Raw genomic sequence first — 50,996 nt, 5'->3', positions numbered from 1 at the left:
ACGCCGATAGTAGTTGGTGGGAAACTGCCTGCGAGGGTAGGAAGCTGCCACGCTCAGATGAAAGACTCAAGCCTTGTGCTTGAGTTTTTTTGTGCCGTTAAATTGAATTGTATAGAAAGCAAAAAGCCACAGTCGTACCTAAATACGGCTGTGGCTTTGCTTTATAATGTCCGGCCAAGTGAACCCTGGGCGTTGAAGATTGCCCGACGGTAGCCTTCCTCAGCCTCCTGCTGGATCGCTTCAGTAGCGGCGAGGTTAAGGTAGTTGAACGGTTCGTTGTAATCGGGATGGAAGAGCATGTCGAGGTTCGCCAGGTCGTCGATGGTATTGTTGTTTTGGATGGCCATCGAAATGGTGTTGGCGGACTGGGCGACTTCATGGGTACTGATTAGCTGGGCGCCAAGAATCCGGCGGGATGGACGGTCGTAAACCAAAGTGATGGTTAACCGTGCGGTGTCGGGCATGTACCCTGGACGCCAGGTGCCCCGCCAGGTAACCGAATGACAATCAGTGAAGCCCTGCTTGAAGGCATTTTGTAGTGTGAGCCCCGTGATGGCAAAGCAGGTGCCAAAGAGGTTGAGGGCGGATGAGCCCTGGGTACCCTGACTGCGGACTGCATTGCCGAAGACGTTGATGCCGGCCAGGCGACCTTGGCGCACGGCTGAACTGGCTAGGGGAATGTATGCAGTTTTGCCAGTCGGATTGTAACGCGTGACCGCACAGTCCCCCGCAGCGTAAACGTCGGGGTTCGAGCTTTGCTGGTAGTCGTTCACAATGATTGCGCCGTGGTGATCTTGGTCCACCTTACCTTGGAGCAGACCGGCAGCGGGCGTAAAGCCAAACGCGAGAATGACGATGTCTGCCTGCGTGTCGACCATGTTGGTGTGGATGGTGATACTGCCGGAGTCATCTTCGGTGAAGCCAGTGACGCTAGTGTTCAGCTGTACCTTGATGTCGTGGTCCGTGAGTGCTTGCTGAGCCACGACTGCGTTACTAATATCTAGATAATTTTGCAAAATCTGTGGGTTGCTCTCGATGAGGGTGACGTCGTGGCCTGTTTTGTTGAAGCTCGCCGCTAACTCAACGCCGACGTAACCGGCCCCAATCACGGCGACATGTTTAATGTGCGCATCGTTTGCGGCCGCAGCCAGCCTTTGTGCGTGCACGTAACTCTTGCAGGGCATGATTTTGGGATTGTCCGCGCCGGTGATGTTGGGCCGGGTAACCGTCGAGCCGGTGGTCATGATGAGCTTGTCGTAGTTCAGGTCACGTTCTGAATCACCATCCAGGTCGATAACGTGAGCGGTATGCTTATCCAGGTCAATTGACTGTACCTCATGCCGTGTAAGCACTGTTGCTCCCAGCCGACGCAGTTCTGCCGGTGTGGCGTAGAACATGTCCTCTAGCCGCTTAACCGTGCCCTCGAGGTAGAGGGGAATACCGCAGGAGAGGAATGAAATGTCGTCATGCCGCTCAACGACGGTGACTTCGCTGTCGGGGTGGGCGGTCAAGATTTGCTGCACCGCATTGGTACCCGCGTGTGTACAGCCGATTACAAGAATTCGCATAGGATTGCCTTCATTTCGTAGTTTCTATTATTAATATTTTAGCGCACCCGGCGTGAAATAACGAAATTAATGCGCTGGGGGTGATTTTGGGATTAAGTATGCGTTACCCGGATATTCGTGTAAAATTAGAGTAGATATTGGGAGCTTCGTGGGGGTTTACATAAATGATTCGTTACTTTGGCCAGGCACAGTACTCGCCTAAAAGAATATTAATGGGTTATGAGCTGTTTTTGCGTGAACGGGTTGCGCAGCAGTGGCGGTTTCCGGCAAACTTGCGGCAATATGGTGCGCGTGAGTTGACGCAGCTGGCCCAGGCGACGATTGCCGTGCTGGAACCAGCAGCCAAGATTGTCTCGATTAATTTGGACCAGGATCAGTTCATTGACCCAGATTTTGTGCAGATGTTCGCGCAATTAGCAGATCAGTTCCCGGAGCGCATAATCGTGGTGGAACTGACGGAACACGAATGTGGCGGGGCGTTAGCGGCACTGCGGCAGGCGGCGCGGCAGTATGTGCAGCACCACGTGTATGTCTGCTTAGATGACGTGGGCTCGGGTGCGAACGGGTCGACGATGGCGAGCGTATTGAATGAATTCGTGACTGAGTACAAGTTTGCCCTGCAGAACTTTAGCGAGCGTGACGGCTCAGTGGCTGATTTGTTGCCGCAATTGGCCACGTGGGCGCAGCGGGCGAAACAGGATAAAAAAGAATTTGTGGTGGAAGGAATCGAAACGACGCGCAATTTAAAAATCGTTGAACAGTTTACGCCGAACCTGATTCAGGGCTACTTATTCGCCAAGCCAGTTCTAATCCCGGTTGCCGGGGATATTTTTTAGCATCAATTGAAGGAATTCCACTTTGAATTCCCTCAATTGGTGCTTTTTTGGTGCCGGCGACTAAGAAAGGGGGGCAGATTGCTAGATAGGACGGGTTGTTGTGCGGAAAATGATGAAAACTATAAGTGACTCCATAGAGCATTTGTATGGTTGTGCATACATATTTTGGAACTCGAAAATATGCGGAAATATCTGCCCGTACACGGATGAAAATAGCAGATTCAAATCAGAAATTCCGAATGATAGTACAAGGGCTGATGCAGGGTTAAGCCTTGCTATTGTGATGATTTGTGGGATTTTGGCCTTGCTATAGCCAAATTTAAAAATAACGTTGACTTTTGACGCTGTTTATATTCTAATGTAGACAGATAACGTTGAATTGTTTACTATTATGTGCAATTTATATACGTAATAAGGTTTTGGTTGTATGTTATTGGTTGCGAGCAGAGGGGGGAGCACCATGCTGATGAATAAGCAAGATGCTAAATTACACTACAAGATGTACAAGAGCGGCAAACGGTGGGTTTATGCCGGGCTGTTTGCAGTGGCAATCAGCGGCATCGCGGTTAGTGCGACGGTGTTGAACCCCATCGCGCCGGTGCAAGCGACGAGTGCGGACACGGGTTACAAGTACACCGGGAGCAACGACAGCCAGGTTGTTGATCAGGTGCAAAAGGGCGTTGCGGACGGGACCGTTGTTGATTTGACCAAGACCGGCTCTAGTACCGTGCAGTTGCTGCAGGGGCAGGTTGCCGAAATCCGCGCAGCACACATGAAGTTGACGCTTGATGGGAACAACTGGTCGATTAGTGCGGCTGATGATCAGGCAAAGACGGACCTGGACACGGTACTTAACGACATTGGCTTCCCGTCTGCTGCTGCGCTCAGTAACCCCACGGACCCTGCGAATGCGGCCCAGATTTTTGCGTACCTGAATAAAGCCGGACTTTCCGCCATGAACGGTGGGAGCACTGGACGGAATGGCGCGGCTGGTTGGTTCACCAACAACATTATTACGGGTGGTTCCTTTGCCTTGACGCAGGGGAATATGGATGCGGACCCAATTCCTGGGACTATTTTCAGCAACATTATCGCTGGGAGCCTGACCGCAAGTACTAATGCGGGCAATTCGAAGACCCTGATTACCAATGGTGGTGTGTTAACCGGAACCGGGAGCATCACCAACGGGATTAGCGATACACTCAGCAGTTTCAGCTTCAGTGATGGGCTGTTTTCTGACAAAATGAAGGCGTTAAAGGCGGCCGTCACGACGCTTGCGACTAGCTATAGCACGGATACAGACGCGAACACGGTTGCTGGGGGCTGGAGCGGTGAGACTACGCTTGATAATTCGAACGTTCTCGCCTTTGATTTTGCCACCGCCAAGAAGAATGCAGCGGGCCAGTATGTCTTCAATGTGAACACGGACGCAGCCGGCATTAAGGGCAAGCGGGCCACATATGTTTTCCTTAACCAGGATAAATACACTGGCGGCGACGTCGTGATTAACCTTGTTGGTAACGCCAATTTCGACATTAGCGGTAGTGGTTTCGGGAGCAAGGAAGGCTTTATCACTGGAAACCTGATTCTGACCAACACTAACGGTATTGGCATTAACGTAACCGACGACGATGCAGCGAACAAAGTGATTCTGCTGACCCCCAGATCTGAAATCACAAGTTCGACGGCCAATATCTCTGGCTTTGCTGGCGGTCTGAACGGGGATGGCTCTGGCGATGGGTACGTTGGGAGCAGCACCCCCGCAACACCAACGAAGACCACGAATGACGGCGGCTTGGATCCAAGTAATGCGGGTAACGGCACCACAACCACGACCACGCCTAAGACTGTGACTGTCCACAAAACGGCGACGGTCAACCAGACCGTTACGAGCAAGTACGCGGACCGGACGGATAACACTGCGGACGTTCCAGAGGACCCAAGCAAGTTGCCCGCCGACCAAAAGCGGACAGTTACGGTTACTTACGATGAAACGACGAATACTGATAGGAGCAAAACCATCGGCAATGTTGATGTGGCTAAGGACCTCTCCGGCAACACGACACAGTTCGCCACCACGGACAGTCTGCCCGCAATCACACCGGTTAAGATTGACGGTTTCACCACTAACCCCGATGAAGTAGCCAACACGGCTTTGGACGAAAATACGCTGATCACCAAGCTGCAGGAAGCCGACGCTAACGGGACGATTAACCTGCAGGCGACGATTATTTACTACCCTTCCAGCACGAGCGCGCACCGGACGATGACCTTCGTGCACTACATCGACTATGACCTCGCTGATGGTTCTGATGGGGATGAAAGTCTCCTGCCTGACGATGTCGAAAACGAAATTTTGGTTAACTATGTCGAAATTACTGACTCCGTTGGTAACAAGACGAAGACCAATTTCACCGTGGTCAGCGATATACCTGACGTACAGGTTCCGGAAATCGATGGGTACAGTTCCACCGTTGATATGAGCAACGGGCTGACGGCAGACGCGATTGTGGCTCAGTTGACGTCAACGAATGGGACAATGAACTTTGCCAATACTGACGTTGAGTACAAGTTAACAGCCAAAACCAAGACGCAAATCGATGGCGGGACTTCAGTAACACCTGACAAGTACTACGACTATACAGGCGTGGACCACACACCAGGTCAACTTGATGACGGCATTCACGTACATTCCAAGATTCAGTCTGATGGCGCCATTTCTGTAACCCCAGATGACTTTTACGACTACACGGGTGTAGACCACACGCCTGGCGAAACTGATAATGGTGTAGAGGTAGCAACGCGGGCTGATGGTGGGGCCTCAGTCACGCCTGAAGACAGTTATGACTACACGAATGTAGACCATACTCCTGGTCAACTTGATACAGGTATCACGGTCAAGGAACGAGTGCGCCATGATGGTGGGACTTCCGTAACTCCAGATGATTTTTACGACTACACGAATGTAGACCATACTCCTGGTCAACTTGATACAGGTATCTCGGTTAAGGGACAAGTGCGTCATGACGGTGGCGTATCTGTCACACCAGACGATTATTATGACCACGCAGTAAAAGGCCAGTTGGACGATGGTATCCAAGTGAAGACCAAAGTCCAGAGCGTCGGTGGTGTTTCCGTATCTAAGGATGACTACTACGACCACACAGTAAAGGGCCAGCTGGACGATGGAATCCAAGTCAAGACCAAAGTCCAGAATGACGGTGGCGTGTCTGTATCCAAGGATGACTACTACGACCACACAGTAAAGGGCCAGTTGGACGACGGAATTCAAGTGAAGACCAAGGTCCAGAGCGATGGTGGTGTTTCCGTATCCAAGGATGACTACTACGACCACACAGTAAAGGGCCAGTTGGACGACGGAATTCAAGTGAAGACCAAAGTCCAGAATGACGGTGGCGTGTCTGTATCCAAGGATGACTACTACGATCACACAGTAAAGGGCCAGTTGGATGATGGAATCCAGGTTAAAACGAAGGTCCAGAGCGATGGTGGTGTTTCCGTATCTAAGGATGACTACTACGATCACACAGTAAAGGGTCAGTTGGACGACGGAATTCAAGTGAAGACCAAGGTCCAGAGTGACGGTGGCGTTTCCGTATCCAAGGACGATTTCTATGACCACACAGTAAAGGGCCAGTTGGATGATGGAATCCAGGTTAAAACGAAGATCCAAGGTGATGGTGGCGTATCTGTAACGCCGGATGGTTACTATGACAACACCAAGACGCCAACAACTGACAATGGTGGCAACACTACTCCATCAACCAACAACGGTGGTACAACGACGCCAACAACTGACAATGGTGGCACAACGACACCAACGCCAGATAATGGTGGCAGCACGACGCCAACGCCGGATAACGGTGGTAGTACAACACCAACAATCAATGATGGCACAACAACACCAGCAACTGACAACGGTGGGAACACAACACCGGCGGCAGATAATGGTGGCAACACTACTCCAGTAACTGACAATGGTGGAAACACAACGCCAGCATCAGATAATGGTGGCAGCACTACTCCGTCAACCAACAATGGCGGCACAACGACGCCAACAACCGATAATGGCGGGAGCACAACCCCAGTAACCGACAATGGTGGCAACACTACTCCATCAACCAACAATGGTGGTACAACGACGCCAATCACAGATGACGGTGGTAGCACGACACCAACGTCAGATAATGGTGGCAACACTACTCCATCAACCAATAATGGTGGTACAACGACGCCAGTAACTGACAATGGCGGTACAACAACGCCAGAAAACGATGGCAACACTACCTCAACAACTGACAACAGTGGGAACACCACGCCAGCGACGGACAATGGTGGCAGCACTACTCCATCAACCAACAATGGCGGTACAACAACGCCAATCACAGATGGCGGCACAACGACGCCAACAACTGACAACAGTGGGAACACCACGCCAGCGACGGATAATGGTGGCACAACGACGCCAGTAACCGACAATGGCGGGAGCACCACGCCAGCGGCAGATAATGGTGGCAACACTACTCCATCAACCAACAATGGTGGCACAACGACGCCAACAACCGACAACGGTGGTACAACGACGCCAACAACCGATAATGGCGGGAGCACAACCCCAGTAACTGACAATGGTGGGAACACAACACCGGCGGCAGATAATGGCGGTACAACGACGCCAACAACTGACAACAGTGGGAACACCACTCCAGCGACGGACAATGGTGGCAGCACTATTCCAACAACCGACAACGGTGGTAGCAACACGCCAGCGACGGACAATGGTGGCGATACGACGCCAACAACTGACAACGGCGGGAACACAACCCCAGCGACGGGTAACGTTGGTAGCACGACGCCAACAACCAATGACGGCACAACTACCCCAACAACCAACAACGATGGCAGCACGACGTCAACAACTGACAATGGTGGGAACACCACGCCAGCGACGGATAATGGTGGCGATACGGCCCCAGCAACTGACAGCGGTGGTAGCACGACGTCAACAATTGATAATGGTGGGAACACAATGCCAGCGACGGATAATGGTGACGATACGACACCAACAACCGACAACGGTGGGAGCGCCACACCAACACCAGAAAACGATGGCAACACTACCCCAGTAACTGACAACGGTGGAAACACAACACCAACGCCAGATAACGGCGGCAGCACCACGTCAACAACCAACAACGGCGGGACAACAGCACCTGCTGCCACGGCCACGCAGAATCAGGCAACGAGTTCCGCAGCGACAAGCGGCGCGAATGCTGTAGCGGCGGCCCAAGCTGCTACGGCAAATATGCCAGCAACTGATAATTCAGTTGTCCCGGCAACCGTTCAGGGAACCATCACTACACCTGCTGGTACGGGCGATAACCAGACGGTGACGGCAATCAGTGATACCGCGGCGATTACGCACGCGGCCAACACTGCTGATGAACGAATCAGCGGGGGCAATTCCGCTTCTGGCGGTGAGCATTACCGGGGCTTGTTCGATGATCCTGATCGTAATCAGCTGCAAAGTAGCGCTGACGAGAGTGTCGAAGTTGCCGTGCAGGAGCTCGGCAATCAGACGACGAATAACTCCGGTTCCGGATTGTTCTAGTATAATTTTGCCAACGGTTGGCAAGCAACAGGCACTACGCATAGATGCGTGGTGCCTGTTTTCGTGTACTTAGGCAAGGCTAAGCGGGATACGCCCGGAAACCGTTCTGCGACAGGTAACTTACCATGCTCATTTCTGCACTAGTCCCGGTAAATGTGTATCACTTCCGCTATTTTTCAACTATAATTAAATGGTTAAAGTCGCTAGGGAGGTACGCCGTGGACAATATTAGTTTGGTGAAAACAGTACAAATATTACCCACGCAAATTGCGATTGCGGCGTTCTTCGCGATGGGGTTCGTGACGACGTATTACTGGCTGTGGCGCCGGGCACTCGTGACCACGCCTAAGGGCTCGCGGCAGTACCTTGCCCGCGTTGAACTGCTTCTGTCCGGGCTTGGACTGACTGCGCTGCTATTTTGGATGGGGTTTGTCGCGCCCCTAAGTACGAACGCCATGATGTTCCATAACCTGGGTTTATACATCGTGTTCTTCATGTTGTGTGATGCACGAATTAACTTTGGCGAGTACCTCGTGCGGGCGGCGGCCGTGTTGTTTGTGGTCGCGATGCACAACTTCGGGAACTTCGACCGTTGGCAGGGGTTTGTCTCACTGGCCGCAGTGCTGCTCATTGAATTAGTGGTCTACATCTTCGACCGGCAAGTGCGCAACTCGACTTGGGGTAGCACGCTGCTGGTGGTGGCCATGGCGTGCAGCGTTTGGCCGTTCGTGCCCGCGGTGTCGGCCAGTGCGAGTCTGACCGTGACCCCCGTGACGCGGGTTGAGGCCATTTTGCTATTTGTCATCATGTCCTACATCGGCCACCGCTATTGGGCGCGGCAGGACCGTCTGGCAACTGTGTCGACGGAAATGACGGTGCAGGCGAACTACGACGCATTAACGAATGCCCGCTCGTTCTCCCTTTTCGAACGTGATATTGCAGAAATGTTCACGGATAGTCAGGCTAACGGCACGCCGCTGACCGTGGTGATGTTCGATATTGACCACTTCAAGGCCTTCAACGACCACTTCGGCCATCCGGCGGGTGATGCTGTGCTCGCTGGGGTCGTTGCGACCGTGCGCAAGGCGATTGGTGAGTACCTGGAGAGCGATTACCTCTACCGGGTCGGCGGCGAAGAGTTCGTCGCGCTGTTCCCGAACATGACCGTGACCCAGGCGACGCGGATTGCGCGGGCCATGGTGCACGCGGTGCGGGCCACGACCTTCACCTACGAGGCGGTCGAGTTGCACGTCACCCTCTCGATGGGGGTCACCGCGGTGCGCGCTGATGACGAGCAGGAAACCGACACGTACAAGCGCGTTGACGAGTTCCTGTACCAGAGCAAACACGCCGGGCGCGACACGATTACCATCGAGGGTCATTCTGAACGCAGCGATGGGCAGCAGGAAAATACGGGGTACCGGTTCTTCAGCCAACCGATTGTTGATGTTAGTAGCGATGACCACCAGCTAATCGCGCGCGAACTATTGCTGCGGATGCGCAGCGCAGACGGTGCGCGGTGGCTATTACCCAACACGTTTGATATCGACGTAGATGTACAAATCGCGCTGATTAGGTCGGTGCTGGTTGACGCCGAGACGCAGCATTTAGGGTTGAATCTGCTGCCGAGTCAGTTCGTTGACTTCCGGGTGGCGCGGGCGCTATCTACGTTCGTGCAGTCGACCCCGAACTTCAACCTGACCATTGAGCTCACGGGAGTGCCGGACGCCGAGAATCTGACCGTGCTCATGGGCATTTACCATGACGCCGGAATTCGCATCGCCATTGATAACGTCGGGAGCGTGAACCACTACGAAGCCATGGTTCCGCTGCTGAAGTATGTGGATGTGCTCAAGTTCAGCTTGCAGAATCTGCGCCGGAGCCACGACACCGTGAACCTGGATACGCGGATTAACTTCTGGAAGCAGGTTGCGGACGACAACGGGTGCTTGCTGATGGTGACGGGGGTCGAAACGCGGCGGGATGCCACCCACCTGCGCAGCCGCTTCGGGATCACCGTGCAGGAGGGTTATCTGTACGGCAAACCGCGGTTGGCGCTGGCCAAATAATCTTAATGAACGCAAAGGGCGGGTCGCTGATTGTCAGCGACCCGCCCTTTACATTACTAGTGGATGTTCAATTCGTAGTTGCCCTTAACGCTGCTGAAGTCGGCCGCCATGTCGTCACCGTACTGCTCGGCGATGGCGAGGGTCAAGATGGCCTTGAGGTCGCGGGTGAAGTAGAGCTTAGCGGCGTGGTTCACGGCGTGGCTCCAGCTGTGCCGCTCGCGGTTATCGTCGTAGTAGGCGCGCATGGTGTTCCAGGCATCGCGTCCGCGCAGGTTAACATTCAGCGGACAGCTTTGCTTGTGCCCATCGCGGCGGAAGCGAATGATCACGTGCTTGAAGTGGCCGAAGCGCAGGAAGGCCAACGCCCCGATGATGGCAATTGCCGCCACGATCAGGGCAAAGGCAACCGCGCCCAACGCCGCGACCAGCGCGACCGCCGTCACGCCCAGAGTGAGCGGAACGACGAGGGCGAGGATGGCTAGGCCGAGAATAACGCCGAGGATGAGTGCGGGAACGGCCCAGAAGCCGGTGACGTGGTGGTTACCGAGAACGACGATTGATTTTTTCATAATGGTGCCTACTTTCTGAACTTGATGATGACTTTAGTATAGCTACGCCGGGTGCTGGTGTCCGCAAAAAAACGTGAGTGGTCAAATATCGTGCGTAAGCGGTCGTCGTTAGTCAGTTGCCAGCAGGGCACTGCTGCTGCGGGTGCGCAGACGCAAGAGGATACCGGCCAGGAAGACGAACATGGCGGTCCAGATTAGGAACGTGCCGGAAGTGTTGACCAGCGACACGACGCTGAATTCGCGGTAGTGGCGCACAACGGCGGCAAAGTCGATGAAGTGCCCCGGCAGGATGCGCAGCAAGCCAGCGGGGATGAGGGCGCTGAGGTTCAGCGGTTCGAGGAAAACGCCGGTCGCCAGCAGTGCCATGCCCAGTATGGTGTTCCGTGAAAACAGGCTGAACAAGTGGGCGGCACTACCAATCAGGATGAACCACAGATTGGCCACCAGCAGCCACTCCAGCAGCAGGCGACCCAGCGGCACGATGATGACCTTGTTCATGAAGTCAACGGCGATTGGGTAGGCGAACGTCCCCCAGGTGCGATCGGGGAAGGTGCTCATGACGGCCAGAATTAGGCCGGCCACTAAGAGCAGCACTAAGTTGAGCACGAGCGTGGTGGCCGCCCAGCGAATCAGTGCCTGCTTGCCCGCGGTAATTGGCGCCGCCCGCATCATGCTGGCGGTGCCGTTTTTACGGTCGCGGTAGAAGACCATGGCGAAGGTGGTGAGGGCCATGGTGAGGACGATGAGGCAGAATGTGCGCTCTTGGTCAGCAAAAATGCCGATGCCGCTCAAACCGAGGGTGACAGTGAAGTTATTCAGCGCGGACGAGAATTCGGTGATTCCGGGGAAGATGTTCAGTTTGTGCTTGAGGATGTACTGACTGACTGCGGCATCTTTCTCGATTGCCGTCCCGCCGGCGTTAATGAAGTCACCAAGGAGAAAATAGCTGCGGTTACGGGTTTCGGGGTATTTTTTTAAAAATGCTTCCTCCGTGGTGATGGCCCCCAGATAGTCACCGCGCAAGAGTTGCTGGCTAGTGGTCTTACCGGCCTGCTTGTAGTCGCGGTTCTGCGGGCTATCTGCGGACTTGTCGACGTCGCTTTTGAGATTGCTGGTCATCCTGGCGATTGTGGTTGACCAAAACTTGCGGTCGGACGTTACCGTGCCGGCCGCCCAGCGAACGTGCTCGCTATCGCCATCGCCGATGCCGTGCTTGTGCGGGTTAGCTTCATAGCGAATGGCGGTGGTGCCAACCATTGCGAGAAGGAGCAGGAACCAGAAGAGGTGCAGGAGCCACGGTTGTTTTTTCCACTCGAGAATGAATTGTGCTCTCATCGCGTTACCCCGCTACAGCCGTTCGCGGCGGCGCAGAATGAGGACGCACAGGCCGAAGAGGACGGCGGTCCAGAGCAGGATGACGAGGACGCCGCCCCCGATGCCCAAGATGGACCAGTCCGTCTCGTGCAGGATGACTTTCGAAGCGTCAAAATAGCTGCTGGGCAGGAACTTGGTGAAGTGCGCAATGATGCCGGCTGTCAGCACCTGCTTAGTCGCGAGCACGAGCGGAACGGCGCAAACGACGATATTGACGCCGAAGTTGCCGGAGATGAGCCCCACTAGTGCGCTGAGTACCATCAAGAAGAGCACGATGATGAGGAAGAGCGCACAGAGCATGGCAAAGTAGTGGCCGACTGTCATGATGCTTGGTGTTTTGCCGTCCGCCGAGTAGACGAGCGGGTACTGCCACGAGCCCCAGCCAAACTTGATGCCCGTGATGATGTAGGTCGTCAGGCAGGCACCCAGGAACAGGGGGATGGTGATGGTGAGGAACGTCAGCATGCGCGCCACCAGGATGCGCAGCTTGCCGGTGGGCAGGTTGTTCATGAAGCTGATGGTGCCGTCCCGCTTTTCGCTCGTGAACAGCTGGCCGAGCTGGACGAGGAAGACGGCCAGGATGATGAGTGGCGACAGGTGGTAGAGGAACTGGTACGGCAGGTAGGTCGCGGCCGGCGCGTCAACCTTATTCGCCGGGATTTCCATCGTGTTGTGTTGCACCAGGTAGGTGTAAAAGGCGACGTCCTTCTTGCGGCCCAGCAGGGTGTTGTCCACTTCCTTGCCCTTGTAGCTGATGAGCACGAGGTTCTTGTTGCCCTTCTTGGCCTCGCGCAAGTTGTACTTGGCGTAATCGAGGATGGCCTGGTCCGTTTCCTTGACCGTGTTCATGGGGATGGGGCTGAGCAGACCGGAGTAGTCCATCGAGATGTTGCTGATGTACTCCTGCTGCTTTTGCTTCTGGGCCAGTAGTGCCTGTTCATCTTTGGTCAGGTGCTTCTTCTCGTTCAGTGCCTTGACGGTGACCTGGATATTGTCACCGGCTTCACTGTAGGCACGCATCATGTCGTTCATGGATGCGTCCTTGGTGCCGAGGGCGGTGAAAAAAGTGCCGAGCATTAAAATCAGGAACGCGATGAAGATGACGACGTTCGTGCTCGACCAGATGTTCTTCTTCAGGTCGAAGAGGTATTGTTCACGCATCGGCAGTCGCCTCCGTCATGAACATTTCGGTGTACAGCGCCATCATGTCCTGGCCGGTGTTTTCGATGTTCGTGATGTTCTGGTTCTTGAGGAAGAAGACGGAATCACAGACCCGGCCGACACTATCCATCTGGTGGGAGGATACGAGCAGCGTCTTACCCTCATCCCGCAGCCGGCGGAACATGTGCTCGAACTCCTGAATACTGGTGGGGTCCAGCCCGTTCAGCGGTTCGTCGATGAACATGGTTTGGGCGTCGCTAATGATGTACATCGCCAGCAGCGCGTGCTGTTTCATCCCGAGGGACAAGCTCTTGATTTTCTTCTTGTAGTAACTGGTCATACCCAGTTCTTCGATGACCGCGTTGATGTCGACCTTGGACTTCCACATCCGCTTCACGTACAGCAGGTGGTCGCGCACGGTTAGGTCCGCGTAGAGGTGGTTGGAACTCTCCAGGAAGAAGAGCTGCTTCAAGAAGGCGGTGCGCTTCTTCTTGAGGTCGACGCCGTTCAGCTTGATGCTGGCGTCCTTGTTTGGGAGCAAGCCGCACAATAGCCGCAGCAGCGTGGTTTTCCCCGTCCCGTTTGGTGCGACGAGGCCAATGACCTGCCCGTCACCCAGAGTGAAGTTCACGTCACGTAGAATCGGCTTGTCCTTAAATGCAAAGTTGAGCCCAGATACTTCTAACATTTTAACCGCCTCCTAATTTTAAGAAAATAATATCATAAATAGGTAATAAAATATACATCGGCAACAGTTGAAATAGGAATGATATCTGTGCCGACAAGCTAGTTGAATGGGCTGCCATTGTTGTGACAAAAGCAATACGTCACAAACTAAGCAGCGATACAAACGCGGCGCAGAACGGTCGATAAATATGCACGAATAATGAGCGCAAAATGGCAAAAACACGCTGCCGGCGGTTGTTGTACGCTGGCGGCGTGTCTGCAATTAACTTATTCGTAAACGAGGTCCGCGTTCTTGCGTTCCTTGGCAATCCGTTCCTTGGTGTAGTACTGGGCCTGGGCATTGAACAGGTCACGGTAGACCCCGGCTTCGGCCATGAGGCTCGCGTGGGTGCCGTCCTGCACGATTTGGCCGTGATCCAAGACCACGATGCGGGCCGCAAACCGCGTGGAACTCATGCGGTGGCTGATGTAGATGGCGGTCTTGTCCGCAATCAGGTCGTCGAGGTGCTGGTAAATGTCGTACTCAGAGATTGGGTCGAGGGCTGCGGTGGGCTCATCCAGGATGATGAATGGCGCGTCCTTGTACCAGGCGCGGGCGATGGCGATTTTTTGTGCTTCACCACCAGAAACGTCCTCACCGGTCTCGTCCAGTTCCCGGGTGAGCGGCGTGTCGATGCCGTGGTTCATTCGGTGGACACGCTCGGCGACACCCGCAATCTCCAGGGCGGATTCGACGCGTGCTCGGTCGGGGTGCGCGCTGGCCGCCACGTTATCGACAACGGGGAGGGCGAACATTTTGAAGTCCTGGAAGACGGCGGCAAAAATTTGCTGGTATTCGTGCAGGTCGTACTTCTGAATGTCGATGCCGTTCAAAGTGATGGTGCCGCTAGTCGGCTGGTCGAGCCGGGTGAGCAGGCGGATGAGGGTGGTCTTGCCCGACCCGTTCTGGCCAACCAGGGCCAGCCGCTGACCGATGGCGAGCTTCAGGTTGACGTGCTGCAGGGCAAACTCCTTGGCGCCAGGATACTTGAAGCTAACGTCGTGGAATTCAAGTTGGTACTTGTTGTCGCGGCGCTTTTCGATGGGGAGACTGCCGTTTGCGCCGGGATCAGGCATTTCGAGGAAGTCAATGGTGGCCGTCAGTGCTTGGTTCAGTGGTGGGGCCCAACCGAGAATGTTGAGCAGGTTGGAGACGGCGCTAATCAGTTGGGTGAAGAAGCCGGCGTACATGACTACGGTCCCAACGGGGATGGCACCGGTGCCGCTTTTGATGGCCAACATGATGTAAATCGCCCCTGTAACTAGCACAATTGTGGTCCCGCCAAGTGCAGAGATACGCGTGCTTTTGACGTACGTGTGTGCGTTGTTCTTGTATGATCTGGCATTGACCTCGGTCAGATGGTTGCCCATGAGGTTATCGATGTCGTAAACCCTGAGTGTCTTGCCCATTTTGTCTTCACTGAATACGTGGTTGAAGTAGTAATCTAGTTCGCGGTTCAATTGTACGTTGCTGGTGAAGAACTGTTGCATAATGCGCCCGCCAATGCGGCTAGTGATAATCGAAACCACGATGGGAACGATAATAATTGCCACTAAGACCAGTGGGTATAGCCAACTGTTGGCGAAGGCTGCCAGCGTTGTGGTTGTGGTGCTGTGCGTGAAAAACAAGCGTCCGATTACGGTCCCCGTCACGAGTAGTGCGAGAATCAAGTTCACCACGGGGGTGACGTTACCTTCGAGAAAGCGGTCAAAGCCACCGAAGTACATGCGACCCTGATCAACGGCAGAATAGGCCTTGCGAAATTGCGGGTCATTGAACAAATGCAGGCTGACGCGCGCTTGCTTATCTGCAACCATGGTCGTAATTTGGTTATCCAGGCGCATTGAGAGACGTTCGAAGTAGTTGGTTGCCGCGGCTGCGAGTGCTTGCAGACAGAAAATCAAGGCGAGGAAGCCGGCAAGTGGCCAGATAATAGCATTGATGCTGGTACCACCAAGAACGGTATTCAGCAGCCAACCCAATAAAATGAAGGTTAGGTAGGGCACCACAATTTGGCCTAACGCGTTGGCAATCGTGATTGGCAGTGCGTATTGGTCGACACGGTGGATGAAGCGCAGGTACCGCCTGTAAGTTTGGTTGAATTTAGTCAGCATTTTCCGCGTCCTCCTGGTAATAACGACTTTGAATCTTGAATAATTCGGCGTAACCACCCCCGGTGGCGAGCAGGTCGCGGTGCTGGCCACGTTCGGTGATGTGCCCGTGGTCTAAGAATAGAATTTCGTCAGCAAACTGTGTGGAGGCGAGCCGGTGACTAATGAAGATGCTGGTTTTGCCGGTCACCATTTGGTTGTATTCTTGGTAAATCTTACTTTCGGCCAGTGCATCTAGTGCCGCGGTGGGTTCGTCCATAATCAAGACGGGAGCGTCGCGGTAGAGTGCGCGCGCCAACATCAGCTTCTGTTCCTGCCCACCAGAAAGTTCGACGCCGTCGTCGGCAATATAATTGGTGAGGGGTGTGTCGAGTCCGTGTTCCATACGGGCCACATCGGTAGTGAGCCCGGCTTGCTCTAAGGCAGCGTGGATGCGCTGGCGGTCAACGTTTTTGCTCATGGCGACATTCTCCGCGATGGTCGTGGCCGCAATCGTTGAGTCTTGGAAGACAGGGGCAAAATATTGCCAGTAATTGTGCAAAACGAAGGTGTTAATGGGCGTGTCTCCAAGCAGGATGGTGCCGCTGGTGGGCTCGAGTAGGCCGAGCATCAGGTTGGTGATGGTTGTTTTCCCCGCCCCGTTGGCACCAACCAGTGCCATTTTGGCCCCTGCCGAAATGGTGAGGTTCAGGTCGGCGATGGTGTCGTGGTCAGCATCGGGGTAGCGGAAGTAGACGTGCTGGAAGATGATGGGCTGCGGTGTGGTTGGTAAATCAGTGCGCGTGCGGTTCGGCGCGGCGATGGCCTGGTTTTCCACCATGAATAAGTTACGTACTAAGTCCACATCGTCACTATTCTGGTTGAGCGCGTTCCACGCCGTCAGCAGTTGGGTCAACTGGGTGGTAGTGGTGCTGACCGCGTTGAAGGCGTAAGTGAACCCGCTGGCAGTGAACGCGCCGCGAATGACGCTGGCGATGAGGCTGCCATAAATCGCAAAGTTGCACAGTCCATTCAATGCCGCGATGATGGTTGCTTGCACGAAGGTGCGGAAGTAAACGCGGTATTCGTTGGCCGCCCACGCGTGCGTGGCGCCTTGCATGTGCGCGTTGAATTCGGCGGCAAAATTGTAGAGGCGAATATCTTTGGCGCCCGTTTCGGCTGATGCCGCCCGTGAAATGTAATTGACCTTATTAATCAGCTTGTTATTGTGGTCCCGCTGCTGCCGGCGGAAAGACCGGGTGGCGCGTTGCACCCGGTCGCTGATTAGCGCGAAAAACAGGAGAAGAAGCGGCAACCACCATTTGATGATGGCGAGGGAGCCAAGAAGGAAGAGTAGCGTGAGAGCACTGCTTAACAGTTCGCGGAAGTTCTTGATGATTGCTTCGGACCCGGTGCTATCGCCGTAAAGCCCATAGGCGGATGCGGTGTAGCGATCCTGGTCATAAGCTGGTATCGAGTTCCAGACGTACGGTACTTGCACCTTATGTAGACCAAACTGAATTAACTGCAAAATACGTCCGCGCCTATAGGTGTTGGTGAACACTATTTCATTAACAGGTCGGCCCCATTGTGCCAATGCCAACGCCGCACTAATGCCGAGTAACACCAGCGCCACGTTGGGTAAGGCGGTGTGAGCTGCCAGTAATTGCACGACTACGGCCGGCAAAATGGTCGCACCGACCGCCAGTATCACATCAATGATAATGCTGCTAATTAATTGCGGCAAAGCGTGATCAGCGGACTGCGTCACCCAATGCCACTGCCAATGGATATTGCTGAATACGCCGTGTTTATTTGTTTGTTTCTTGTACATAGGCGAACCTGCTTTCTGATGGTTGATGGGATTAGCATACTGGCAATTCACTGTAGGCAACCAAAAAATTCCTGAAATGTCTAAATTTGGCCGTCAGTGGCACGTCCAGCGGTCAGTAACTAGTAAAAAAGGAGAACCAACAATGTTTGTTAGTCCCCCTGTTTTACTCACGCCGATATGCGGATTAGCGGCAGCAGTACTTCCGTCACGAACACGCCCTCTTCGTATTGGCGGTTAATGATGCCGTGGTACTTTGCGACCAGGGCATTGATGCGGCGAATCCCGAGGCCGCGCTTGTCGTTCTTCGTGGACGCGTAGTTGATGTCAATCACCTGATCAGCACGGCGACTGTTGGTGACCGAGATGTACAATTGCTGCTTTTCGATGGCGATGTAAACGCGGATGAATCGCGTCGTGGGGTCGGGTTGCTCACTGGCAGCCTCAATGGCATTGTCCAGCACGTTGCCGAGGATGACAACCAGGTCGATGTCGGAAATCAGGGGTTGGTGGCCGACGAATACGGAGACGTCGGTGGCGATTTGGGCTTTCTCAGCCAAGGCGAGCTTGGAGTTAACGACTGCGTCCATGACGGTGTTGCCAGAGTGGACGATATCGTCAATCTCATCAAGCTTATCTTCCAGCTGGTTGAGATAGTCGTGGGCCTGCTGCAGCTGGTCATCATGCAGGTAGTACTTGAGGGCTTGCAGGTGGTCGTGGTAGTCATGCCGCCAGCCGCGAATGTTGGCGTACAGCCCGTTGATTTCGGTAGTGTAGTGCGCCATGATTTTGTCCAGCGACCGCGCGTAGACCATGTCCGTTTCGTGGAATAGGTAATCAAGCAGCATTTTGGTTAACCATAGCGTGCCCGCCCAGGCGCAGAGGGTAAGGACTTGCACCCATGCGCTAGTGATTGCGGACAGGGCGATGAAGATCAGGTGCAGGGCAAGCAGCAACACTTGTAGCGGCCGGTAGTTTTGCCGACTGCCGGTGGTGAGGATGTGCAAAATGGCGGCGAGGAGCAGCGTGAGCACTAGTGCGGGTTGCAGCGGAATTACGAACACCGCTACCCCGACAGCTAGCAGCAGAATTGCGGGAATGAAGCCGCCGCGGTTCCTGGTGGCTGACCGTAGCCAGCGCGTCAGGCTGACCCCAGCCAGCAGGATGAGGGTGATGCCGTTGCCCGCAACCCAGGGCAGAGCAAGTAGGGGCAGGCAAACGAGCAGTGCGATGAGGTACGGGTGCGCGATTTTGGTTTCGTTACTGGTGCCAGTGACAATTAATGCGAGCACGATGGCTGGCAGCGCGCTGGTCAGCCAGTGGGGGAGTTCGCTAAGCATGACTGCCACCCCCGTCTTGGCTCAAGCTGCGGTAGTGCTGCAGCAGCTGCGCTTTGAGAGTGGTGCGTTTGCCACGGGCGACGGGGATGCTGGTGCCGTCGCTGAGCAACAAGTCGCTATTTTCCAGTGAGCTGACGAAATTCAGGTTGGCGATGAATGCCCGGTGGACGCGAACAAAGCTCGCGCCCGTCAGCTGTTCTTGCAGGTGGTCCAGCGTGTCCTTGAACGTTAAATCATCAGTTTGGGTGTGCACGGTGAGGTAGTGGCCACTGGCTTCCACGTAGCGAATGTCATAGAGGTACACGCGCTGCAGGTTGCCGTGAATACTGAGCATGATGGCTTCGGGTTGCATGCGGGACTCCGCCTTCGACAGCAAACCTGCCAGTTTCGGGGCCGTCAGCGGCTTCATGATGTAGGCAAGCGCGTCGACGTCGTACCCATCGAACACGTACTGTTCATAGTTACTGAGGAAAGCGATGGCGATGTTGGCGTCCCGCGCCCGGATGCTCTTGGCCAGCGTCATGCCGTCGCGTCCGGTAAGGCGGATGTCCAGCAGCAGGAAGTCGAAGGCGGTGTCTGGCAGGGCAAACAGGAGGGCCTCGGCAGATTCGAAGTTCGTCCACGTTAGTTCCTGGTTATGTTCAGTTTGGTAAGCGGTGAGGAGGGCGGTTGTTGTGGCGCGAGTTGCGGCGTCATCCTCGACAATGGCGATGTGCATGGTGACACCTTCTTTTATGTATGATTAGCCAGGTTAATCATGCACTTGTTGGCTGGATGGCGTCAATGGGAGATTCGGTCTTGCCCGGAAGAAAAGCTGAGCAATACTAAGCACAGCACGATTATGAAAATGTATCAAAACAGGCCGCCATTCTGCGCGTATGCAGAGTTGCGGCCTGTTTGCGTTCTTAGTATTCGTTGTGGTCTTCACCGGGTGCCGTATCGTTCATGGCGTTCAGTGCCGCCATGTCGGCTGGACTGATGATGAAGTCGAGCTTGGTGTTTTCCACCACGTGATCTGCACCGATTGCTTTTGGCAGCGGCACAATCCCGTTTTGCAGGACGTAGCGAATCGCGAGCTGGGCGACGGTGACGTCGTAGTGTCCAGCGATGGCGGCGACGTCCTGGTTGCCAAAGAGGAAGCCAGTTGCGAGTGGTGAGAAGCCTTCGACGAGCAGACCGTGGGCGCGGGCGCAGTCAACGTTGGCAGCTTCGCGGTAGCCGATGTAGAACTGCAGCTGCAGGGCCATTGGCGTGATGCGGCTGTGGGCGTACAAGTATTCCTGGTCGGCCACGTTGAAGTTGGAGATTCCGATGGCGCGGAACTTGCCGGCGTCATAGGCGTCTTCCATGGCACGCCAAGCTTCGGCGTTGCCTTCTTTGTAGTCGGCACCCAGTTCGGCCCATGGCCATGGGGCGTGGATGAGGTAGAGGTCAATGTAGCCGAGGTCGAGTTTAGTGAGCGATTCGTCGATGGCCTTAGCCGCATCCGCGTACGTTTTCGCTTCTGCGGGGAGCTTACTGGTGACGAAAATTTGGTCACGCGCAATGCCGGAGTCGCGAATTGCTGCACCGACACTTGCTTCATTACGGTAAGCGGTCGCTGTGTCGATATGGCGATAACCTGCCTTCAAGGCGTTAGCGACGGAGGTGTAGGCAACGTCGCCAGCAGGAATCTGCCAAGTGCCGAATCCGACTTGCGGAATCTTGACGCCGTTTGGAAGGGTGAATGGATCGGTGATGATACTCATAGTGAACCAACTTTCTGGACGGATGTGTCCGGGTGATTATGGTAAGTTTAATTCTTGTTCAGCAACCAATCAACAACCGGAATTACCGGGATGCCATCAATCTCATTGAGCTCGTATGGATGCTGAGTGATGAGAACTTTTTTATAATTGTCGGGAATGTGGAGCAGGTTGTCGGTCTCGTGCCCATTTTCTGGCACGGTGTAAGTGACCTGGATGTAGAGGTATTCATCGTGGCGTTTGGCGATAAAGTCAATTTCGGTGCTGTCCAGTTTGCCGATGTCCACACTGTACCCGCGCCGTAGTAGTTCGATATAGACGATGTTCTCGAGTTGTTTGCCCATGTTGCCAGCGCGATAACCGACAGCGTTGTAACGCAAACCATTATCAACGATGAAATACTTGCCGGCGGTGCGCAGATAGTTGCGACCACGAATGTCGTATTGTTGGGCACGGTAGAACAAGAACGCATTTTGCAACAGAATTAGATAGCGATCAAGTGTGTGTGCGTTAGTCGAAAAACCAGCACTATTCAGTGTACCTACAATTTTGTTTGTATTCACCAGCTGTCCCACGTTATCCGCCAGATAACTGATGAGTGCGCGCAGAATACCCACATCACGGATGCTGCCTCGCTGTGCAACATCTTTAAGTATGATTGAATCATAAATTCCGCTGATAATTGATTCCTTCAGCGGTGACTGAGCCATCGTTACCGCTGGAAAGCCACCAAATTTTTCGTATTCGATGAATGCTTGATCGACAGCACGTGAATTCGGGTCAATATTCTTAGCCGCGAGAAATTCGGCGAATGAAAAAGGAAATACGTTAATACGCACGTATCGGCCACTAATAAGCGTGGCTAGTTCGCCTGAAAGCAGACTGGCATTGGATCCGGTGACTACGATATTGCAGTTAAAGGACACACGAACACCATTAATCACGCGTTGCCAACCGTTAATCTGTTGAATCTCGTCCAGGAGCAAGTACTGTTGCCGATTGTGAACCAATTTGCTGGCGAGCAAAGTGTGTAGCTGATCTTCGGTACGAATGGTTTGCAGGTCGAAATCCTCAAAGTTTAGGTGGATTATGTCCGTTTGGTTTACACCGCTAGTCAGCAGATGGTCGCGATACTGTTCGAGCAGTACCGATTTGCCGGAGCGGCGTACTCCAGTGATAACCTTGATTAAGTCGTTGTCCTGAAACTGGATTAGTTGGTTTAAATATTTCGTGCGTTCGATCATCATGGCGGCCTCCAATTATTTTCATTATCTGAAGTATAGTTCAAAAATAGGGGTGATTCCATACACATTTGAAGTACACTTCAAATGTGTAACGAGTGGTTTGGAAATCTTCTTCAGCTCGAAAAGTGTTTGGGTGATGAACATGGCGGGCACCAGTCCTTAGTGGGGATCATACATAATGAACCACGCAGGGCGCGCTGGCAATAGCTATGCTGAAAATTTGGTGCAGGTAACGGAGCAAAAACGATGTGGCGATGACGGCACGTTGAAAAGTCGGAACCTCCGAGCGGTTGATTCGTAGTTAACAGTAACGCTTATGCTTCTGGCTCAATGATGTGTAGCAGCGGCCACCGACTTGCCCATTGTTTCTTGGCGATGCGGTCATGGTAAATGTCGCCAATGGTAAGTTAATTCTTGTTCAGCAACCAATCAACAACCGGAATGAGAAGTATGGGCAAACGTTCAGCGGAAATAGGTAAAAGCACCAATACACGTAGATTTTTCAACAAGGTGGACAAATGCCATTAGTAACTGAGGTACAACTTGGTATTGATATAAAACTGTGTAAGCGTATAAAGACATACTAAGTAGTGAGCAACGCTTAAGTTATGCCACATTAATCGTTTGCTTATATCGAAAAGATTAATTTATTTATGAAAAATCCTTGACGGGGGGGTTAAGCAATCTTGTATTCTATAAATAAAGGATAAGTAATAAGCCCGAAGCGCATTGTTGCCAGACACTGAACGTCAAAAAGGAGGGAATCCTTATGAAGAAGATTCTATTTACTGCTTTAGCTGTATTCTCCGTCGCAATGTCCAGCGCCTCAGTTACAGTGGGTGCGGCGACGGGAACTGGGATCAGCAATGTTACGGCGTTGAAGGCTGTGGCATTTTCCAAGATTGCCATTGTTGATCAAGGGCCAAGCCTTAGTGGTACAGTTGAAATAACGTATCAAAGCACGCTTTCGCTTGTTCCTGGTAAGCTTGACGGGAAATACTATGTTTACGAAGTTGATGGTGTTGAACGTTCAGCTGCTTACTATCTATAACTGACAAATGGCGCGGTATATAGAAAAGAGTCTTCTGCTTAGAAGGCTCTTTTCTGCTGGAATGCTTTAATTACAGCAGCTATAATCGTGGCCGCTCCAGTCCAGAAAACTGTGACGGCAGTAAAATTGACCATGCCAACTGAACCAAATGGCGCAAAGTGAAGTATTAGCTGTGGCAAATTAATGAAGTGTGCTGGAATATATGCGGCAACTGATGCGGGAAAGAGTGCGAGGATTCCGAGCTGCTGTGCGAAGGATACGATTACAAGCCAGAACACTATTGTGATTTGGTTTCTTGTCAATTGGTGCAAGATAACAGTTAGTCCGCTTAGCTGAATAAACCAAAGTGTGTAGTAAATCAGTGCTTTTGCGAGTATTAAGATAAGAGGATTGGATGCAAAATCTCCGTTTGTAAAGATGATAATCGGAAAATTAAACACACCCAAATTGTGGCCAGGAGTCATTGCGGTAACTAAGATGATGGCAGCATAAGCAAGCAGTATAATTCCTTCAAAGACAATAAGTGCGGCAAGAGCGCGTGACACGTAAAGACGTGAATCACCGAGCGGGGATAAACGGGCAAGCGAATCAGTAAATGTTTTACGTTTGTTGCTGAAGACTGAGGCACAGAGAACGATACCAATAATCCAGATTACCATAGTAACAGCTAGTGGTTTTGAGTGAGTGTCATACTCGCCCCAACCAATTATTGTTGGTAAAATAAGGTTTAAAGCATCGCTGTATACGCTGATTGCGGCGATTTTTGTCGGCGCGTATTTTAATATCGCGCTTTGCTGGGTGCGGAATAATTTGTCAGATGGGACGTGACTAGTCATTGCGCTACCCAATAACCAAATAGCGAGCTCGTAGTTGGCTGGATTGGGGTGCGAGGTTAATAATTCTGAGGATAGCTGATTTACCTTTTGAAATTTATTTGTAGCTAACAACGGAAGTGCCTTGTTGTAAAAATTAACAATCCGCCGCTCTTTTTTAAGTTCTGAAGGTAATAGGCCGCTTTTAATGGCACCGATTTTTAACCTATGCAGGGCAAAAGTCCGATCTACCCTCATTCTTGTCATTAAATCTTGCTTTAACTCTTCTTTGCCAGAATTTTTAGCAGTTGTGCTAAGTAATATGCTATTTTCTGGGTTATATGACCGTCCATAAGTCGGCTGCGTTAACTCATGCCCCACCGGAATCGCCAGCGTCACCACGAGCAACACAAATAGTGCCACAACGAGCGGCTTGGAAATCTTCTTCAGCTCGAAAAGTGTTTGGGTGATGAACATGGCGGGCACCAGTCCTTAGTGGGGATTAGTTGGGTTGCATACATAATGAACCACGCAGGGCGTGCTGGCAATAGCTATGCTGAAAATTTGACGCAGGTACCGAGGCAAAAACGATGTGGCGATGACGGCACGTTGAAAAAGCGAAACCTCCGAGCGGTTGATTCGTAGTTAACAGTAACGCTTATGCTTCTGGATCAATGATGTGTAGCAGCGGCCACCGACTTGCCCATTGTTTCTTGGCGATGCGGTCATGGTAAATGTCGCTATACGTTTGCGCACTAAAAATCGGAATTAAGCGGCATTGCAAATTAACCAAGTCACTAACGCCGTACGGGGCGATGAGGTGCAACACATCCTGGTCGTCTAGGTACGCGCCCACACAGGTTGGGGTTTCGACGAAGTGGGCGATGGCGTCGGTCGTGTCCGTGAATGGCTGCGCGTCGGCGGTGTCGTAGGCGTACATGTAGACCTCGTTTTTAACTTCCCAATGATTTTGCTGGTGCTGTTGTATGGTAGCTACAATTACTATCGGTTCTACCGTGTGGGCAGAAACTAGGTCCGGATTGTGAACAGATACGGCCACGTGACGATTTTCGTGGTTGTCTCTGTTCACTTTTGTTTATTTTACGAAAAAATGTAAACATTTCCAGCCAAATACGATACAATGAAAGCGGATAAAATTTTGTGCCGTGGTTCATGGTCGAGCATTCACGGCGCGGGGAAAGAGGAACACATTTTGAGCATGATTACGATTGAGAACGACCAGTTCAGCGCCGAGATTAACCGGCTGGGGGCGGAACTGACAACCCTGACGCGTAAGGCGGACGGGCGCCAATACATCTGGAACGACACCGAGGGCAAGTACTGGGGCCGCCACGCACCAATTCTGTTCCCATCAATTGGTAAGTCGAACAACGACCAGTACACGCTGGCCGGCGACAAGTTTGGCATGAAGCAGCACGGGTTTGCACGTGACTACGAGTTCAGTTCCGTGACTAAGGAAGGCACGAACTCTGTGACCTTGACCCAGCACGCAAACGGCGAAACGGAAGCGTCCTACCCATTCGCCTACGCGCTGTCCGTGACCTACACGCTCACCGCTAGTGGCCTGGAAGTGAGCTACACCGTGGCTAACGGGGACGACAAGCCAATGCCATTTGCCCTTGGTTCCCACCCAGGTTTCGCACTCAGCCAGCCACTGGAGAACTACACGGTCACCGTGAACGGCGCCAAGACGCCACTGACCAAGTTCGGTATCGGACCCGTGCCATTCCGCAACGGTGCAGTTGAACCATTCACCGAAGCCAAGGGTAACACCGTGCCCCTCAGCCACGAACTGCTCGATGACGGCCTGATTATCATCAACGCCCCTGAAGCAACCAGCGCAACGTTGGCCGCAAACGATGGTAGCTACAGTGTTGAACTCAGCCTGCAAGACTTCCCATACCTGACGCTGTGGAGTCCTGAACACAAGAACGCACCGTTCGTTTGTGTCGAACCATTCAACGGTCTGCCTGATCAGGCCGCAGATGCGCCAACGGACTGGTTCAAGAAGGCCGGCAACACGACCTTGGCGGCGAACGCGAGTGCTACGTTCGGCTACACGGCAACGCTCAACTAAGTAGATATTGATGAATGGACTCAGGGTGTACGCAGTGGTGGACACCCCGGGTCCATTTTTGCACATAGATAAGCCTTTGGTCTGATTGCTAAACCCCTGGGCAAAATGCTAATCTATGGTTATTGAATAACACACCGAAATTATTTGGGCATGGAGGTAATAGCAATGAAGAAGGTTATTGGCTGGCTAATCGCACTGGTGATTGTGGCGTTCGCGGGGTTCAAGGCGTACACCTACTGGGACAGCACGTATAACGGGACGACGGCGTACGCGATTGTGCAGGACGCAACGAAGCACAAGTCCAAGACCAGCAAGGGTGAAGACTACAAGGTTGATGGTCAGCAGCAGTACTACTACAGCTACGACTTCAAGTGGATCACCGAAGACGGCAAGGAACTGAACGTGGGCTGGGAAAGCCGCGAAAGCTCTAACCCGACGCAGCTGGCTGCCGGCACGATTGTGAAGGCGGAGGTTTCTTCCAAGCGTGTCATCAAGGGCCCGAACTCTGTGAACAAGGCGCAGGTGCCAAGTGAAGTGATGGGCAAGCTGCAGTAAGCGGATCAGACGAAAAACTCCCTCATGGCGCGTGCCGTGAGGGAGTTTTACATTATCCGTTTTGCATCCAGTTGTGAAAACTAGGGGCTTTTCGTGGATCATAGTGGCCGTTGTTGTCTAGTTCTACGGTTTCGGTTGGCGTATCTTTAAACATTTTCTCCCAATCATCTGCAGTAGGTAATGGGGTGAGGACTATTTTGCCATCTGCTGCTGTAACTGTGAATTCAGTTTGTGGCTTGATATTAAGCTCACGTCTGATTTCTTGCGGAATGGTGACCCGGCCACGGGATGATAGTTTGACGGAATTAGTCATAATAATGTCTCCTTGGATCTTTATGCCACGACGTATCCATCTATATTTTAACGCGTACGCATTGTCAGTTGTACAGTACAATAGTAGTAATCAAGCAAAATGGGAGTTCTGGGAAAAATGAATTCGTTACGTTACGTCTGGGCCAACGCCCGTGAATTTGGCCAGCGGTGGCTGCAATATCTGCTCGTTGTGGGCCTGGTTGGGGGCGCCGTCTCGGGCATCGTGATTCCGGTACTGCGCTGGCTCACCCGCGTGGTGCTGGTGGCCGGTGGCGTGCCGTATTTGACCCTGACCAATGCACTGGACGTGGCGGTGCACCACCCGCTGGTTGCCGCGGAGTTATTAGTGTTAGGCCTGGCGCTGCTGGTAATCTTCTACCTGCAATTCGCCATTATGTTGGGGGCGGTCGCGATTATTCGTCAGCGGCAGAGCTATCATTTCGGACAGATTGTCGCCGAAGCATTGCGCGACCTGCGCCACTTGCGGCCCGGCTCCTTCCTGTTTTTTGCCCTGTATGCCTTGCTGATCGTGCCGCTGGCGGGGTTCATCGTGGGTTCGAGTCTGCTGGCAAAAGTGCAGGTGCCACTGTTCATCATCGACTACTTGATGCGGTATCCGCTCTACAGCGTGCTGGTCGCCATCTTGTATGTGCTCATGTTCTACCTCGGATTGCGCTGGCTCCTCGTTTTGCCCAAGGCGATTTTGGACGACATGCCGCTAGTGCAGGCGGCCGGGGCGAGTTGGCGGGCAACTAAGGGCCGCTTTTGGTTCTACTTTTGGCGCACATTTTGGCTGGGGAACCTCATCCTGGTGGTGACGTACGGGTACGGGGAAATCCTGGTGCAGCTGCAGCGGTGGCTGGACACCCAGAGTTTTGCGTACGCCGCGGGCATCGTCGTGATGTCGGCATTAGTGCTGGGCAAACTGCTGCTGAGCGGGGCGGGGAGTGCGATGTACTTGATCTTCCTGACCGCACCGGATGACGTGCACCAGGGCGTGGAAATTTTCCTCGCCGACCGGGCGTCCCGCCTGCCGCGCGTAATTAAGGTGGCACTGAGCGTGTTCATGATCGGGGCCACAGCCATGATGCTGATGTTTAGTGCCGTGTACCTTAAGGGCGGCCTCGACAGCCACCCGCTCACGATTTCCCACCGCGGCGTCGATGCGGGTAACGGGGTCCAGAACACGATTCCGGCGCTGCAGAAGACGGCGAAAGAGCACCCCGATTACGTCGAGATGGACCTGCATGAAACCCGTGACCACCAGTTCGTGGTGCTCCACGACGAGAACCTGCAGGAACTGGCGGGCGTGAACAAGGCGCCGCGCGAACTGACCCTTGCCCAGCTGCAGCGGCTGACGGTTCGCGAAAATGGGCACCACGCCAAGCTGGCAAGCTTCGATGCGTACCTGGCGGCGGCCGCACGCCTGCACCAGAAGCTGATTGTCGAAATCAAGACGACATCAAACGACAGCAAAGGCATGCTGCAACGGTTTATCGCTAAGTACGCGGCCACGCTGGTCAAGCATGGCGACCGCGTGCACTCGATGAACTACCAGGTGGTCACGACGCTGCGGCGGCAGGTGCCGGATTTGTACACGAGCCTGATTCTGCCGTACGCCCTGGTGGCACCGCAGACGGACGCGAACGCCTACACCTTCGAGGAAACCACGCTCGACGACACGCTGGTCGATGCCGCCCATAAGCAGCACCAGGCAATCTGGGCGTGGACGGTTAACGAAGAGGACGACATGCAGCAGATGCTGTTCGCGGGGGTTGACGGGATCATCACCGACAACCTGCACTTGCTCAAGCAGACCATCCGCAAGTACAACGATAACCCGTCCTACGCCGCGCGGATGCAGTTCTTCAGCAACACGCTGGATGATTTTGCGAATAACGGGGAAATCGACTAGGAAGCAATAGAAAACGCCCATGAACTGCACGGAGGCGGTGTGCAGTTCATGGGCGTTTTTGCAATGTGGCCCTTAATTGGCCGTCTTGTTCAAGTAGGTGTGATTGCGCCGGCGCATGACGCGTGCGTACCAGATGAACAAGGCAACGTAGACGAGAACGCCGACAACCGTGATGCCAATCCATTTAAGGTCCCCGCTACTGCTCTTCCCCAGCGCAATGGCGAGAAACTGCTCAATGGGGCCTTCCTTGGTCGACGCGCCAATGGCCATGATGTGGCTGGCGGTTAAGGCGCGGGTGGCGCTGGTGACAAAGTCGGCGGACAGCGAACCGGCCCAGAGGAACAGTGGCAGTTCAACGGCGCCGATGACGACCATCCGGATGACTTTGCCCCGGGTCACCACCAGTAGTGCCGGGGTGACGCCCATGGCGATGATGCCGCCAAGAGGCAGGATTTTGTTCCCCGGCAAAACGAGCGCCTCAAGAAACATGATGGGTGCCAGGAGGTTAGCGGTCGCCCAGACCTCAGAGCGGGTGGACAGGAAGGCCCAGTCCAGCCCGATACTTAGGGGCTGGTTGCTGCCGGTCCACTTGCTGAGCTTCTCGGTGAGCGCTTGGGACAGTGGATCCAGTGCAGCGGTGAACCAGGAACCGACGATGTTGAAGATTTCCAGGGTCGTTGCCAGGGTGAAGGCGAGCGTGAGGGTGTCTTTAAGCGGCAAGCGGCCGAGCAGACCCACGAACAACCCGATGTACGTCCCCAGCGCGAACCGGCTGCCGGCGAATCCGAGCTTACTGTTCAGCGCCGCGGCGTCAATGTCGAAGCGGTCGAGCCAGCTGAAGCAAAGCGAATAGATGCGGTCGAGTAGCAGCACGATGGGGTTGATCATGTAGTTGAGGTGCGTGGTGGTCATCATGCTGGCAGGGTTGCCGAGCAGATCATCGAAGGTTGGCTTCATCAGGTCCGCGTTGATGAACTTGAAGACGGCGAGGAAGGCGATGAAGAGGAGTACCAGCCAGAGCGGGGCGCCGCAGAATTTCGCGAGCAGCCCGGTGAAGGCTAGGTGCCAGACGTCAAAAATATCGATGTCCAGCGTCTTGGTCCACTGGCGTTTAATCATCACGATGTTCACGGCCACCGCCACGATGATGAAGAGGAACGTGTAGGGCGATGACCAGGTGATGGTCGCAATCGGCGCCCAGCCGACGTCCGCAACAGGCAGATTAATGCCCGTATGCGTGGCGAGTGCGCGCAGTGCGGGCTGATAGACTGTCGACATCAGGCCAACGGTAGCCGCAATCCCGGTGATGGCGATGGCTAGCTTCAGTGCGCCCGCAATTGCATCAGGAATTTTCGCGCCGACGATTAATGTGGCGGCTAGTAAGGTACAGGCCATCGTGATAATGGGATTAGCGAGCAGAAAATCAATGATTGCTTGCATGATGGGCGCCTCCGAAAAAAATTGTATGTAGTGCCGCGGCTGGCGGATTAACGATTATTGGGGTGATCTGTTAAGCTGCTGACCGTGGCCGTGGAGCTAATCATTCATTCATTGTTGGACCACAGGCTAAAAAGGGTAAAAAAAGACCATGGGTGCTCGGGGCTCAATACGATCGCGGAGCAACCATGGTCACGCCTAATTCAATAGTAACGACCCATGTATACTGTAGTTCTCAACGCCACCATCATATCAGGGCCGAGAGAGCTTGTAAACGCTTTTAGCAAATATTTTTTGCGAACTTAACTAAATCACTAAAATTAGGATTGTAAAGTGGCCTTTTCTGAATCCGTGGCCTGGACGCAAAAGTTGATTTTCTTTTGCGTATTTTTATTTTGTGGGCATGCTAAAGCGGGACAGCAGTATTTGTCGTTATTGTTTTGCTATAAGACAAGGGCTTAACACAATCTGAACGTTATCAAAACAAAACCGAACATTTTTATTTTGCGCCCACAACAATTTGCATATCTGCAATGTAAGCGTCGACGGAAAGAAAAATCGCCGCAAAAAGCGTTTACAGAGCCGACAAATATGTTACACTACTGGTGTCGAAAGAAATATTGATTGTGGATTGTGACTATTGAATTAGGCAAGACCATGAATCATAGCGTGAGTATACGCGTGATTTGTGGTCTTTTTGTGTTCTTAGGAGGTGAGTCCCATGCTAAAAATTGCCCAAGTGTTCAACAACAATGCAGTCTTGGTGGATCTCGATAACCAGCGACAGGCCGTTGCGAAGGGCAAAGGTATTGCATTTAAGAAGCGGCGTGGTGATTCGATCCCACCACAGAAGGTTGAAAAGATGTTCTATCTTGAGACCGAGACCTCACGTCAAAACCTGTACTTTCTGCTTAAGGATATTCCAATCGATGTGGTGACGACCACTTACGAAATTATTGATGTTGCGCAACAAAAGTATCACATCGGTGTCCTGGATTACATCTACATCACGTTAAGCGACCACATCTTTGGCGCGTTCAAACGTTACCGTGATGGTTCCTACATCGACAGCATGGTTCCAGATTTGCACGTTCAATACGAGAACGAGTACGCCGCGGCGTACGAAGCGCTCGACATTATTCACCGGAACTTGGGGATTCGGTTCCCCGATTCCGAGGCGAAGAACATCGCCCTACATTTTATCAACGCTATTGGGCAAAGTGACAACGAGCCGAAATTCGGCGAGGTGCAGGAAGCCAGTGTTAGCGACCTGGTACAGCGCGTACTTAAGCGCCACGGCATTCTGCGTTCCAATAGTAACAGCAATTATTATGACCGCTTCATGATTCACCTGCAGTACCTGGTTGATCGCCTGCAACACTCGAATGGCGACATAACCGTGATTTTGCCCAAGGTGGTTGCGGAGCTCGAGGACAGTTACCCCCGGTCATACGCAATCGCTACCGAAATATTCGATGAAATTAAACAAAAAGTATATCCAGACATGAGCGAAGACGAACGCCTATACTTCGTCATCCACATTCAGCGTCTAATCACTGAACTGCCCGTGATGAATTCCTAGACTTGCCTTCGTTAGTATTAGGAGGACTGACTCATGAACAAAATGTTTGAAAAACTCAAGCCTGCGTTCGAAGCCGTCGCCGCAAACAAGTACGTGTCTGCGGTGCGTGACGGGTTCATCGCATGTATGCCAATCATCATCTTCTCCAGTATTTTCATGATGATTGCCTACGTTCCAAATGCATGGGGCTACTACTGGCCCGATGCCGTTACCAACACACTCATGATTGCCTACAACTACTCAATGGGGCTGCTGGCACTGTTCGTTGCTGGGACCACGGCCAAGAACTTGACCGACAGTAAGAATCTGGACTTGCCTAAGACAAACCAGATTAACCCAGTTGCCGTAATTATCGCGGCCGAAATTGCCTTCATCATCCTGTCAATCGTACCCCTGAAGACCGGGGTTGACCTGACTTACCTTGGGACTCAAGGTCTGATCTGTGCTTACATTGTTGGGCTCATTGTGCCAAACATCTACTACGTCTGCATTAAGAACAACGTTACCGTTAAGCTGCCACCACAGGTTCCTGGTAACATTGCCCAGTCATTCAAGGACCTGATTCCACTTGGTCTTTCCGTTACTGTTTTCTGGCTCTTCGGTTTCCTGTTCAAGATGGCTACCGGGACGGTTGTTCCACGCTGGATTATCCAGGTTCTGTCCCCAGTCTTCAGTGCTAGTGAAACTTACGTTGGTCTGTGCATCATTGCTGGTGCGATGGCGTTCTTCTGGTTCCTTGGTGTCCAGGGTCCATCCATTGTTTCCCCAGCTGTAATGCCAATCATGATTGCTGACACTGCTGCTAACTTGGCCCAGTACCAGGCTGGCGTGCACGTATCCCACGTCTTCGCGCAGAACGCGATGGACTACGTTATGAACTTCGGGGGTACTGGTTCGACTTTCGTTATCGCTTATGTCCTTGTCCTGCTGGCTAAGTCCAAGCAACTCAAGGCGATTGGGACCGCGGCCATCGTGCCTGCATCCTTCTCCGTTAACGAACCTGTTCTGTTCGGGCTGCCAATCATCATGAACCCAATCTTCTTCATTCCATTCCTGCTGACGCCAATGGTTAACATCTCACTCTTCAAGTTCTTCGTTACGACTCTGGGGATGAACGGGATGATGTACTACCTGCCATGGACGATTCCTGCACCAATTGGGATTGTGGCCGCAACCGGGTTTGCACCACTATCGTTCTTACTCGTGCTGGTGATGATTGTTGTCGACGTCCTGATTTTCCTGCCATTCTTCCGTCAATACGACAAGCAGTTGGTTGCTGAAGAAGCAGAAAAGACGGCGGAACTGGCTGCAAACGGCGTTCAGCCTGCACTTGCCGGTGCAACCGCTAGTGCTACAGTTGCAGCACCTGCTGCAGAAGTTACGACGACCACGGTTGGCGACACTGCGACCGCGGCGAAGACAAATAGCGAGGATTACTTCAAGGAGCATGAAGTTAATGTCATGGTTATCTGTGCTGGTGGTGGTACCAGCGGGATCCTCGCCAACGCGTTGAACAAGCTGTCCAAGGAGCGCGGGCTGAAGCTATCAGCTGCTGCCCGGGCTTATGGGCAAGACATGGATCTGATTCAGAACATGGACATGGTTATCCTGGCACCACAAATGGAAAGCATGAAGGGTAACTTGGAGAAGCTGACCAGCAAGTACGGCGTTAAGCTCGTTACCACCACTGGTCGGCAGTACATCGCCCTCACCAATGACGGCGACATGGCACTCGAATTCGTTGAATCAAATCTGTAATTAGTTAAAAGGGGGACTTACTCGTGAACGGAACTTTTCCAAAAGACTTCATATTCGGGGGCGCAAGTGCGGCTTACCAAGTAGAAGGTGCAACTAAGGAAGACGGCAAGGGCCGGGTACTCTGGGATGACTTCCTGGAGAAGCAAGGGCGGTTCAGCCCCGATCCAGCCGCTGACTTCTACCACCACTACGATGAAGACCTCGCCTTATCGCAGAAGTACGGGGTACAGGCACTCCGGTTGTCGATTGCCTGGTCGCGCATCTTCCCCGATGGCGACGGCGCCGTTGAGCCACGTGGGGTTGCATACTACCACCGGGTGTTCGCGGCCTGCAAGGAGCACCACGTTGAACCATTCGTTACGCTGCACCACTTCGACACACCGGAGAAGCTGCACGAAGAAGGCGACTGGCTCAGTCAGCACATGCTGGATGCGTTCGTTGACTACGCGAAGTTCTGCTTCAAGGAATTCCCTGAAGTTAAGTACTGGATTACGATTAATGAACCAACTTCCATGGCGGTGCAGCAGTACACTAGTGGGACGTTCCCACCAGCTGAAACCGGCCGCTTCGACAAGACTTTCCAAGCCGAGCACAACCAACTCGTGGCCCACGCCCGGATTGTGAATGCGTACAAGGAAATGAACCTTGGCGGGCAGATTGGGATTGTCCACGCATTGCAGACGGTCTACCCATACAGCGATTCCCCTGCAGATCAGCACGCTGCTGCCCTGCAGGATGCCCTCGAGAATCGTCTGTATCTGGATGGCAGTCTTGCCGGCGTGTACGCTCCAGAAACCCTGGCGTTGGTTCAGGAAATCGTGGACAAGAACGATGAACCAATGTTTAAGACCACGCCGGAAGAGCTGGCCGAACTGAAGCTGGCGGCAACACAGCTGGACTTCGTTGGGGTCAACAACTACTTCAGCAAGTGGCTCAAGGCCTACGCTGGTGCATCCGAAACGCATCACAACGGGACTGGGGCCAAGGGGACTTCGGTTTCCCGCCTACACGGCATTGGCGAAGAGAAGTTGCCTGAAGGAATCGAAACCACCGACTGGGACTGGCCAATCTACCCACGCGGCATGCACGACATCCTGATGCGGATTCAAAACGACTACCCACTCACGAAGGCGATTTACGTCACCGAAAACGGGATTGGGCTGAAGGAAGAATTGCCTGCGGGCGCCACGGATGACACCGTGATTCCGGACCCCAAGCGGATTGACTACTTGGGCAAGTACCTGAACGCGATTGCGGATGCGATTAAAGATGGCGCGAACGTGAAGGGCTACTTCATCTGGTCGCTGCAGGATCAGTTCTCCTGGACGAACGGCTACAGCAAGCGTTACGGACTGTTCTTCGTTGACTTCCCAACCCAGAAGCGCTACATCAAGCAGAGCGCGTCCTGGTTCAAGCAGGTCAGCGACACCCACGTCATTCCTGATTAGTTGATTTAGAAAACAGTATAAAAAAAGCATCACTCAGTATCGGTAACGGTATCGAACTAGCTGATGAATTATTGTTCGTACCGTGCGCGGCATCGAACCAAAAAGTGGAGGTATTACTCATGGCAACTAAAGAAGAAATCTCAATGGTAGGTTTTGCACTGGTAGCATACGCGGGAGATGCCCGCACGGCGGCCTTGCATGCCCTAGATGCGGCAGAAGCCGGTGATTTTGACAAGGCGAATAAGTTGGTTGAAGAAGCGCAGAACGACATTAACGACGCGCACAACCAGCAGACGAAGATTCTGACCGAAGAAGCGGGTGGCGCGAACATGGATGTCACCTTCATCATGGTCCACGGCCAGGACACCTTGATGACAACGATGCTTTTGATTGACGAAACGCGTTACTTGATTCGCATGCTGAAGCGGATCAAGGCGCTGGAAGACAAAGCATAGCATTACACTTAAATGGTACGAGCAAAGCACCCGCCGCATGCGGTGGGCGCTTTGCACTACATATTTAACATATGACATATGAAAGGTGGTCACAAGTATGGATTACGGATTGATGGGGGTAGCGGCCCTCGCGCTGATTGTTCTGTTCGTCGCAATGATCAAACCCCACGGTAAGCACAAGGATAAGCAGAGTAAGTACTCACAAACTGATCTGTTCACGCTTGGCCTCGCCGCAGTGCTGGCCACCGTGATTCTGATTGTGAAATTCGCCTAAAAAAACAGTTCGCGCAACGGTTAACCGCTGCACGAACTGTTTTTTTGCGTCTGGCTAGTATTCGATGTGCCAACTGGTTTCCGCGTTAAACGCCTCGCCGGGGAGCAGCGTGATTGCGTTCAGCGTTTTGTCAGCGGTTGGTGGGAACTGCGCTTCGAGGGCCACGCCGTCGTACTGGCCGATATTGGCCGCGACTCCAGTGTGGTTGAAGTGGTTGGCGGTGTAGACGACGATGGATGGGGCCGTCGTCGTTAGGGACAGGCGCCGCTTGCCGTCGCTGCTGGTTAAGGTTGCGGCAACGCGGTGGCCATTCAGGATGAACGGATGGTTTAGCCCGTGCTGGAAACTGATGTCGGGATCCTCATCCTGCACTACCGCACCGAGTTGCCGGCCATCCCGCAGGTCAAAAGCGGTGCGGGCGACGGCGGCCATCCCGAAGCTGGGGATGCTGTTTTGGTCCAGCGGCAGGTAGTTGTCGGCGGCGATTTGCAGCGTCTGGTGCAGAATATCACCGTGACCATCGAGGTTGAAGTACGCGTGGTTAGCGGGGTTGCAGAGGGTCCTGGCATCCGTAATGGCGTGCAGATGGTAGGTGAGGGTGTCAAAGTCATCGAGGGTGTAGGTTGCAGTTAGGTGCATGGTGCCAGGGTAGCCATCGTGGCCGGCATTATCAATCAGGTCGAGAATCACACTGGCCGTGTCTGCAGTTTGCTGCACGCGGAAGGTGAAGACCTGGGTGTCGAAACCTTCTGGGCCCCCGTGTGCGTGGTTCGGTGCGTCGTTGATTGCGAACTGGCGGGTGGTATCGCCATCCTGCCAGGTGCCGGCGGCCATGCGCCCGATGATGCGGCCTACCGTGCCGCCCAGGAAGTTGCGTGCCTTGCTGTAGTCTTCAGGCCGGGGCAGACTCAGAATCATGTTTTCTGGTGCGGTGTGCGAGTCAGCGGCGGGCAAACAGAACTTCTCCAGCGTTGCCCCATAGTTGAGAATGGTGGCGGTGACCCCGTTTTTGTTCTTCAGGGTGATTTCACAGTAGTCCTGCTTATTAACATATTGATACTTACGAATGTTGATGCGTTCCATGCTAAATTCCTCCTTGTGCCGGTTAACTAATGGTACCTAGAGACTGGAAAAAGCACCCGTAAATTGAACGGATGCTGCTTCCATGCTTACTTAACGAAATTGGTGTGCCGAATGATGCCCTGATGACTGTTCGTCAATTTGCCGGCTTGAGCAAAATCCGCGTGCGCCTTTGCGGGTTCGTTCAAGCCCAGGTGCCCCAGCCCCATCAGGTAGTAGCAGTAGATTGAGTTCTGCTGCTGGTAATCGGTATCGAACAACAATGCGTCCGGGAGCGAGACGGCGAAGTAATCCTTCTGGAAGTGGTCAAACAGGTGCTGCTGGCCGTATTGCAGCAGTTGGTAATAGCGGCCGGTTGCCTTTTCTGGTTGACCCAAGTGCTCGCATGCGAGTCCTTGGTAGAAGATGACGTCGGCGGGCTGATCGTTGTAGTACATCATTGGCGCAGGTGCGGTCATGCCCAATGTTGCCCGCTTGAAGTAAGCGTTTGCCTGAATTGTATCACCTAATTGTTCATAGGCCAAACCGAGGTAGTAATCGATGATATTATCATGCGCAATGGGCAGCTTGCCCTCGCCCAGGGAGCGGGGATAAGTCAAAGCGGTGGTCAGTTTTTTGATTGCGGCGTCCGGCTTAGCGGCGTTTAGATCTTGCTTGGCCATCTCGATTAGCGCGTATTCGTACTGCGCGCTGACCTTGCCTTCGCCGCCTTCCCAAGGGTGGAAGGTGTGCGCCATGATTTTGGCGTAGGCTTCCTGGTAGCGGCCGGATTCATTGAGCAGCGTGACCAGCTGAATGTAGCTGTCGTCGCGCGCGTTTACGAGGTCGGCATGTGCTTCGAGGAAGGCCAACCGCTGAGGCAGCGGGTAGTTCAGCTTCTGGTAGAGCGAGTCCAGTTCGAATACCAGACGGGCGTTTTGCGGATCCAGCCGCAACGCCGTTTCCAGTTCTGTTAGTGCGTCCTGCTTGCGTGCCTCTTTGTTGAAGTAGGCGATGGCCAAATTGCGGTGGGCCATGGCGTAGTGCGGGTTTAAGGCAACTGATTGTGCCCACAGCTTAGTTGCCTGAGCGTACACGCGCCGGTCGTAGAAGAGGTTGCCCAGGAAATACGGCGCCTGGCTATCTTGCGGATTCAGCTGCTGAATGTATTGCAACACGGTGATGTCGAAGAGGTGGTTCGGGAAGACGTAATCGGGTGATAGTTGCGCCCCGAATTGGGCGGCGGCCAAAGCTTCTTTTGCTTGCCCCAACTGGCCGTATGCGTAGGCGAGATAGTACGACTTGAGCGGTGTGGCGCCCGCAAAGTAGTTGAGGATGTTGATGGCATCCTGGTTCTGACCCGCAGACAGGTAGGTCGCGGCTAGCGTTAGTACGTCATTCAAGCGGGAGCCGACGAATTGCGTTAGGCGCGGGTTCTGTGCGGCCGCATTTTGCAGCTGCCCTTGCTCGTATAGCAGGCCAGGGGCACTGGCATCAAGCTGCAGGCTATCCGTCAGTAATTCGGTCGCGGCCGCATCTTGTTTCAGCAAGCACAGTGTATGGATCTTCAGCGTCCGGGCTTCCAGGTCGTGATAGTTGCGCAGCAGGGCCTGGTTGATGAATGCCAATGCTTGCGCGGGCTGATTATGCCGCAACTGAATCTTGGCCAGGGCGATGAAGGCCACTGCTTGCGTGTCCGCGGACCAGGTTGCCTTGTAGAACGCATCGTAGGCCGAGTCCAGCTTGCCTTGATGCGCAAGGCTTAAGCCGAGGTGGTAATTGGCCGCACCGGTTTGCGGATTAGTGTTGTGCGCGTTTTGCCGGGTCAGGGCCCGCCGGAAGTATTTTTCGCTAGCCGCAAACAGACCCTGGCGGTACAGCAGCAGGCCGTACGCGTCGTTAATTCGTTCATCTTCGGGATCCCGCTTCAGCCCTTCAAGGTAGTAATCTTCAGGGCGGAAGCTGGCGTGGCGGTATTGCTCAAGGTGCTGTCCGGCAAAGAATAGTTCGTCGTTCGTTTGAATCTTTGCGGGGGCCGCGATTGCCGTGGCGGCCGCGGGCACGGGCGCGATGCGTTCGGGTTCTGGGGTGTAACTAACCAATTTGCGTCCGGCAGCGGAATAAACGCTGACTGTCAGCGTATCGTCTTGGGTCGGGACATGCTCGATGGTGGCGGTGTAGGTTGCATTCGGGCTGAGGGTGGCCTTGACGTCACTGATTGTGGTTGCGCCCTGGGTGAGCACGATGCGGGCGTCTGGATAAACGGCGGTTGCGTACGCTGAAATCGTCACGTTTTGCCCGCAACGTTCCAGATTCACCGCCGCATCAATGGTGGCATTCTTCACCGCGCCGACTGCCTTATAGGGCATGAAGTACTCGGTTGCGTGTTTTTCTTCATGCGGCGCTAACCACGTGAAGTCGGGCTGGTTGTCCGTGAAGGTGCCGACCATGAGCTCAATGTACGGGCCATCGTCGTCGGTGAGCTGGTGGTCCCAGGACTGACCGAAGTCGCCGTTGCCCCAGGTCCACTGCTTCTTGCCGGGCGAGGTGTGGTGGTCGGCGACGTGCAGCAGTCCCGCGTGCTTGGCGTGGTCGTAGTTACCGAGGAAGTCGTAGTTGGAGTGGGCCGCCATGTAACTGGTGGGCACGGGGACGTTCTTGTAGCGCGAGATGTCGACGCCGGCCGAATAGTCAACCTTGTAGTATTCACCAGTGGCGATGGGGAAGGTGGAGACGGCGCGTTTGCCGTGATCGAAGACGGCGTGCACGTCGGGCGGGAAGATGGACTGGGTGTGTGCGTTAACCGGGACCGCGGGGTTGGCCCACCACAAGAATGTCTGTGGCAAACTGGTGGGGTTGCTGAAGGTCTCGTCAAGTTTCAGGTATGCTTTGTCCGGGAACATGGTGAAGCCGACCAGGACCTTGGTGCCGTACATCCGGTCAGTGTCGCTCAGCCACAGCGTTTTGGATCCGTCGGCGTGGCTTTCGGTGTAATGATTGATTGGCAGAAAAGTGTCGGGGCGGTGGTGCTGCGGCCAGTTGAACTCAATCCCGCCAGAGATCCACGCACCGGCAAGGCCCACGAGCGCGGGCTTAATCACGTGGTTGTGGTAGACGAAATCGTAATTGTTGGTCTTGTCCAGCATCCGCTGAATGCGGCCGCCGAGTTCGGGCAGGAAGGTGACCTGGAGATACTGATTCTCCAGAATAATTGCGTGGTAGTCCTGGTCGTGCTTGGTGTCCAGCACCCGTTCAGTAACGGGGAATGGATAGACTTTGCCGCTACTGCCCTGGTAGGCGCGGTTCTCCAAAAATAGGGGATTCTTCTCCGGTTTTGCCGTTCCGTACGTGGGAATCGTGATGGTTTTGTGGGTTAATGTGACTTGCTTGATGTTTGTATCCATAATCGTGGCCCCTTTTGTTTTGCTGCCTTTACTATATTCATGATAGCGGTTACGATGAATACACAAAGTTGGCGTGAAAATGGATTATTGTGAACCAAATGTATTTGCTGGCGGATTAGCGGGAGGTGCGGGCAGAAATGGCCAAACAACAGGGGTTTATGAACGAGTATCTGTACGTTTTACCGGCAGATATTCTGCGTAATTTTGCATCATCACCAATCATTAAGCAGCTGTACATTACGGATTTAGGTTTCTATCCGCAGGCCCAGGACCATTATGTCCACCGCAAGCAGGGAACCGCCGAATGGATCCTGATTTTCTGCACGCACGGCGCCGGAACGGTTGAATCAATGGGGACGGTCGCGGCAGTTACCCGGGGGTCAATGGTACTACTGCCGCCGAACCAGGAGCACACCTATTATGCGGACAAGGACGACCCGTGGGACATTTTCTGGGTGCACTTCACCGGTACGCGTCTTGCCGAGTACTTACCGGCACTGGTTGCGGATAATCCAAAAATGGTGGTGCAGACGCGTACTAATCCGCAAGACGTCAATCTGCTGATGTCGCAGTTTCAGCAGATGCTTGCCGCCCTAGCTGCGGGGTTCTCGTATAACGCCGTCTTTTACGCGGCGCAAACCCTGGGGATGACGCTGGCATATTTACGGCTGCATGAAGAAAAGACGCAGGCACCGACGATGGGGAACAATATTATTAATCAAGCGGTGCAGTATATCTATGACCACATGGACGTGAAGGTTAGTCTGGCGGATGTTTCACGTGAAATTAACGTCTCGGCTAGTTATCTCAGCCGGATCTTCGGCCGCACGGTGGGGCTGAGCGTCAATCAATTCATTCTGCAGGTGAAGGTGCAACAGGCCACGCATTACCTGGTGGATACAACCTTACCGGTGCAGCAGATTGCCCGGAATCTGGGCTTTGCGGACCAGTATTATTTCTCTCGTGCCTTCAAAAAAATAATGGCCGTTGCGCCGCTGCAGTACCGCAAGCATGCGAACGGAGGCAGCAAAAAGGCCCCGACCGTTTCCAGCCAGGGCCACCCAATGCGTTAATTAATGCCGCCGTTCCGAACCGATGAATAACGAAGCGAGCAGCACGAAGACCATCGCGCCGATAATGGACGGGAAGATGGCGATGCCGGCAACGTGCCAGCCCCAATCGCCCAAAAAGCGCGTGCCGATCCAGGACCCAATCAGCCCCGCGACGATGTTGCCGCCGCAGCCTGCGCGCAGGTCGCGGTGGGTGAAGCCGGCCCCGATACTACCGATGATAGCGCCGACGATGATGATTGCGATAAAGTGTGTCATGAATAATCCTTCTTGTGGCGAAAATAGCCGAAAATTTGTCTTGGCGCGGCAAAAACGGGCTAAAAAACCACCGCCGGCACCAAATTGGCTATATTTTACCATGCCATTCGCAAAAAATATCGTTTTGGGGGTAAAATCGGGCCAAAGCATGAGCTGGCGGCGGCAAAAACCCGTGCCAAAATGCTTAATTACCCGCGCTATCCATTTCGGCGTCAAAGTTCGCTATAATTTAGTTAATCAACCACCACGTGAGGAGAAATCAGCATGCGCGTAGCAATCATCGAGGATAATGAGCAGACCCGGACGGCAAACGCCGCGCTGTTCAGTGCGGCCAGCACCCCAGCGCTGCCAATGCAGGTGCGCACGTACGCCAGCACCGAAGCGTACCAGTTTGACCAGCAACCAGTCGACTTGCTTGTGCTCGACATCCGGCTCGGGGATAATGTCGACGGCATGACCTTCGCGCGCAATCTGCGCAAGCAAGACAGTCAGCTGCCGATTGTTTTCCTCAGTAACTACGACGATTACGTGTTCGACGGGTACGACGTCAACGCGCTGGGTTACATCATGAAGCCCTTGACGCCAGCAAAGGTGACCCGGATTCTAGCCAAAACGGCAACGCAACGGCCGGCACCGGGCATCGTCTTGCATACGGACGCTGGGGTGGAGCGGCTGGAGTTGTTCGACATTCAGGCCGTTGAGGTGGTGGACCACGATTTGATTTACCACACACAGCACGGGCAGAAGCAGGCCGCGGGGCAGCTTGCCGAACTGGTGACCAACCTGCCCGCCAACTTCGTGCAGGTGCACCGGGCCGTGGTGGTGAACCTGGATTTTGTCGCGCGACTAACGGGCAAGTCCGTAATCTTGCTGGACGGCAGTGAATTGCCAGTCGCGCGGGCGCGGCAGAAACAGCTGAAGACCGAGTTCCTTGCGCGCATGCGGAGGTTAGCTGATGACGATTAACTGGCAACAACTGGTCCTGGTGCTCCTGGCGAATGGGACGTCGGCCTGGGGCATTACGCGCGGCATGCAGCGCACGTGGCGCGCAGGGTGTTTAGTGCTCGTATTTGTGTTTGGCCTGAGCAGCGGCCTGGCACCGGTGTGGGTGGCAACACTCGGGGTATTAAGCACCAGCATTTGTGCTTGGGTGTGCCTGCACCAGCCGTGGCGGCAAATGCTGCCGAGCATCGTGCTGTCGGCGTTGACCACCGCGCTGCAAGTGATTTATCCGAGCGCCTTGCCGGCTGCCGCCCTGGCGCTAATCGTTAGTGCACTGCCACTATTGCGCAGCCAGCGCGACTGGTGGTTCCGCGGCGCGGTTTGCGTGCTGGCGGCGGGCATCTTTGCCTTAACGGCGGTGACACATGGCTGGTTCACCCCGGCGTGCTTGGCGCTGGGCCTGCTGGCACTGGGGCTGGCGCAACACCTGACGCAGACCTTCCTGGCCAATCAGGACGCGGTGTTTGCGGTGGGGCTGGACAAAATGATGGCGCAGTACAGTCAGGAAGTGCAGGAACTCTACGCGGGGATGCGCGGCTGGCGGCATGATTATCACGACCACTTGCAGGCGCTCAAGGCGTACCTGCGTGCGGGCGATACCGCCGCGGCCCAGGATTATTTGAACCAGCTAGAAGACAAGCTGGATTCGGTCGATCCGCTCGTGCACTCGGGGAACCCACTGCTCGATGCCATCGTGAACGCGAAGCTGACCCTCGCCGAACGCGCGCAGATTCCCACCAACGTGAAGGTGCTGGTGGGAACCACGCCGCTGATTGACGACGTGGATTTGGTCGTCATCGTCGGTAACCTGCTCGATAACGCCATCGAGGCCATCACGGAGCAGCCCGCAGACGAAACGCGGCGGCTGCGCGTGTACATCAGCATCCTGAAGCAGCAGCTCTACATTTCGGTGACCAACACTCGCCCGCTTGACCAGGTGATTGACGTGAATTATGCGTCGACTAAGAACGACAAGCGTGGTCTGGGCATTCGCCGAATTAACCGGCTGGTGGCCAAGTACGGCGGGGTGATCAACCGGCAGTACGCCGACGAGGTGTTCGTCACGGAAATTGCCTTGCCGATTGGCGGGCGCAAATAGTAACGGCATAATCCTGCATCTAGTTTAGGTGCAGGATGTTTTTTTGGCTTTTGTCCGTTCACGTGGATTTAACCACCATTCACGCAAAAAAGCGCCATTCCGCACCGTTTTTCGGTACAGTATGCTTAACGGATTACATCGAAGGAAGTGGTGGTTATGGAAAAACGGCATTATAGTTTCGGCAATAACCTGCGTTGGTACCTGGGCCGGCTGTGGCAGAAGCAGCCCGGCCTAGTTTGGAGCGCGCTGGCAGAAATCCTGGGCAAAACATTCATGGTGGTGCTGGGGGTGCTGCTGCCGGCACTGCTGGTGGGGGCACTCACGCAGCGGCATAACGGTCTGCAGTACTACATGCTGGTAGCCGTCGGAATTGCGGCGAGCAGTGCAATTGCCGGTATTCTGAGCACGATGGGGAATGTCTTCAGCTTCAACTGGGGTTCCAATCTGCGCTCGGACACGTCAGTTGACCTGCAGGAAATCATTCTGGGCGTCGACTTCGCCCAGGCAACCGACCCACAAATTCACGCGACGTACGAACAGGCCAGTAATCGCGGGACCGCGAACACCTTGTCCGGGATGCAGGCCATGTACCTCTTTGGTGTGCGCTTATTGCAGGATGTCCTGACGCTGGTGGTGCTGATTGGCACACTATTTGCCCTGACGCCACTGGCATTCGTGCTCGTGGTGCTCGCCGCAACGGTCAGTTATGTGGCGTTGCGTAAGTATCGGCAGTGGTATGAAGGCGGGCACGCCAAGTACAGTGCGGCTGAGCGCAAGCAACATTATCTGCAGCGCAATGCTTACGCCGTGGAGAACGGTAAGGACGTGCGGATGTATTCGATGCAGGGCTGGTACCACACGCACTTGCAGGAATTATTGCACGAGCGGGACAAGTGGCAACGGCGGGACAGCACCCGGTATTTCCTCGCAAATCTGGCCGGAACGATTGCGGGTCTGGCGCGGGATGCGGCGTGCTACCTGTACCTGTTTGCGGGTGTGGTCGCCAAAACCGTCAGTGTCAGTCAGTTCACCCTGCTCTTTGGCGTCATTAACCAGTTCGTTAGCCTGACCAACGCGCTGATTGCGGATCTGACGAAGGTGCAAAAGGCGAGTGTGGACCTGCAGGATGTGCGGCGCTTGTTCCAACTGGCCGAAGACAACGCCAAGCGGGACCAGAACGCGGTGTTGCCGGCTGCACTCAAGCCAGCAGCTGACGGAACGTTGCCCGTGACGGTGGCGTTCAAGCACGTTAGCTACCGTTACCCCGAGGCCAGTGCTGACAGCCTGACCGATATTTCGTTCACCTTGCACGCAGGGGAGAAGCTGGCGCTGGTTGGTGTTAACGGGGCGGGTAAAAGTACGATTACTAAATTAATGATGGGTCTGTTCAATCCCACCAGTGGGGTGATTGAATACAACGGGATTGATGCCCGGACGCTGACCCGGCAGCAGTGCTACGACCTCTTTGCGCCGGTGTTCCAAGACACCACGGTGCTGGCGCTAAGTGTGGCCCAGAACGTGGCGCCGGCAGTAACGCCCGACTTGCCGCGGGTGCAGGCGGCCATTGACCAGGCGGGACTGACGGCGAAGATTGCCAGTCTGCCCGCGGGTCTGCAGACGCCAATGACTAAGTATTACGAGGAAGACGGGGTGGAGTTCTCCGGCGGTCAGGCCCAGCGATTGATGTTGGCGCGGGCACTGTATAAGGACGCGCCCGTGTTGGTGCTGGACGAACCGACAGCGGCACTGGACCCACTGGCCGAGAACGAGGTGTACGAGCAGTACGCCCAGTTCGCGGCGGGCAAGTCGTCGCTATTCATCAGTCACCGGCTGGCCAGCACGCGCTTTTGCGCCCGGATTATTTTCCTCGACAATGGTCAGATTGTGGAGAGTGGCACGCACGCGGAACTAATGGCCGCGGGCAACCAGTATGCGCAGATGTTTGCGGTGCAGGCCAAATACTACGCGGAGAAGGGGGATGCAGCTGATGGCGAAAAATAATCAATTAGTGCGGCGGTATCTGCGCGTAGTGACGGTGATTCACCAGATGGACCACGCGGCACTACCAGTCACGTTCCTCTACGCCCTCACGCAGGTTGGGGGCCCGTACATCAACTTGGCCTTCCTCGGAATTCTGATCAATCGGATGACAGTCGGCACGAATCTGCACCAGTTGTTGCCGCTCATGCTGCTGTACCTTGGTTTACGGTTCGGCCTGGCCATCATGAACCAGTGGCTGGAGAAGATGAGTAGCGACCACCAGCAGCTAGTGGATAGCCGGCTGGATGCGACCACGACGGAAAAACTGCTGACAATCTCGTACGCTGACCTCGATGATCCGCAGATGCGTAAGAACTACGCGGCCATTCAGCGCGGGACGGCGATGAACGGCGGTCTGACCGCATTGATGGAAGAGGGGCTCGTGAACTTCTTCTCGCTGCTCATTGCTTTAGGCTTTGCGTTTGGGGCCTTTGCGATGCTGCTGCGGATGCACGTACCGGCGCGCTTTGGGTTTGCCCAGTTCGTGAACTCACCGGTATACGTATTACTACTCGCAGTGCTCTTGCTGGTTCCATTTGGCTTATCGGCCATGGCGGTGCCCAAGGGGGATGCCATCATGCAGGCGGTGCTCAAGAAGATCATCGTGGTGAACGCGGTGTACACGTACTTCTTGAATCTGGTCGAAAATCAGCATAACGGACCGCTGATTCGGCTGTACAATGCGCGGGCGGGGATTATCCACGAAGAACGGACCCGCTTTGCGACATCAAACGCGATTACATTACGTGGGGATGTGCACTCTACGGCGTACGTGATGTTGCCCTCGATTGTCGCCAGCATCATTACGGGGGTGCTGTACGTACTCGTGGGCCTGCCTGTATTCGGTGGGGTGCTGGCCATTGGGACCGCGATTATGGTTGTCGGTTACCTCGAACAGTTCATGATGAGTTTCACCGCGTTCATGAAGGACGTGGCGGATTATAACAACATGGTCGGTTACTTGCAGTATTACACTGATTTCCTGGCCATTCCCGACTACCGCAGCGGGGCGCACCTACCCGTGGAGAAGCGGGACGACGGGGAGTATGAATTTAGCTTCAATGATGTCTCGTTCAAGTACCCTGGCAGTGATGTCTGGGCGTTGCGTCACGTGAACCTTACGCTGCACGTCGGCGAACGGCTCGCGATTGTCGGCCTGAATGGATCGGGGAAAACAACGCTCGTGAAGTTGCTCACCCGGCTATTCACACCGACTGAAGGGACAATCACCCTGAATGACATCGACGTGCAGAAGTACGACGAAGCGGAATATCGCAGCTTGCTAGCCGTCGTGTTCCAAGACTTCAAGCTGTTCGGCTATTCCATCGCCGAGAATGTTGCCGCTAGTGCCGCGGTGGATACGCAGCGCGTCTGGCAAGCACTGGATGTGGCCGACGTGGCTGCCCGGATTCATGAACTACCAGCAGGCATCGATACAGCAGTGGGTAAGGACCTTGACGCAAACGGGGTGGAACTCTCCGGTGGGGAAGCGCAGAAGGTTGCGATTGCTCGTGCGTGGTACAAGGATGCGCCGCTGATCATCTTGGACGAACCGACTGCGGCCCTTGACCCCCTCTCAGAAGCCGCAATCTACCAGCGCTTCGACCAGCTGATTGGCAACAAGACGGCCATCTACATCAGCCACCGGATGAGCAGTACGCGGTTCGCCCAGCGGATTGCCGTGTTCAAGGACGGTGCGTTGGTGGAGATGGGTACGCATAACGGGCTGATGCAGCAAGACGGACTGTACCGGGAGCTGTTTACGGCACAGGCGAAGTACTATCAGTAGAAGATAATTTGCACACAAAAATGACTCTGGGCAGATCTCATCTAGTGAGAGGTAACGTCCAGAGCCATTTTGGTTATTTGCTTGGATTAACGCGGTAGTCTTTTTGTGTTTGCGCAACGTCTACTTAGTCAGCGCCTTGTTCAGCCGTTCCTTACTGGTGTTCGCCCAGGTCTGCACGCCACGTTCGGCAATGAGCCCGTCAACGAAGGCCGCCACGTCGTCGCCGATGAGGTCGTGCACCGCGATTTTGTTGTCGGCGCCTTCCCAGAAGAAGTCGATGAGGTCATACTGGGCGTTAAGCATGTCCATGCCGTCGCCAGCCGCGTTGCTCCACATGTATTTCTGGATGGCAGTGAATGCCCGCTGGTAGTCCTTGGGCAATGTTTTAATGCGCGCGATTTGCGCCTTGTATTCTGCTTTGTCTTTTTTAACCTGCTTCATGTAGGCCGGGGTGAGGTATTTGAACCAGCTAGGCATTGTCATTGTTTGCGTCCTTTCAAGTTAGTGAGTTGCGTGTCGATGAAGTTCCAGCGCTGCCAGAATGCGGCGAGCTCTTCCTGGCCCGCAGCGTTCAGTGAGTAGAACTTCCGCATTGGTCCGAGCTGTGATTTCTTCCGGGTGATGGTGACCAGCTGCTTTTTTTCGAGGCGCAAAAGGACGGTGTAGACCGTACCCTCCACGATGCCGTCGAAGCCCATTTCCTGCAAGTCGTTCGTAATCTCATAGCCATAGGTCTCGTGCTGGTCGATGATTTCGAGGATGATGCCTTCAAGGATTCCCTTGAGCATTTCGGTAGTGCCGTGCATGCGGATCAGCTCCTTTCACGGGTGATTTTATCTACTATGTGTTAGTGAGTACTGCTAGATAGTAACATCAAGTACTGGAGAGTGTCAACGTGGCGGACAAATAAAGCACGCAAGGCAGCCTGAGTGGTGGGTGCCTTGCGCGCTAAGTTATGCGGTCTTGGAAATGAAGCCGACACCGATGATGAGGGTGAAGGCGAGGATGAGCATTAAGATGATAGCCAGTAGGTAGCTAAGGAATGTGCTGTGACCGCGGTCCTTTAGCAGTGCCGCAGTGGGTTCGAGGAACATAATCGACGCCAGTAGGATTAGTTCGGAACCGGTATTGAAGCTGAACAGGATGCTGGTTAGTATGCCGACGGTTGCGATCACACCGGTGAGCCGGAGCATTTGCTTGTTGAACCAATGGTTGGATTTAGGGTGCCAGAGTTCATGTAGGTATGCTTTTAGCTTAATAAACATCAGATGGTGCTCCTTCCATTAATGTGATAACTACTTCATCCTATATGAGCGGGGGGGGCAGTCAAATTCTGCGGGCCGATTAGTACGAATCTTGACTCATTTTTGCACCGACTGGTTCCGCTTTCGCCAAAATTTTGTTATAGTAATGCGGTATGATTGCTTATTAAATTATTCGTGACAGGTTTGGGGAACTTTCATGGCCTTTTTCATTAATACCGCGTTCTGGATGTTCTTTTTCATGGTCGGCTTCGTCGCAACGGTGAACTGCATCACCGATTTCGGCCCCGAGCTGGTGGAGAAGTGGTTCAAGCGCAAGGTGAGTGCCGCGGTACTGATTGCGGTGTACCTGATTTTCATTCTAATTCTGATTCGGGCCCTGCGCGTTCTCGGCACGACCTACGCACTAACCGCCAATGTCTTGCGCAACGGGGCGCTCCTCTATATCAGCACCCGCATCCACGATGAACGGGTCCACGGCGTGATGCTGGTGGCCGTGGCCTTGTCGTTCTGGCCGTTTTGGAACTGGAACGTCGGCGTGATGGTTGCCTTCGCCGCAATGCTTGTTGCGTTGCAGGTAGTGAACCATTACAGCGAGTGGATTGGCGAGGCACACGCCCATTTTGCACCAGTGAACGTGGTCATGAGCTGCGGCATGTGGGCCTTCACGATGTATGCGTACGGTGATAGCCTGGCCAGCGCGGCAGGCACGACGGTGATTTTCATCCTCGTGATGGCGGTGGCCGACCTGTACGACCGGCTGCTGCGATACCGACGGATTAAGAACAAGGAACTCACTTACGGCAATAACCACGACGAACTGACTGGGGTGCGTAGCCTGAGTCTGTTCCGCCGTGACTACGTGAACTTCTTCCAGAAGATGATGCAGGAAGAAGATGGCCAGCAGGTGCACCTGGCGCTGCTCGACATCGACCACTTCAAGGAAGTTAATGACCAGTTCGGCCACGTGGTTGGGGATGAGGCGCTGATTAACTTCGCCCGCAACCTCGAAGCCTACTTCATCCCCATGCCGTACTACGCGAGTGTGTACCGCACCGGGGGCGAGGAGTTCAGTGTCCTGATGTATGGCATCACCGACTCAGAAGCGCGGCTGGCGGTTGATGAGTTCCGCGCGCAGCTCCGTGATATTCAGGTGCTGCGGGAGGATGCGGATTTCCGCCTAACCATGTCGGCCGGCATCGTGCCGGTTAGCGGGGCGGAAGAAATCTTGAAGGACCTCGTCAAGCGTGCCGATAGTAACCTGTACCGGGCCAAGAACGCGGGCCGCAATCAGGTCGTCCAGACGCAATAATAGCAAAAACTCCACCTTTTGCGGGTGGAGTTTTTGTGTGCCGTCTAAACAGGTTACACCCATTTATACGTTACCAGTTGAGCCCATTGACGTACGTCATCATGTACGTTATATTATATGTGCGTGATGACGTACGTCGAAATAGAAGGAGGATTTAGCCATGGAAGAAATTACAACGCCAACTAAGGCACGAACCAATCTTTTTTCGCTGATTCGTCACATCAACCGCGATTCGAAGCCCGTCATAATTGCCGGGTCTGAAGAAGACAAAAGCGCGGTCCTAATCAGCAAGCGTGACTACGATGCAATGCAGGAAACAATGGCCCTGTTAATGAACGGTCAGCTGCAGGATGCCTTTGATCGCGAAAACGATGATGACGTTGATCTCGATGACATGATGCAGGACTTAGACAATGAGTAACAACGAGTGGACAATCAAAATCAAATCCGGGGCCAAGGGCGACTTGCGTAAAATAAAGCACAGTCCACTAAACGATGTGTTTGCTGAAATCATTCAAACGCTCAAGCAAAACCCCTATGATCCAAAATACTCGTTTGAAAAACTAACTCCGCCAGCAGCTGGATTTTACTCCAGGCGATTAAACGGGCAACATCGAGTTGTATATAAAATTCTTGCGGAATCTAGGACGGTCGTCATATATTCCTGCTGGGCTCATTATGCGGGCGGTAGTTTAGATGTGAGCGGTAAGTCAAAAGGCCGGCAGAACTAGAAAAACTGTGTAACATGGTAAACAAAAACTCCGGCAGATTTTATAATCAAGTTAGCCACTCGTGACCAAGTTCTTCTGAAATAAAAA

At 53.9% G+C, this 50,996-nt stretch carries 41 protein-coding genes; 20 read left to right on the top strand and 21 right to left on the bottom strand.

The window, feature by feature from the left end; genetic code table 11:
• Positions 1–161 precede the first annotated feature (161 nt).
• Positions 162–1,568, bottom strand: a complete 1,407-nt coding sequence (locus FC18_RS06640) for an FAD-dependent oxidoreductase (protein ID WP_056975808.1) — start codon at positions 1,566–1,568, stop codon at positions 162–164.
• Positions 1,569–1,732: 164 nt separating this feature from the next.
• On the opposite strand from FC18_RS06640, the gene FC18_RS06635 reads away from it, so the two are divergent.
• The 3 genes from FC18_RS06635 to FC18_RS06625 all read left to right on the top strand — a co-directional run bounded on the left by FC18_RS06635 (position 1,733) and on the right by FC18_RS06625 (position 10,105).
• Positions 1,733–2,404, top strand: a complete 672-nt coding sequence (locus tag FC18_RS06635) for an EAL domain-containing protein (protein ID WP_082404210.1) — start codon at positions 1,733–1,735, stop codon at positions 2,402–2,404.
• Between the two features lie 460 nt (positions 2,405–2,864).
• Entirely contained in the window at positions 2,865–8,036 is a 5,172-nt protein-coding gene (locus tag FC18_RS06630; RefSeq protein ID WP_056975806.1) for a KxYKxGKxW signal peptide domain-containing protein, read from the top strand.
• Positions 8,037–8,254: 218 nt separating this feature from the next.
• On the top strand, positions 8,255–10,105 hold the full coding sequence (locus tag FC18_RS06625) for a sensor domain-containing diguanylate cyclase (RefSeq protein ID WP_056975804.1): 1,851 nt from the start codon (positions 8,255–8,257) through the stop codon (positions 10,103–10,105).
• Positions 10,106–10,161: 56 nt separating this feature from the next.
• Here FC18_RS06625 and FC18_RS06620 read toward each other — a convergent pair whose 3' ends face one another.
• The 10 genes from FC18_RS06620 to FC18_RS06575 all read right to left on the bottom strand — a co-directional run bounded on the left by FC18_RS06620 (position 10,162) and on the right by FC18_RS06575 (position 22,186).
• The gene (locus FC18_RS06620) at positions 10,162–10,674 is read right to left on the bottom strand and encodes a hypothetical protein (protein ID WP_054679589.1); all 513 of its coding nucleotides are present in this window, start codon (positions 10,672–10,674) and stop codon (positions 10,162–10,164) included.
• Between the two features lie 108 nt (positions 10,675–10,782).
• Entirely contained in the window at positions 10,783–12,009 is a 1,227-nt protein-coding gene (locus tag FC18_RS06615) for a tol-pal system YbgF family protein (protein WP_054679592.1), read from the bottom strand.
• Between the two features lie 12 nt (positions 12,010–12,021).
• Positions 12,022–13,209, bottom strand: a complete 1,188-nt coding sequence (locus FC18_RS06610) for an ABC transporter permease subunit (RefSeq protein ID WP_054679595.1) — start codon at positions 13,207–13,209, stop codon at positions 12,022–12,024.
• Positions 13,202–13,897 carry an ABC transporter ATP-binding protein gene (locus FC18_RS06605; RefSeq protein ID WP_056975802.1) on the bottom strand — a complete coding sequence of 232 codons (696 nt, stop codon included), beginning with the start codon at positions 13,895–13,897 and terminating at the stop codon, positions 13,202–13,204. Before FC18_RS06605 ends, FC18_RS06610 begins: the two co-directional genes overlap by 8 nt.
• A gap of 266 nt (positions 13,898–14,163) precedes the next feature.
• Positions 14,164–16,050: an ABC transporter ATP-binding protein gene (locus FC18_RS12305; RefSeq protein ID WP_056975800.1), complete on the bottom strand. Its 1,887-nt coding sequence runs from the start codon at positions 16,048–16,050 to the stop codon at positions 14,164–14,166.
• Positions 16,040–17,860: an ABC transporter ATP-binding protein gene (locus FC18_RS06595; RefSeq protein ID WP_054679608.1), complete on the bottom strand. Its 1,821-nt coding sequence runs from the start codon at positions 17,858–17,860 to the stop codon at positions 16,040–16,042. Before FC18_RS06595 ends, FC18_RS12305 begins: the two co-directional genes overlap by 11 nt.
• Before the next feature lie 167 nt (positions 17,861–18,027).
• The gene (locus tag FC18_RS12425) at positions 18,028–18,858 is read right to left on the bottom strand and encodes a sensor histidine kinase (RefSeq protein ID WP_420806090.1); all 831 of its coding nucleotides are present in this window, start codon (positions 18,856–18,858) and stop codon (positions 18,028–18,030) included.
• 331 nt (positions 18,859–19,189) lie between these two features.
• Positions 19,190–19,915: a LytR/AlgR family response regulator transcription factor gene (locus tag FC18_RS06585; RefSeq protein ID WP_054679614.1), complete on the bottom strand. Its 726-nt coding sequence runs from the start codon at positions 19,913–19,915 to the stop codon at positions 19,190–19,192.
• 187 nt (positions 19,916–20,102) lie between these two features.
• Positions 20,103–20,945: an aldo/keto reductase gene (locus FC18_RS06580; RefSeq protein WP_054679618.1), complete on the bottom strand. Its 843-nt coding sequence runs from the start codon at positions 20,943–20,945 to the stop codon at positions 20,103–20,105.
• A gap of 47 nt (positions 20,946–20,992) precedes the next feature.
• Positions 20,993–22,186, bottom strand: coding sequence for an ATP-binding protein (locus FC18_RS06575; protein ID WP_054679621.1), 1,194 nt, complete (start codon positions 22,184–22,186; stop codon positions 20,993–20,995).
• Positions 22,187–22,955: 769 nt separating this feature from the next.
• On the opposite strand from FC18_RS06575, the gene FC18_RS06570 reads away from it, so the two are divergent.
• Positions 22,956–23,237 (top strand): hypothetical protein, encoded by a 282-nt coding sequence (locus FC18_RS06570; RefSeq protein ID WP_054679624.1) that lies wholly within the window; start codon positions 22,956–22,958, stop codon positions 23,235–23,237.
• 38 nt (positions 23,238–23,275) lie between these two features.
• Here FC18_RS06570 and FC18_RS06565 read toward each other — a convergent pair whose 3' ends face one another.
• Both FC18_RS06565 and FC18_RS06560 read right to left on the bottom strand, forming a co-directional pair.
• Positions 23,276–24,526 (bottom strand): hypothetical protein, encoded by a 1,251-nt coding sequence (locus tag FC18_RS06565; RefSeq protein ID WP_056975796.1) that lies wholly within the window; start codon positions 24,524–24,526, stop codon positions 23,276–23,278.
• Positions 24,527–24,707: 181 nt separating this feature from the next.
• Complete coding sequence (locus FC18_RS06560) at positions 24,708–25,109, bottom strand: nucleotidyltransferase family protein (protein WP_225353736.1); 402 nt, start codon at positions 25,107–25,109, stop codon at positions 24,708–24,710.
• A gap of 159 nt (positions 25,110–25,268) precedes the next feature.
• On the opposite strand from FC18_RS06560, the gene FC18_RS06555 reads away from it, so the two are divergent.
• Both FC18_RS06555 and FC18_RS06550 read left to right on the top strand, forming a co-directional pair.
• Complete coding sequence (locus FC18_RS06555; RefSeq protein WP_054679676.1) at positions 25,269–26,147, top strand: aldose 1-epimerase family protein; 879 nt, start codon at positions 25,269–25,271, stop codon at positions 26,145–26,147.
• Positions 26,148–26,312: 165 nt separating this feature from the next.
• Entirely contained in the window at positions 26,313–26,702 is a 390-nt protein-coding gene (locus tag FC18_RS06550; protein ID WP_054679636.1) for a DUF1093 domain-containing protein, read from the top strand.
• Between the two features lie 52 nt (positions 26,703–26,754).
• On the opposite strand, the gene FC18_RS06545 is transcribed toward FC18_RS06550, so the two are convergent.
• On the bottom strand, positions 26,755–27,015 hold the full coding sequence (locus FC18_RS06545) for an AbrB/MazE/SpoVT family DNA-binding domain-containing protein (protein WP_054679638.1): 261 nt from the start codon (positions 27,013–27,015) through the stop codon (positions 26,755–26,757).
• A 117-nt stretch (positions 27,016–27,132) separates the two neighbouring features.
• Here FC18_RS06545 and FC18_RS06540 point away from each other — a divergent pair, with 117 nt between their 5' ends.
• Positions 27,133–28,929, top strand: coding sequence for a glycerophosphoryl diester phosphodiesterase membrane domain-containing protein (locus FC18_RS06540; RefSeq protein ID WP_056975794.1), 1,797 nt, complete (start codon positions 27,133–27,135; stop codon positions 28,927–28,929).
• A 72-nt stretch (positions 28,930–29,001) separates the two neighbouring features.
• On the opposite strand, the gene FC18_RS06535 is transcribed toward FC18_RS06540, so the two are convergent.
• The gene (locus FC18_RS06535) at positions 29,002–30,369 is read right to left on the bottom strand and encodes a PTS transporter subunit IIC (RefSeq protein WP_056975792.1); all 1,368 of its coding nucleotides are present in this window, start codon (positions 30,367–30,369) and stop codon (positions 29,002–29,004) included.
• 718 nt (positions 30,370–31,087) lie between these two features.
• Here FC18_RS06535 and lacT point away from each other — a divergent pair.
• The 5 genes from lacT (at position 31,088) to FC18_RS12065 (ending at position 35,883) form a co-directional block, all read left to right on the top strand.
• Complete coding sequence (gene lacT / locus FC18_RS06530; RefSeq protein WP_054679644.1) at positions 31,088–31,948, top strand: transcription antiterminator LacT; 861 nt, start codon at positions 31,088–31,090, stop codon at positions 31,946–31,948.
• Between the two features lie 33 nt (positions 31,949–31,981).
• Complete coding sequence (locus FC18_RS06525; RefSeq protein ID WP_054679647.1) at positions 31,982–33,706, top strand: lactose-specific PTS transporter subunit EIIC; 1,725 nt, start codon at positions 31,982–31,984, stop codon at positions 33,704–33,706.
• A gap of 23 nt (positions 33,707–33,729) precedes the next feature.
• Entirely contained in the window at positions 33,730–35,154 is a 1,425-nt protein-coding gene (gene lacG, locus FC18_RS06520) for a 6-phospho-beta-galactosidase (protein WP_056975789.1), read from the top strand.
• Positions 35,155–35,273: 119 nt separating this feature from the next.
• Positions 35,274–35,609 (top strand): PTS lactose/cellobiose transporter subunit IIA, encoded by a 336-nt coding sequence (locus FC18_RS06515; protein WP_054679650.1) that lies wholly within the window; start codon positions 35,274–35,276, stop codon positions 35,607–35,609.
• Positions 35,610–35,706: 97 nt separating this feature from the next.
• Positions 35,707–35,883 carry a hypothetical protein gene (locus FC18_RS12065; RefSeq protein ID WP_156300942.1) on the top strand — a complete coding sequence of 59 codons (177 nt, stop codon included), beginning with the start codon at positions 35,707–35,709 and terminating at the stop codon, positions 35,881–35,883.
• A 54-nt stretch (positions 35,884–35,937) separates the two neighbouring features.
• Here FC18_RS12065 and FC18_RS06510 read toward each other — a convergent pair whose 3' ends face one another.
• The gene (locus tag FC18_RS06510; RefSeq protein WP_054679653.1) at positions 35,938–36,966 is read right to left on the bottom strand and encodes an aldose epimerase family protein; all 1,029 of its coding nucleotides are present in this window, start codon (positions 36,964–36,966) and stop codon (positions 35,938–35,940) included.
• Positions 36,967–37,052: 86 nt separating this feature from the next.
• Entirely contained in the window at positions 37,053–40,346 is a 3,294-nt protein-coding gene (locus FC18_RS06505; protein ID WP_056975787.1) for a DUF5107 domain-containing protein, read from the bottom strand.
• A gap of 137 nt (positions 40,347–40,483) precedes the next feature.
• Between FC18_RS06505 and FC18_RS06500 the strand changes: the two genes are divergently transcribed.
• Positions 40,484–41,419, top strand: coding sequence for a helix-turn-helix domain-containing protein (locus FC18_RS06500; RefSeq protein WP_082404108.1), 936 nt, complete (start codon positions 40,484–40,486; stop codon positions 41,417–41,419).
• Here the strand turns inward: FC18_RS06500 and FC18_RS06495 are convergent, their stop codons facing one another.
• Entirely contained in the window at positions 41,420–41,674 is a 255-nt protein-coding gene (locus FC18_RS06495) for a GlsB/YeaQ/YmgE family stress response membrane protein (protein WP_056975785.1), read from the bottom strand.
• A 264-nt stretch (positions 41,675–41,938) separates the two neighbouring features.
• Between FC18_RS06495 and FC18_RS06490 the strand changes: the two genes are divergently transcribed.
• The 4 genes from FC18_RS06490 to FC18_RS06475 all read left to right on the top strand — a co-directional run bounded on the left by FC18_RS06490 (position 41,939) and on the right by FC18_RS06475 (position 47,604).
• Positions 41,939–42,640: a LytR/AlgR family response regulator transcription factor gene (locus FC18_RS06490; RefSeq protein ID WP_054679656.1), complete on the top strand. Its 702-nt coding sequence runs from the start codon at positions 41,939–41,941 to the stop codon at positions 42,638–42,640.
• The gene (locus FC18_RS06485; protein WP_420806088.1) at positions 42,630–43,775 is read left to right on the top strand and encodes a sensor histidine kinase; all 1,146 of its coding nucleotides are present in this window, start codon (positions 42,630–42,632) and stop codon (positions 43,773–43,775) included. The genes FC18_RS06490 and FC18_RS06485 overlap by 11 nt, the downstream gene beginning before the upstream one ends.
• Positions 43,776–43,931: 156 nt before the next feature.
• Positions 43,932–45,776 carry an ABC transporter ATP-binding protein gene (locus FC18_RS06480; protein WP_054679660.1) on the top strand — a complete coding sequence of 615 codons (1,845 nt, stop codon included), beginning with the start codon at positions 43,932–43,934 and terminating at the stop codon, positions 45,774–45,776.
• The gene (locus FC18_RS06475) at positions 45,763–47,604 is read left to right on the top strand and encodes an ABC transporter ATP-binding protein (protein ID WP_225353739.1); all 1,842 of its coding nucleotides are present in this window, start codon (positions 45,763–45,765) and stop codon (positions 47,602–47,604) included. Before FC18_RS06480 ends, FC18_RS06475 begins: the two co-directional genes overlap by 14 nt.
• A 120-nt stretch (positions 47,605–47,724) precedes the next feature.
• Here FC18_RS06475 and FC18_RS06470 read toward each other — a convergent pair whose 3' ends face one another.
• The 3 genes from FC18_RS06470 to FC18_RS06460 form a co-directional block, all read right to left on the bottom strand.
• Positions 47,725–48,087 carry a DUF1048 domain-containing protein gene (locus tag FC18_RS06470; RefSeq protein ID WP_082404110.1) on the bottom strand — a complete coding sequence of 121 codons (363 nt, stop codon included), beginning with the start codon at positions 48,085–48,087 and terminating at the stop codon, positions 47,725–47,727.
• Positions 48,084–48,410, bottom strand: a complete 327-nt coding sequence (locus FC18_RS06465) for a PadR family transcriptional regulator (RefSeq protein ID WP_054679663.1) — start codon at positions 48,408–48,410, stop codon at positions 48,084–48,086. The genes FC18_RS06470 and FC18_RS06465 overlap by 4 nt, the downstream gene beginning before the upstream one ends.
• A 147-nt stretch (positions 48,411–48,557) precedes the next feature.
• Positions 48,558–48,869, bottom strand: a complete 312-nt coding sequence (locus FC18_RS06460) for a hypothetical protein (RefSeq protein ID WP_054679664.1) — start codon at positions 48,867–48,869, stop codon at positions 48,558–48,560.
• A 196-nt stretch (positions 48,870–49,065) separates the two neighbouring features.
• On the opposite strand from FC18_RS06460, the gene FC18_RS06455 reads away from it, so the two are divergent.
• The 3 genes from FC18_RS06455 to FC18_RS06445 all read left to right on the top strand — a co-directional run bounded on the left by FC18_RS06455 (position 49,066) and on the right by FC18_RS06445 (position 50,909).
• Positions 49,066–50,178: a GGDEF domain-containing protein gene (locus tag FC18_RS06455; RefSeq protein WP_054679667.1), complete on the top strand. Its 1,113-nt coding sequence runs from the start codon at positions 49,066–49,068 to the stop codon at positions 50,176–50,178.
• Positions 50,179–50,338: 160 nt separating this feature from the next.
• Positions 50,339–50,599, top strand: a complete 261-nt coding sequence (locus tag FC18_RS06450; RefSeq protein ID WP_054679670.1) for a type II toxin-antitoxin system Phd/YefM family antitoxin — start codon at positions 50,339–50,341, stop codon at positions 50,597–50,599.
• Positions 50,592–50,909 carry a Txe/YoeB family addiction module toxin gene (locus FC18_RS06445; protein ID WP_054679673.1) on the top strand — a complete coding sequence of 106 codons (318 nt, stop codon included), beginning with the start codon at positions 50,592–50,594 and terminating at the stop codon, positions 50,907–50,909. The genes FC18_RS06450 and FC18_RS06445 overlap by 8 nt, the downstream gene beginning before the upstream one ends.
• Positions 50,910–50,996: the final 87 nt, after the last annotated feature.

Origin of the sequence: Lacticaseibacillus sharpeae JCM 1186 = DSM 20505, from assembly GCF_001436225.1 — a bacterium.
In the GTDB taxonomy this organism is placed as follows: domain Bacteria; phylum Bacillota; class Bacilli; order Lactobacillales; family Lactobacillaceae; genus Lacticaseibacillus; species Lacticaseibacillus sharpeae.
Note: the sequence above shows the minus strand (reverse complement) of the source record. Positions and strands in the feature narration are given on the sequence as shown.

Coding starts and splice junctions, on each gene's coding strand:
- FC18_RS06640 (WP_056975808.1), bottom strand. CDS start 1,568: ATGCGAATTCTTGTAATCGGCTGTACACACGCGGGTACCAATGCGGTG.
- FC18_RS06635 (WP_082404210.1), top strand. CDS start 1,733: ATGATTCGTTACTTTGGCCAGGCACAGTACTCGCCTAAAAGAATATTA.
- FC18_RS06630 (WP_056975806.1), top strand. CDS start 2,865: ATGCTGATGAATAAGCAAGATGCTAAATTACACTACAAGATGTACAAG.
- FC18_RS06620 (WP_054679589.1), bottom strand. CDS start 10,674: ATGAAAAAATCAATCGTCGTTCTCGGTAACCACCACGTCACCGGCTTC.
- FC18_RS06615 (WP_054679592.1), bottom strand. CDS start 12,009: ATGAGAGCACAATTCATTCTCGAGTGGAAAAAACAACCGTGGCTCCTG.
- FC18_RS06610 (WP_054679595.1), bottom strand. CDS start 13,209: ATGCGTGAACAATACCTCTTCGACCTGAAGAAGAACATCTGGTCGAGC.
- FC18_RS06605 (WP_056975802.1), bottom strand. CDS start 13,897: ATGTTAGAAGTATCTGGGCTCAACTTTGCATTTAAGGACAAGCCGATT.
- FC18_RS12305 (WP_056975800.1), bottom strand. CDS start 16,050: ATGCTGACTAAATTCAACCAAACTTACAGGCGGTACCTGCGCTTCATC.
- FC18_RS06595 (WP_054679608.1), bottom strand. CDS start 17,860: ATGTACAAGAAACAAACAAATAAACACGGCGTATTCAGCAATATCCAT.
- FC18_RS06585 (WP_054679614.1), bottom strand. CDS start 19,915: ATGCACATCGCCATTGTCGAGGATGACGCCGCAACTCGCGCCACAACA.
- FC18_RS06580 (WP_054679618.1), bottom strand. CDS start 20,945: ATGAGTATCATCACCGATCCATTCACCCTTCCAAACGGCGTCAAGATT.
- FC18_RS06575 (WP_054679621.1), bottom strand. CDS start 22,186: ATGATCGAACGCACGAAATATTTAAACCAACTAATCCAGTTTCAGGAC.
- FC18_RS06570 (WP_054679624.1), top strand. CDS start 22,956: ATGAAGAAGATTCTATTTACTGCTTTAGCTGTATTCTCCGTCGCAATG.
- FC18_RS06565 (WP_056975796.1), bottom strand. CDS start 24,526: ATGTTCATCACCCAAACACTTTTCGAGCTGAAGAAGATTTCCAAGCCG.
- FC18_RS06555 (WP_054679676.1), top strand. CDS start 25,269: ATGATTACGATTGAGAACGACCAGTTCAGCGCCGAGATTAACCGGCTG.
- FC18_RS06550 (WP_054679636.1), top strand. CDS start 26,313: ATGAAGAAGGTTATTGGCTGGCTAATCGCACTGGTGATTGTGGCGTTC.
- FC18_RS06545 (WP_054679638.1), bottom strand. CDS start 27,015: ATGACTAATTCCGTCAAACTATCATCCCGTGGCCGGGTCACCATTCCG.
- FC18_RS06540 (WP_056975794.1), top strand. CDS start 27,133: ATGAATTCGTTACGTTACGTCTGGGCCAACGCCCGTGAATTTGGCCAG.
- FC18_RS06535 (WP_056975792.1), bottom strand. CDS start 30,369: ATGCAAGCAATCATTGATTTTCTGCTCGCTAATCCCATTATCACGATG.
- lacT (WP_054679644.1), top strand. CDS start 31,088: ATGCTAAAAATTGCCCAAGTGTTCAACAACAATGCAGTCTTGGTGGAT.
- FC18_RS06525 (WP_054679647.1), top strand. CDS start 31,982: ATGAACAAAATGTTTGAAAAACTCAAGCCTGCGTTCGAAGCCGTCGCC.
- FC18_RS06515 (WP_054679650.1), top strand. CDS start 35,274: ATGGCAACTAAAGAAGAAATCTCAATGGTAGGTTTTGCACTGGTAGCA.
- FC18_RS12065 (WP_156300942.1), top strand. CDS start 35,707: ATGGATTACGGATTGATGGGGGTAGCGGCCCTCGCGCTGATTGTTCTG.
- FC18_RS06510 (WP_054679653.1), bottom strand. CDS start 36,966: ATGGAACGCATCAACATTCGTAAGTATCAATATGTTAATAAGCAGGAC.
- FC18_RS06505 (WP_056975787.1), bottom strand. CDS start 40,346: ATGGATACAAACATCAAGCAAGTCACATTAACCCACAAAACCATCACG.
- FC18_RS06500 (WP_082404108.1), top strand. CDS start 40,484: ATGGCCAAACAACAGGGGTTTATGAACGAGTATCTGTACGTTTTACCG.
- FC18_RS06495 (WP_056975785.1), bottom strand. CDS start 41,674: ATGACACACTTTATCGCAATCATCATCGTCGGCGCTATCATCGGTAGT.
- FC18_RS06490 (WP_054679656.1), top strand. CDS start 41,939: ATGCGCGTAGCAATCATCGAGGATAATGAGCAGACCCGGACGGCAAAC.
- FC18_RS06485 (WP_420806088.1), top strand. CDS start 42,630: ATGACGATTAACTGGCAACAACTGGTCCTGGTGCTCCTGGCGAATGGG.
- FC18_RS06480 (WP_054679660.1), top strand. CDS start 43,932: ATGGAAAAACGGCATTATAGTTTCGGCAATAACCTGCGTTGGTACCTG.
- FC18_RS06475 (WP_225353739.1), top strand. CDS start 45,763: ATGGCGAAAAATAATCAATTAGTGCGGCGGTATCTGCGCGTAGTGACG.
- FC18_RS06470 (WP_082404110.1), bottom strand. CDS start 48,087: ATGACAATGCCTAGCTGGTTCAAATACCTCACCCCGGCCTACATGAAG.
- FC18_RS06465 (WP_054679663.1), bottom strand. CDS start 48,410: ATGCACGGCACTACCGAAATGCTCAAGGGAATCCTTGAAGGCATCATC.
- FC18_RS06460 (WP_054679664.1), bottom strand. CDS start 48,869: ATGTTTATTAAGCTAAAAGCATACCTACATGAACTCTGGCACCCTAAA.
- FC18_RS06455 (WP_054679667.1), top strand. CDS start 49,066: ATGGCCTTTTTCATTAATACCGCGTTCTGGATGTTCTTTTTCATGGTC.
- FC18_RS06450 (WP_054679670.1), top strand. CDS start 50,339: ATGGAAGAAATTACAACGCCAACTAAGGCACGAACCAATCTTTTTTCG.
- FC18_RS06445 (WP_054679673.1), top strand. CDS start 50,592: ATGAGTAACAACGAGTGGACAATCAAAATCAAATCCGGGGCCAAGGGC.